Genomic DNA, 57,671 nt, shown 5'->3' with positions numbered 1-57,671 from the left:
GTTTAAGTTTGTTACTACTATAATCTTTAAGCTGGTATAGATTTCATAAATACATTTTTTACGGTTAATAATTTTAATACTCGTAATTTTAAATCGAAATAATTATTAAATCGACAAAATCGAACAATGCAATATTAAAAAATTAGCAATCCAGAGCGTATAAACCATGATTCAAAGAGTATAAATTATATTTCAATATCGCGTAATTGCCTATATATTTGGGAGTTTAAGCACTTTTTATACTGTTATCTTCATGATTACTAATAAAGTTTGCTAAGTCACTACTAATTAAAATAATTAAGGATACTAATCTCTATTTTAAGACAATAAAAAATCCGATTTGAATACTAAATCGGATTTAAATAAAGTTATCTGTTGTTTTTAGTCAATAGACTTATCTTGATTTTTTCTTGGTTTATTTTCTTCTATATATTGTGAAGGCGTTACATTAAAAACTTCCTTAAAAGTCTTTGTAAAATAGGCCGTTGAATTGAATCCACAATTATGAGCTACTTCTTTAATCGAAAATGAATCGCTAATCAGCAGTTCTGCCGCATATTTTAATTTTATGGTTCGAATAAAATTGCTTGGATTTTGTCCCGTCAAGGAACTAATTTTTCGATAAAACTGAGAACGTCCCATATTTAAGGCATTCAGCAAATCGTCTAAAGAAAAATCGACGTTAGTTACATTATCTACAACTGCTTTAGTGGCTTTATCCAAAAATTTTTCATCGAGTGAATTAATCGTTATATCAGCTGCCGGAATAATTCCACCTACAGCAGCAAAGCGTTCGCGAGAACGTTTACGTGCTTCCAGCAAATTATTAACTCGAGCCTTAAGTACATTAATGCTGAATGGTTTTGACAAATAGGCATCAGCGCCTCTTTCATAACCCATTGCCAGATCTTCATCTAAACTGCGGGCTGTAAGCAGTAAAATAGGTATATGACTAATTTCAAAGTCACTTTTAAGCTGTTGGCATAATTCGAAACCATCCATTTTTGGCATCATTACATCACTGATTATGATGTCTGGAAAATACTTTCTTATTTTTTCTAAACCAGCAACTCCATTGACTGCTTCTTTAACCCTAAATTGTTCGCTGAGTTCTGCTTTAAGATGACTTCGAAGCACTTTATTATCTTCAATCAAAAGTACTAATGGTCTTTTTTTATCTGAATCTGAAGCCACTGTATCCGAATTTATATTTTCATCGGCTATCGAAATTTCATAATCTGCAGATGAAAGCGCATTCATATTCTTACCTTGGGATGTTATGGTTCCTGCTTCTATAATCTTTTTACCATCTTCTTTTAAATCTGCCGGAAGTCTCACACTAAAAGTTGTGCCTTGTTTATATTTGCTTTCAACCAGAATCATTCCCTTGTGCAATTCAACAAGACTCTTCGTAAAATTTAATCCAATACCTGTTCCCGCTTTAGACGCATCAGCATGGAAAAAACGTTGAAAGACTTCTTTAAGCTGTTTCTTTTTAAAACCTATTCCAGTATCAGAAACATTAATCTGAATCATTTTCCGATTGATCGAAGGCCTCAAATAATTCCATTTGTACCCTATACTGTCTACAAAAATTTCAGATAATGTCAACGTTATAATTCCTCCATTATCTGTAAACTTAATTGCATTAGACAAGAGATTTGCTAGTATTTTTTCAATTTTATCGGCATCAAAATTTCCATAATATTGATCAAACTCTGATTCAAAGACAAAACGTATGTTTTTGGATTTGGCTAAATCTTCAAACAAGAAAAAAGTTTCCCTGCTAAATTTTACAATATCCAGATTAGCAATTTCTAAATGAGATTTACCCAAATCCATTTTTCTAAGATCCAATAATTGATCCACCAAATAAAGTAAACGCTTACTGCTTTTTTGAATTATAGCTGCAGATCTTTTTACTTCATCGGGCTCATTAAAGTGAGTCAATATTTTCTCAACGGGATTTAATATCAAGGTCAAAGGTGTTCTAAATTCATGAGAAACATTGATAAAGAATTTTAGTTTTAATTGATCCAATTCTTGTTCTTTCTCCTCATTTAATCTTCGGGTATAATACTTTAGTCCAAACCAGATCATGGCTGCTCCTGCAATCATATAGAAAATATATGCCCACCATGATTTCCAAAAAGGAGGAGAAACATTAATCTCAATACTTGTTTTACCAGCATTTTCCCATTGCCCATCAATAGCGGCCATTACTTCAAAAGTATAGGAACCAGGTGGCAGATTGGCATAATTTGCAATACGATTATTATCTGCATTGATATATTCTTTATCCAGACCAGACATTTTATAAGCATATTTGACACGCTCCGGATTCTGATAATTTAAGGCTACAAAGCTTATTGATATATGACCTTCATTATAGGCCAATTTTAATTTGTCTAAACTATTAAGATCATTTTCAAATAAAACTCTATTATTAATCGTATCACCGGCATTAATTTTTTGATTGAACAATTTTATACCAGAAAGAATAGGTTTTACTTTGTCTGAATTCAATACAATATCGTTGGGATTAAACAAATTAAACCCATTTATTCCCCCGGCTATTATACGTCCATCAAAAGTTTTGGCTATTGATTTACTTTGAAATTCTAGACCTTGCAAGCCATCATGAACATTAAAATTAATAATCTTACCAGACTTAGGACTTAATAGAGACAAACCACTCTTTGTACTAATCCATATATTTTTATTATTATCTTCCTGTAAGCCAACCACTAAATTATTTGGAAGACCACTTGAGGAAGAATAGGATTTTCTTAATTGTAAATTCTTATCTAATTGAAACAAGCCCATATCTGTACCAATCCAAATATTCCCTTTGTAATCTTCGATTACCTGGTTTACACGATTGCCCTGGACATTTTTAATTTTAATTTCTTCAAACTGGATTTTCTTGGGTATTCTCGCATCCAACTTATCAAGATTTACATAACAAAGACCTATAGATGTCCCTACCCAAAGTCTATTTTTGGAATCTACAAAAAGAGAAAAGACAAAATTGCTGATGATACTTTTTGGTGAATTCGGACTATTCTTAAACTGATAAAAACGTTCTGTTTGGGTATCAAATAAATTTAGTCCTGCCAAAGATGTTCCCAGCCAAAGTCTTTCTTGTTTGTCTTTGGCAGCACACCAAACTGTGTTTTGGCCTATTGAAAAAACATTATTCGGATCATTTAAAAACCGTTTTACCTGACCAGTCTTTGTATTAAATTTATTAAGACCTCTGTCCCAGGTACACACCCATAACTCATCATTATTACCCTCAATTACATATAGAATTTTATTGGAACTCAATGAATTTGAATTACCCGGAATATTTTTATAATGTTTATACGTTTCTTTTGTATCATCATACATATCAAGGCCTCCTCCATCTGTTCCAATCCAGATACGCTGACGACTATCCTGAAATACTGACTGCGCAATTTTTGTACTTAAACTATTTGAAGTTTGTGTTTTGTAGAAATGATGTCCAAACGATGATTTAAACAAAGCTAATTTGCTTACTCCTTTATTATAAGTAGCTATCCAATACGTTCCTTCTTTATCTTGCAGTACTTTTGACGGTTGATTGTTGGGTAATGAAAATGGATCATCTGGATTTTGAACGAGATGTTTTATCAATCCTTTTTCTTTATCCAATAAGTATAAGCCTTCTCCATCTGTAGCAACCCAAATCAAGCCTTTACTATCTTGATATAGATGAAAAATTGGTACTAAGAAAATATCCGGACTAACCTTTTTATATTTTTTAGTAGTCGGATTATAAACATACAAATGCCCTAAATCATTCCCAATCCAAAATTCTCCTTTATTATCAAGTATAATTTGTTTAGGCAAATGATCTAAAAACTGATTGGTCTCAAAATTTATATTTTGACGCTCAAATACATTGGTTTTGGAATTGTACTTATGCAAATTATTTCCTGCCGTTCCAATCCAAAGCTGTCCTTTTTTATCTAATATCAAATTAGAGACATTATTATTATCTAATGCATTACTGTTTTTAGAGCTGGCAGTATAACGAACTGATTTTAAACTTTGAAAGTTATTTGAAAAAGTTGATAGATCAATTTTAATCAAACCATTTTTGGTACCAACCCATAGTATTTTTTTTAGAGTGTCAAATTTTAGACAATTGATTTCCTCTCTCGGATTAGTTTTATCGATAATATTCTTTTCCAGATTAATTTTGTAAAATCGGTGCGCTTTTTTATCAAAGACATTTAAACCATTACTGGTTCCTATCCATAAGTATCCTAGATGATCCTCTGTAATGGCATTTATACGATTGTTACTAATGGAATATTTATCATTAACTATTGGTCTGAAAATTTCAAATTCATAGCCATTATACTTATTTAAACCGTCAATGGTACCAAACCACAAAAAACCTTCTTTATCTTGGAATATTTCGACACAAGTACTGCTGGACAGCCCTTTACTGGTATCAAAATTCTCAAACTTCAAATTTGAAAATTGTGCATTACTATTAAAACTGACTAATAATAACGCACCTAGTATTAAATCTCTTATTCTCACAATTTACTATACTATATATCCTGTAAACACAACATTATTTAGGATTACATTAATTCCGTTTTAATCATTTTTTTAACTAAGTCAAAAAACATAACTAATCTTTTTAACCATTCTTCTGCCGCCCTATTAGCTATTCAGAGCAAAAGACATAAAATTTATTTAAGAAAACAAGCATCCACACAAAAAAGCGAAATACCCTCCACGCCACAATTTTAAACAAAAGAGATAATAATACTTTTAAATTATCAACCAATTACTATAAAATAAAAGTCATTTTTGGATTATTTAGGCATAATCAAAAGATATACGGCAGAGTTAAACCCTACTAAATATCTCCTAAAAGCAAAAAAGCGAGTCTAAAACATTAACTAGTAACATTTTAGACTCTCTTTTTATTTTGTATTTCTTTTGGTTAGTGTTTTCTTAAGTACTTCATTACTATTAACTCTTTAATACTAAGTTATTTAAGTGATTTAATACTAATTTTTGCCTTTTCAAGATTATCACCTTTAACTTCAAGCTGTATACTACCACTTTGTTTAGTTGACTTTACCAACACCACCAATTTCCCACTAAAAAGCTTCATTTTATTATCATGAAATATTTCCAACGATGTCGCATCTCCATTACACGCTGCTCTATAAGTTCCAGCTCCAGTTACTTTAAATTCCAGTTCGTTGACTGCCGTTGGACATGGAATTCCATTTTTATCTACCACCGAAACCGTTACAAAAGAAATATCATCTCCGTCGGCTTTGATTGTTTTACGATCTGCTTCTAGCACAATTCTATAAGGATCTCCAGCAGTTTTAATTTCATTTTCTGCGGCTATTTTCCCATTTGAATCAAATGCCACGACTTTTACGGTTCCAGGTTCATATTTTACATCATTCCACATCAATCTGTAACGGTTCTGTGGCGTTGAATTGTTTTTCTTCTGAATACCCATGCTTTTTCCATTAACAAAAAGCTCGGCGCTGTCATAATTGGTGTAAACAAAAACTGGAGTAATTTCTCCTTCTCTTCCTTTCCAGTTCCAATGTGGGAGTATATGAAGCGTTTTCTCTTTTGTATTCCATCTGCTTCTGTAAAGATAAAAACGGTCTTTAGGAAGTCCTGCCAAATCTGAAATCCCGAAATAAGAACTTCTTGACGGCCATTTTTCATCATACGGCGTTGGTTCTCCTAAATAGTCAAAACCAGTCCAAACAAATTCTCCAATAACCCAAGGTTTGTCATCCTGAAGCACAAAATCTTCATCAGGAACATTCGACCAGCTGCAAGCTTCTAAATCGTAAGAAGAGCTTTGAAAATCATCATATTCTTTATTCTTTGTCTGTACAACAGGAAACTTGTAAATTCCTCTTGAACTCACTGTCGAAGCCGTTTCTGAACCTAATATAAGTCCTTGTGGAAATGTTTTATATGCTTCTTCATAAAGATGCACTCTATAATTTAATCCCGGAATATCGAGCAAAGCTCCAAAGCCAGATTCCATAGTGGCTTTTACCTGATCCATACCAACGGTCACAGGTCTTGTAGGATCTTCACGGTGAAAAATGTCCTGCAACCATCTGGCACGTTTTACCCCCTCAGCACCCCATTGATCCGGAACCTCATTTCCTGAACTCCACATTACAATACAAGGATGATTTCTTGTCGCTCTCACTAAATTTACAACGTCTTTTTCAGCATATTCTTGAAAAAAGCGATGATATCCGTTTTGTACTTTTGGCTTTGCCCACTCATCAAAACTTTCTGCCAGAAACATGAATCCCATTTCGTCTGCCAGTTCCAACTGTTCAAACGAAGGCATATTATGAGAACTTCTAATCGCGTTGCATCCCATATCTTTTAGAATCGTAAGCTGTCTTCTAAGCGCTGCTTTATTTACAGCAGCACCAAGAGGCCCTAAATCATGATGAAGACAAACTCCTTTAAATTTCGTCACTTTACCACTAAGGCTGAATCCTTTATTAGCTTCGTATTTAATAAAACGGATACCGAATTTTATATTTTGTTCATCTTTTAAAGTTCCATCTGCTGCATATAATTTGGTTGTCGCTGTGTATAAGTAAGGCGTCTCAGGACTCCACAAATGAGGTTTTGCGACCTCTATTGTTTGATGGATTGTTTGATTTTTGGTTTCTCCGCCTTTTTGTGTGGCTACAACATTATTAGCAGCATCTTTTATTTCAGTAATCATTGACATATCACTGCCATGAACTTCTGATTTAATATCAACAACAGCATTATCCCCTTTCATTTCCGGAGTCGTAATAAAAGTTCCCCACTGAACAAAATTTTCCTCTTCTTTTATTACAACACTAACATTTCTGTACAGTCCGGCCCCGGGATACCATCTTGACGAAAAAGGCAAATTAGTCAACTTAACAGCCAATAGATTTTCTGAACCTGCTTTAAGATCATTCGTAATATCAATATAAAAATAGCTGTAACCATAACCCCATTCTCCTATTTTTTTTCCGTTTAAGTAAACTTGCGGTTCGCTCATAGCACCTTCAAAAATAAGAAGTGCTTTTTTTCCTTTTTTAAACTCAGGAATAGAGAAAGTATTACGGTACCAGCCCGTTCCGATATGTGGTAATGATCCAGTACGACCCGTTTTTTCTGTTGGAATTTTTTCTCCGTTTTGTTCAATTGCCGAAACCTGTTTGTCCCATTCTTTGTCAAAAGGTCCATAAATAGCCCAATCATGAGGCACGCTGACTTTTTCCCATTTAGAAGTATTGAAATCTACAGAAAAAGCGTCTTCTTTTACCTCCTTGGAAAAGCGCCAGTTGTCTTTTAAAATAATTGTGGTGGATTGTGACATCATTTTTCCAGATGAAAAAATCAGTACAAATGAGAATAATATTGATTTTAAAACTAATTTCATTTTTATTACTGTTCTTTAACCATTAAAACTTAGGATTATCAGGAATTTTATTTACTGAAAGTAAATTTAACTGTTTATTTATTTTGTGAAAGTATCCAATACAAAATAGCGATTTCTTTAAGAAACCAAATATTATAGTAAAATTACATACTTACAAATATCAAATCATCCACATAACAAAAAGCTCCAGCTTTTCCATCAGCCAAAAAACCAATCTCCACCTTTCCTCCTTTTACAACAATATTTGAAATAGTAATGGTTTTCCACGCTGTATTTTGTTCTTTAATGACATATGAAAATCTCTTGTTACCGCTGATAACATACATTTCTAAATTCTTAAAATCGGCGCCGTTTTTTATTTTGGCAGAAAGTGTATAAACACCGTCTTTCAGTTTTACAAATGGCGAATAAGCGATAGTTTGAAAAACCTTTCTTTTAAAATCTATTTTATCACTGATTTCGAGACTTTTTTCTCCGATTACCGTTTTACGCTCCTCTTCGGTATTAAAATGATTTAAAACTGGTGAGATTGAATCCAACGAAATCTTATTGCCTTGAATCACTTCAGAAAACCAGCCCGTCAACTGAATCTGAACAGGTTTTACGGGACTCGGAATATGTCTGCGGTCGGCTTCAAAACTGGCGTTTTTAATGTAGTTATTGTCTTTTGCTACTTCCCATTTTCCTGTTTTTTCCTCCAAATTCCATGAATTCAGCGAATTAAAATATGGTGTACTGCCTTCAAACGAAATTGGGCACCATTGGTTATACCCCAATCCATTTCCCGCAAAATTGGCCCAGCGGTCTCCGCAATAAACAATAGTTTCTTGTTTGCTTCCTTTTACAGAAAAGAAAAATCCAGTTTGCGAGATGTGCGCAAAATCGTCTTCCGTGCCTTTCATTACCTGCATATCATTTACAGGAAGATAAGGCCCGCGAATATCGTCTGCTACCAAATAATAAGCAAAAGAGGCATCCCAGCCATAAATATTGGACGCAAACATATAATACTTATTCTTGTACTTAAACATACAGTTTCCTTCACGGCTTTCGCCTTTAAAAACTTCTGTACAATCCAAAAGATTTATTTTTTCTTCTTTTATACCAATTTCAGAAACATAAATTTTATTACGTCCTCTTCCGTAAGAATAAATTAAATAGGATTTTCCTGTATCTTCATCTGTAAAAACAGTCTGGTCGCCAGTGTTGCTCGTTCCAATCATTTTTTCCATATTGATTTTCTGATGCCACTCAAACTGACCTGTCGGCGAATCCGAAAGTGTAATCAATACTTCTGAGTCGTGCTGTACGAACATTACATATTTTTTCCATTCTTTGATGTAAGCAACTCCCAAACGTCCAACCCATGTTTTACCGTTTTTATTTACTTTTTCTTTGGTCAAAACATCGGCTTCAAAAGTCCAGTTAACCAAATCTGTAGAGCTGTAACAGGTTACCGATTTAAAAGTTGATGTTGGCAGTGTAACCGCAGGATTATTGCGGTAAACATCTGCTTCTTCATACTGCACCCCATACCAATAATATTTCTGAATACCGCTTATAGGGTCTGTAAATTTAAAAATACCGCCACCCTGACTGTAAATGGGTTTTCCGTCTTTGGTCTTCCAAAAAGAATCATTTTTAATATTCAATAACTGCGCTTCAACAACAGAACCGTTAAAACAGCATATAAAAACTAAAAGTATTTTGAACAGAAGGGCATTGATATTCATCTTTCTAAAATTTAAATCAGTTTTGAGCACTAAAGTTTTTCACATTTTCATGAATGGATTTTTCTCCCTGAACATTTTGAGCTGTTACATTTTTAAGAAAAACATTTTCGACCGGAAGTTCTTTCTGCGCCAAAATTCTAGAGATAAATTTGACGTTTGTAGCTTTTACATTTTCAAGATACACATTCTGAATCGGCGTAAGTCTTCTTTCTATCGTTGGAACTAAATTTCGCCATTGGTACAAAACATCGGTTTCAATTCCGAGGATTCCCTCGTCGATTTTTCCTGAAGTTATATTGGTCATGTGAACGTTCTTTACATAACCGCCTCTTCGTTCATTGGTTTTAATAAATAAAAGATGATTGAGTTTTGCTCCATCTACAACGGTGCAATTATCAATAAAAACATTTTCGATACCGCCCGAAAGTTCACTTCCAATAGCCACCAATTGATGTCCGTTTTTGACAATGCAATTTCGCATTACAATATTTTTTGAAGGCGTGTTCAATCTCCAGGCATCCTGATTACTTCCGGATTTAATAGCAATCGCATCGTCTCCTTGGTCAAAAACACAATTTTCTATCAAAACATTCTGACTCATTTCGGGATCTACACCATCGTTATTATGCCCGTGAGCATAAACATTCAAATTTCGAAGCACCACATCTTTAGACAAAAAAGGATGAATCGTCCAAAACGGACTGTTGGTAATTGTCACACCTTCCATCAGAATATTTTCACATCTGTTAAACTGAATAAACTGCGGACGAAAATTAGCCGTATCGTTTACCATTTGTCTTTCTTTCATGGGCTTATTGTATGAAGCTAGATAATACAACATTTTCAAGCTTTCCATATGTGCTTTAGGTCTTGCAAACCATTGTTTCCAAACGTCCATTTTGGCCTTTAGTTCACCTTCGCCTGTAATCGCTATATTTTTACATTGATACGCATAAATCAAAGGCGAATAATTATAACATTCATAACCTTCCCAAGTCGAACGTACCGCTGGCAGGTAATCTTTTGGGTTTTCTGAAAAAAGCAAAACCGCGCCTTTTTTCAAATGCAGGTTTACATTACTTTTAAAATGGATTTTCTTCGTTAACCATTCTCCTTCTGGAATAACCACAATTCCGCCACCCGATTTGCTGGCCTTAGCAATAGCTTTACTGATTGCCTCAGAAGTTTTATTCAAATCTCCTGCTACAGCACCAAAATCTGTAATCGAAAATTCTTTACAGTTGCTGAAATCAGGAATTTTTATCGCTGGCATTTCAAAGGGTGCTTTTACATCCACTTCTTTTAAGGTTACGCCTGAATCATTTTTCTTGAACGATACAAAAACAAACGAAATCACTAAAGCCGTACAAAATATTATTTTTTTCATGATTGGATTTATTTTAATCTTATGAACACCCTGTTGGGTGAAATTACTTTTTTCACTTCTATTAAATCAGCTTAGATATAAATGAGCTTTAATCTGTATGAATCTGCGTGAAAAATTTATAAGCAAAAGTATTTCACGCAGATTTTAAAGGATTTCAGCAGATTAAATTAGATTTTTAATTTTGAATGAAGCTATTTTATTCTATTTCACCCAAAGGGTTATGAGCATTCTTTCTGAATTAACTTTTAAACTATTTCTTTGCTGACACTAACACAATATTTGGCTTTGGAGCAGGTTCCATGTCTGCTCCCATATAAAAGCTGGTATGCGGAGGCTGATTGTAGCCAACATTCTGCCACGCAATGCTCAATCTGTACTGAGGATCGTGCATGAGCGTATATTGTCTGATTTGGGTCGGAATAGTGGTAGAATAAATTCGAAGCTCTTTATTGTCTTCCGACCTCAAAATTAATTCCTCACGCCAGTCGCCTAAAATATCTGCTGAAAGTGCCGGTGTCGATTTTGTACCATTATTAGAAACCGCACCATTGGCAGTAAACAAACGGCCTTTTTCATATTTATCGATATAATTCGAATTGAGAATTTCACGTGATGCATCTCCATCCCAATAAATTAAGAAATTAACCGAACTTGGTGCTTTCCCAACGACATTGCCTTTCATATCATACAAATTTGGAGAACCTGACCACCAGAATTGTGCGCCTTTTCGGGCGGGATCGATATTATCTGCAACACCTCTTCCAACATCTTCATTTAGAGAATCCGTAAATAAAACTTTTCCATCTGCAGCGGCAAAAATAGTAACCCCAGGCCCTTTTGTACCATTTTCAATTTCATGAATTCCAAAAACTTCTAGACCTGGACGATCAGGATCCAAATCTGAAACATGAATAGCATCCCCATGTCTGAAACCTGTTGTATACAACCCTTTTCCGTTGTCATCAACACACATCGAACCATAAATAATTTCATCTTTTCCGTCATTATCCACATCCGTAACCGTAAGATTATGATTTCCCATTCCCGAATAGGGATTTTCAGAATCTTTACTATCAAAAACCCATCTTGAAGTTAGTTTTTGATCTTTAAAATCCCAAGCAGCCAAAACTGTCCTTCCATAATATCCACGACACATTACAACGCTTGGATGAATGCCGTCGAGATAAGCAACACAAGCCAAAAAACGATCCATACGGTTTCCTTTAGTATCATTTCCACCGCTTCCGCCATGTCCTCCCCAACCTGCCAAATCACCTCTTTCGGGAATATAATCGACTGTTGTAATTAGTTTTCCTGTTTTTCCGTTAAAGACAGAAAGGTATTCAGGGCCTTTCAAAATTTTCCCGAAAGTTGGCGAATTCGGATCTCTGTCGACCCAGTCTTTGGATGCATCTCCTACCACATTATTCTGACTGTCTCTCGTACCGTCTGCTGTTTTACAAACAAACTCCGAAATTCCGTCGCCATCCAAATCATATACCATAAACTGAGTGTAATGTGCGCCTTCGCGAATGTTCTTTCCTAAATTGATTTCCCACAAAAATTTACCTTCCAAAGTATAGGCTTGAAAAATAGGCGCATCGGTAATTCCTGTATGAGAATTGTCATGACCTTTTCCAGTCATGTGCACCACAAGATCATACTTTCCGTCGCCATCCAAATCACCAACCGAAAGGTCATTTGCTGTATAACCTTCAATTGGTTTCAATGTAATCAACAAATAATCTTTATCTGGACTTGAAGCCGGAATCGTAAAACTTCCTTTTGCATCAGATTCTTTTCCTTTTAAAACCGTTTTTACAAACCAAGTATTTTCTTCTTGAGCATTCGCTTTGGTATCTAAAAAGTTTGTTGCGCCAAAAATTGGTTTGTCATTTAGTTTCACTGCTTTTTTAGTACCGCTTTTACGATATAAATTAAAAGCTAGATTGTCCAGATCAGTTCCTAAAACACGCCAGCTTATAAAAAAATGCCCTTTATCTTTAATGGCAATAAGACCACGGTCTAGGTCTTCCATCTGTCTTTGCGCAAAAACATTTAGACCTAAAAAAAGCATTATTATTACAAGGTATTTACTGTTTTTCATATTGTATTTATAGATATGAGTTTGTTGTTTTTAATCTCGCAAAGTCGCGAAGACACAAAAAAAATTAAAAGCTAAACTTAGCGACTCTGCGCCTTTGCGAGATTATCTATTTTTTCAACTTTAAAAAAAAATTAGCATCTCAGAACCTTAGCAACTTAGAATCTTTCAAAAAAACTTCTTAAATCCTTCGCTTTTTACTTTCCATGTTCCATCTTTCGGGAAACCCGGGTTTTCTTCATTCGTTCCGTCCCAGCCTGCGCACATCATAGCTACTGCTGTCAACAATCCGCCATTTCCTGGAAGATAAAGCGTTAAGCGTTCTGCTTGATAATTATGTCCATTTTTTAAATAGGTATTCGTTGTCACATTCATAAACAAAGCATCAATAGCTTTTTCCGGCATTTGCAGGCGAGCGGCAGACATAGCCGTCATCGGAAAATCCCAGCCCCAGGTTTTATCCCATGACCAAGTATTCCAAACCAAATCGAAAGTATTTTTCATGATTTTCTTATCCAACAAAGAAGTTTCTGGAAGCATTCCGAAAGTCCCTAAAACGGAAGGATGGTCGGTTTTAAATTCTGGATTGGTATACGAATCTGTTGCACTTTCTGTCGCCAGATAAACCTGATCTGAAATTGGCAATGGAGATAATTTAGCTAAAACTTTTTCCCATTTTTCTGGTACTTTTTGGTTTAATTTTTTCTTCCATGCAATAGCCGTTTTCAAAGCCCAGTTCCAATACGCTAGCTCATAAGTCGGGTTAAACGTTTCCATTGCCTTGAAACGTTCCTGCGCAGGAATAACACCTGGCCCTAAAACGTAACGGTCTTTTTTAGCATCATAATTAGCAAACGAAGCCATAAAATCTGCGGATGCAAAAACTCTTTCGCTGTATAAATCTAAAGTTGCTTTTTCGGGTTTATTACGATACAGCAATTCGGCATAGGTAATAAAATGCGGTTGCTGCCAAATCAGAAACGAACCTACAGATGACGGACTTTCATTTCCGTCTGGGTCAGTCATTTTCTGCCATCTTGCTCCTTCAAAACCTTGTCTTTTGGCAATATTTTTTGCTTTATCAAAAACTTTCTGATACCACGGAAGGCTTTTTTCTAATAAATCTGCTCTGTTCCAAAGTGCAAAATGAACACCGTGCCACCAATGCATTTCCAAATGCGGTTTTCCGTACCAGCTGTTATAAGTTAATCCTGTTTCTTGCGGAGGCACTTTTCCCGTACATTGTACTTTGGTCAAATACTGCGACAAAATTACTCTGCGTTCCAATTCGTTGGCACGAGGATCTGTGCTTCCCGAAAAATCAACTGCTGCACCGCTTTTCCAAAATTGTTCCCAGCCTTTGCTGCTGCTATTTTCGATAACCAAAAAAGAAGAATTTGAAACTGGTTTTTCCGCTAAAGCGAAAAGACAGCTTAATTCTAATATATCTGTATTTGAGGGTTCTAAAACAAAATAATGTTCCCCTGTTTTCTTAATCTGCGCATTTCCTTTCCAGCTTAAACCCACATTATACGAAATGCTGTCCATAATATGTTTTACAACAGCCTGCGTTTTCGATTTTTCAAATAAAGTACTTTTATAATTCTGTTTTCCTTCCCATTTTGTGCCCATATCAGCCCAATCTCCTGTCGGAAACGGAATTCGCAAACTGATTTTCAGTCGTTTTTCTTTCAATAAAGCAGACTTAACTTTTACACCTATTTCATCTTTATCTTGATGCGAAGCGGTGTAAACGGTTACTGGAGTTCCTTCCACTTCAAAATAACTTTCAATTTCGCCCGTCCATAAATTCAATTTCTGAGAAATCGCCTTAAGGTCGTTTGGTTGCACAAAACTTCCATCTTTTTTAGTGATTTCAAAGCCTAAATTTCCCAATTGCAATAAATGTGGATTCTGCCTGAACCAGTTTACCGCCTCAACTCTTCTCGCTGGTTCCTTAATTTGAACAGTATATGAAATGTCTCTTCCATACTGTTTGTAATCTCTTAAAGTCTCTGAAAATTTATAGCCGTTTACATTTTTATAACTGTCCCAACCCCATTCTGACTGTGTTCCTAACGGAATTCCGTTTTGATACGTTTTTGGAAAAGTCTGAAGTCCTGTTGCATCCACCGTAAAGGCAAAAGCGCCATTCCCGATTGTTAAAGAAGCCAGCGTATCGATTGCCGTAATTTGAACATTATGTCGTGTTACCAAGGCTTTTCGGTCTATTTTTTGAGCAAAAAGCGATGCCGAAAATAGGATGGCAATAATTGAAAATTGTTTTTTCATTGGGTTAGTTTTTTGGTTTCTAATTGAAATGAAATTTTAACCGCAAAGCACGCAAGTTTTTTTACTAAACATTACGTTTTAAAACGCAAAGTTCGCAAAGCTTTATCTACACAAAGCTTTGCGAACTTTGCGTTTTTTTTAGAATTCCAAAAGCAAAAAAAACTTGCGTGCTTTGCGGTTAAATCTCAAGCTGTTTCATATTATTATCTAATTAAAGTCAAACTCATCAAACCAATCACCACATCATTAGCAATGGTTTTCAAAGTCAAACTTTTTAATGTTTTATTTTTATCCAATGGCAAATCCAGAATCGTTCCCGCACCGCCTTCGACTCCATAATTGGTAAGTCCTTTTATAGCTTTAAAATCTTTAAAATCTCTCGAAATTTCTCCTGATTTCAGATAGACTCTCGGCGGTTTTGGAGCATCGGTGGTAAATGCTAATCCGTCAATAAAATAATCCTGCTCGATCGGCCACCAGTTTTCCGGATTTTTAAGTGCTAAAACTTCAGAAGTTCCGTCTGTGTAATTTACTGTGATTTCGCCATTTGTCATTCGGCTCTGCATTGGATTTGTAGTTCCCGCGACCATAAAATAAACATGCGAGGCTTTTCCAGATAACGGAATCGAAACACTTTCCGGATAATTATCCCACATAGAAGTGAAAACAATATTTTTTTGGTCTGCTTCAGAAGGCGTTTTAAATACAATTCCTTCGGGAGAAGTAATTTGTTCCTTGTTTTTAGCTTTTTCACGAAGGCCACTATCGTCAATTTTTACTTCCAAATTGGGATAACACCAATTGCCAATTCCCTGTTTCGGAAGCTGTAATGTCGTCGTTTTTGGTCTAGGCGAAAGATATTCATTGGTAAAAACATCGGTAACTTTAGCATTAAAATAGGACGAAAGAGCAATTGATTCCTGTTTATGGGAAGTCGAAAACGGAATATCCCAATTGATTATCTTCATATTTTGAATGGATGAATCGCCACTCTTAATCTCAAATTCGTTGGTTCCCGGTATTAAATCCTGAACTGGAATTTGAACTGTTTTCTTTTCTAATACATTAAAATTAATTGGCTGGCTTACTTTTTTATTCGTATTCAAAACCAGAGAACCTTGAATCTTTTTTACGGTATTGTTTTTAATAGAAACTTCTAAAGTATTTCCTTCCGCAAGTTTGGCTGTCACTTCTAATTTTGGTTTAAAATTAACTTCAACAGGATGCCACCAAGACAATTCACCTTGTTTCAGTTTTATAAAAAATATGCGGTTTCCTTCTCCGTTAACCTTTGCATGAAGTTCATTTTGTGTTTTCGAAATAGCACTTAAAACCGACTGCGGGTCGTAAACCGAAAGAATTTCAGCTTTAAGAGTCATCATATGTAAATCTTGTCCGCTAGTATAAAATGGTGTCTGTTTTTTTGTTTCCAAAGGAAAACCTTTCCAATTTACAACCACATTATAAACAGCGTTGTAAGGCAGTTCAATACCGATTTTTGGTTTTCCGATGCTTTCCGAAATTGCTTTGTAGGAAGCAATTTTTCCGTTTATCATAACACTTTCGATTCTATCATAAGGCGCTTCCAAAAGCAGTTTTAAATTCATTTTGGACGGAAAACGATTTTCGATTTTGTAACTGTCTTTTTTATTTTCCCTTCTAAAAGAAAATGAAATATCCGGAATTTCGATTGAAGCCTCATTCCACTGAGAAGGAAAACCTGGACTGATAGTCAAAGTTTCTGCTAAAGCATCGGGCTGAATTCCGTAAAGCCCTTCAACCAAAGTCCTTGAAGCCATTCCGATTGGGTCGGCAAAATCACGATACAGTTCGCCACGCATCGCATCCTGGTACAAAAGCTGTTCAAAAGCACCTGGCGACGCTCCTAAATACATACTTTCTATCAAAGCGCTTTCCCATAAATGATACGCTTTTTCCGCTTGTCCGCCCTGCCAGAAAGCCAAAGCGGTATGCAATTGTTCCGCCAATGCCACATTATTGACCGACCAAGTGTAAGGTTGCCAGTTTGTGGTGCTTATTGTGAATAAACCGCTTTTATCTAATCCTTCTGCTTCAATTGGTATACGCGGAATCTGTTTATCTACATAATTTAACATCTGAAAACTCTCAAACGGAGTAACCATTTCTGAATCAATAACATGATAAATACTCCATACTCCGGGAGTTTCGTGTACTAATCTATTTCCTAAAGCGTCTTTGTATTCTGCAAAAATTCCTTTTTTGGGAAGCCATAAATTCTGATTGGAAGCTTTTAAGATTTTGTCCGCTTCTTTTGTAAAAGGCAATGCATCTTCCTGTATTTTTTTGGCTGTAGATGCCAGCGTTTTATTAGCATAATAATTATAAGCCGAAGAATGAATTACACCGCCACCGCTGTACTGAAGCGCATCGCTTGCCCAAATTGAGGCATAAGCATCATATAGACCATCACGGTCTGAATCGAAATTTCGTTTTTCCCAGTCAATATGTCTTTGAAGCACAGGCCACATTTCCTTCATAAAATCGGTATCTCCAGTCCATTTAAAATGACGCAACATTTGGTCGATAAAAACCAAATTCATATCATAATGATGGGCAACAGTATTTTTGTTTGGATTTCTGCTGATGTAGCCACTGCTGAACATGGATGTTCCCATTTCTTCTTTCTGTCTTGCGAGATTTTTTTCAGCATCGAACACTACAGGGCCATTTTCTGGACTTGTAACTTGTGAGTTGCTGTAACTCTTAAAATGAGATTTAGCACGGTCATGCCAACCTAACGGGTCAGCTGTGTACGCTCCTCGCCATGCATTGAGATACATTCGCCATGCAACTGCGCCATGAAGATAAGCAGGGCTTTCCCAAATTCCGTCAGAAGCAATTGAAAGAGCAGCTCCTAACGTATTGATATAAGGGTCTGGTGTAACTACTTTTACTCTATTGGCTAAAACTGCTGTTTGCTGAACAGCTTCTTCATAAAGTGATGCAATATTTTCTTGTGAAATATCTTGTATTTTTTCAGAAGTCAGAAGCCAATACTTTTCGTTTTGAAGGCTGTTTACTTTTCCCGTAACAACCATAAGCGATTGCGATTCGGAATTATACAATTCTAAAGGCGAATTCTGCTTTTCGGCATTGGCTAAACGGACCGTAGAATCAGGAAAATATCCTCTTAAACTCTTGTTGTTTCCCGTTTTTTCTTTATTACTTTCTAAACCATATTCTAATACAAAAGACTGTTTTTCTAAAGTATATTTATTGTTCACGCAATATTCGGGTTTCAGATAAAAAACCGATTCAGGGTCGGCTCCTATATCTCCGTCACGACTGAACTTTTTCCCTGTCGCACCACCGTAAACCCAAACAAGACTGCAATCTTTTGGTACATTGCTACCTGATACTTTAATAATAAAACCTTCTTTTTCTTTTAAAGCTACAACATCAACAATCAGTTTGGCGCTTCCCAAAAGGGCATCTTGAATTTCGTAATGCATGGTTCCCAAAACATAATTGGTTTGAATTTTTGATGCTTCACTAATCCATCTGCTGCTCTTACCACTTATTAAACCCAATTTAAAATTACCTCCCATTCCTGGCATATACAGCGCAAATTCTGGCAAATCTCCCGCCTCTGCTCTAAAACCTGTATTGGAACCATAAAGTGCTCTATTAAATTTTCTGGTACCGTTTTTTAATACAAAACTATTTCCCTCAGGTGCGTAATGAATCTTGCGCACTGTTTTCTCCTGTCCGATTATTACTAAGGAATTGAAGAAAAAAATGGTAGTAAATACGGCAATACGGCAAGTTTTAGCTTTCATAGAATGTCGAAAAATATTATGTTTTTAAAATAAACATATAACGAAATTATTTATTGATTTTTTTATTAATTCAATATTATTTTCATGCAATTTCTTTGTTTTTTCACTACATCGTATCCTGTACATACCTGACTTATAAGATTATTTTTTATTGAAACTTTATTTTTTTGTTCGTTTTTTAACATCATAGTACAGGATACTATATAAAACCATAAGGATTAGATTTGAAAAACAAATAAATTAAAATCTCAAAAAATTGACTAAATTTTTTAAATATTCGTATTTATTCTTGCTTTCTATTTTAATGCCGTTTTCAGCATTTTCAAATAATTCAACGAAAAATGTATTGGATAACAAAACAGTTTCTGAAGACAGTCTAAAAAAGACAATGCTCTTTCAGTTTGGCAGCGATTTAAAAATCAAAAAAGGAATTGAAGTAGCCAAATCTTTACAATACAAATCTGATTTAGGATATGGATTTGATTTTAATACCGAATCCCACCTAAAACTCAATTCAAATTCTTTTTCTATTGAAAAACCTGTCTACTTTTCGGTGAAACTTCCTGAAGGAAATTATCAGGTTGAAGTAGTTTTAGGAAGTGCTCAAAAAGACCTTAAAACAACCATAAAAGCAGAATCCCGCCGATTAATGGTTAATGAGTTTATTGTTGCAAAAGGAAAATCGGCAGTACAGGTTTTTAATGTAAATGTTAGAAATCCTAAAATTGATGATAATCTGAATGTTACTCTTAAAGACCGCGAAAAAGACATCTTGGATTGGGATGATAAATTGACACTAGAATTCTTAGGCGAAACAGCCGTTCAAAGCATCAAAATCACCAAAAAAGACAATTTGACGGTTCTCTATCTAGCCGGAGATTCTACAGTTACTGACCAAGATGTAGAGCCTTGGGCATCGTGGGGACAATTTATTACGAACTATTTTAATGAAAATGTTGTTGTCATAAACTACGCTTATTCTGGTTCTTCATTAAGTTCTTTTAAAGCCAGTAACCGCTTAAAAAAAATACTCTCCCAAATCAAAAAAGGAGATTACCTCTTTGTAGAATTTGGTCATAATGACGAAAAAATCAAAGGCGACGGCAATGGCCCATGGGAATCGTATTCCAATTTACTGACCGAATTTACTCAAGCAGCTAAAGATAAAGGCGCAATTCCGATTTTAGTTACTCCAACACAACGCCGTTTTTTTAATGAAAACGGAACTCTAAAAGATACACATGGCGATTTCCCTCCAGCTATGCGTGCTGTAGCTCAAAAAAACAATACAGCCCTCATAGACATTACAAAAATGACAACCGAACTTTACGAAACTTGGGGCGACGAAGCATCCAAAAAAGCTTTTGTACAATATCCTGCCAATACCTTTCCGGGTCAGGAAAAAGCATTAGACGACAACACACACTTTAATAGTTTTGGAGCCAACGAAATTACGCTATGCGTTATTAAAGGAATTCGTCAGCTTGACCTTCCGCTCAAAAAGCAAATCAAAAAAGATATTCCGGATTACGACCCGAAAGAACCTAACTATATTTCGAGCTGGACACTGCCTATGAGCGCTCGCTTTGAAATTTCTAAACCAGATGGAAACTAACCAAAGAACCCACTTTTATGCAACTAAAAAAACTTAAAATTCAGTGGATCACAGCCCTGACCATTTTTATTTCGTTACACCTTACAGCACAGCAGACTGACAAAATCTATCTTTCGGGAAAAGATTTTGAACATCCTGTACAATGGGATTTTTACTGCACCGATGGCAATAACAGTAAAAAATGGTCAAAAATAAATGTTCCTTCTCAATGGGAATTAGAAGGTTTTGGAGAATATACCTACGGTCGGTGGTATAAAGAACTAAATCAAAAAGAACCAAGCAAAGAAGAAGGTTTATACAAATATGAATTTGAAGTTCCAGCGTCTTACAAGGAAAAGGAAGTGAAGATTGTTTTTGGCGGTGCCATGACGGACACCGAAGTAAAAGTAAATGGAAAACTGGCAGGCGCTATTCATCAAGGCGGTTTTTATGAGTTTAAATATGATATTTCATCGTTAGTAACTTATGGTGCTAAAAATATTCTGGAAGTTCATGTCTGGAAACACTCTGCCAATAAATCGGTTAACGCGGCCGAAAGAAGAGCGGATTGGTGGTTGTTTGGAGGTATTTATCGTCCGGTTTGGCTGGAAGTTTCTCCAAAAACAAATATTCAGCATATTGCGGTAAATCCAAAAATGGATGGCAGTATGACAATTGATTTGGATTTAAAAAATATTCCAAAAAACACCACTTTAGAAGCCTCTTTAAAAGGTTTGAACGGAGAAAGTCTGGAAATTTTTTCTTTTCCGCTTAAAGCGAAAACTACTAAAGAAAAGATTTCGGCACAATGGAAAAACATCAAACCTTGGAATCCGGAAAGTCCTAATTTGTACGAGTTGCAATTGGTTTTAAAACAAAACGGAAATAGTATTCATCAATACAATAAAAAAATAGGTTTCAGGACTCTGGAGTTTAAAAAACAGGACGGAATTTACGTAAACGGAACTAAAATTGTCATGAAGGGAATTAACCGTCATTCGTTTTGGCCGGAAGGAGGACGAAGTACCAGCAAACGCATCAGTGAACTGGACGGAAAACTAATCAAAGATATGAACATGAATGCTGTCCGCGGGCATTATCCTCCAGACGAACACTTTCTGGAAGTTTGTGACTCTCTTGGAATTTTTGTTTTAAATGAACTGGCAGGCTGGCAAAACTCATACGATACTGAAACAGGAACGAAATTGGTCAGCGAAATGGTAACACGCGACGTGAATCATCCTTCTGTAATTATCTGGGATAATGGTAATGAAGGCGGCTGGAATTATGAAGTCGATAAAGTTTTTGCCGATAAAGACCCTCAGAAACGAATTGTGATTCATCCGTGGGCCGATTTTAATGGCTGGGATACGCATCATTATCCAACTTATTTAACAGGAATGCATCGTTTTAATGCTGGCGAAAATGTGTTTTTCCCAACCGAATTCATGCACGGAACTTATGATAACGGACATGGCGCCGCACTCGAAGATTTCTGGAACCGCTACAAAGAAAGTCCGCTTTTTGCTGGAGGTTTTATGTGGGCAATGCTCGACGAAGCCGTAAAACGCTCTGACTGGACTGGAGATGTAAAATTTGATTCCAAAGGTTCTTTAGCAGCCGATGGAATTCTAGGCCCTCATCGCGAAAAAGAAGGAAGTTATTATACTGTAAAAGAGGTTTGGGCACCCATACAATTTCAGCCAAAACAAGTAACTCCAGATTTTGACGGTTCTTTTTTGATTACAAATGACTATTTGTTTAGTAATCTGAATTCGTGCAGCATGGAATTTAAAGTGCTAAAATCTGATGCTGATGTTTTATACAGCAATAAAAATGCACAAGCAATAAGTTCTGGTCAAATTCAAATTCCTGATATAAATCCGGGAGAAACACGTAGAATTCAGTTTACGGTTCCAAACAATTTTGCAGAAGGAGATGTACTTTCTATTACCGCTTATGACCAGTTCAATAAAGAAATTTATACTTGGACATGGCCAATTCATAAAGCGCTTTTTTATGCAAATAAGTTCTTAGCCGTTCAAATTACAAAAGCAAAAGCATCGGCAATTAAAACTGCAACCGAAGTTACTTTAAAAGGAAATAATGTTACCGTTGTTCTCAATGCTGCTAATGGAGAAATTACTTCTGTTAAAAACGGAATTTCAACTATTCCATTAACAAATGGCCCGCGTCCTATTGGAATGAAAGCGAAACTAAAAGACATTCAAGTTTCACAAGAGGGAGATAAAGCAGTTTGTTTGGTTTCCTATGTTGGTGGAATTTCAACTATAAAATGGACAATGGAAGCTGACGGAAGATTTAAAATGGAAATGATTGTACTGAAAAACGAAAAAGCACCAAGCGGTTTTGATGGTTTTGACGGAGCATTTTTTGAAGATAAAATCAATTCTTTCGGAATCACTTTCAGTTTTCCTGAAAAGGATGTCACGGGTATGAAATGGTTTGGAAGGGGGCCATACCGTGTTTGGAAAAATAGAATAAAAGGCACTACCTACGGAATTTGGGAGAAAGATTATAATACTACAATTACAGGAGAAAGTTTTGAAAATCTGGTATATCCTGAATTTAAAGGTTATCATGCTAATGTTATTGGAGCGAATTTAAAAGCAGGTACTTCTTCTTTTAAAGTTTTCAGTGAATCTGATAATCTATTTTTGAGGTTATTTACTCCAGACTTGCCTAAAAATGGTTTCCCTGGCAGTTATCCGCAACCGGCTTTTCCGGAAGGAGATATTTCGTTTATGTATGAAATTCCGGCCATGAGAGATTTTAAACCTCTTGAACAACAAGGGCCTCAAAGTCAGCCTACCAATATCCGCATCAAAAGTGGCGATGAAGGAATCAAAATGAACCTATGGTTTGATTTTAGAGATAAAATATAGTTTCAGTTTTAAGGGCTAAATCTTTTAACCGCAAAGAACGCAAAGATTTTATCTGCTTATACTGAAAAAAATAAGTTCGCAAAGCTTTGCGCTCATTGCGTAAAACCTTTGCGAAACTTTGCGGTTAAGCAAACAAGCAAAACATTTTTCAAAATTTATAATTCAAAACATGAAATTATTTAAAATACTTATTGCATTACTTTTGGCTGTATTATTTTTCAATTTTACATCAAAACAAGACAATAGACCTACTCTTTTTATGGTTGGAGATTCGACTGTGAAAAATGGTAAAGGAGATGGAACCGGCGGTCTATGGGGCTGGGGAGATTTCATTGGGCAATATCTTGATACGACAAAAATCAAGATTGAAAATCATGCTTTGGGAGGCACAAGCAGTCGTACCTTTCAGGATAAAGGATTGTGGACAGCGGTTTTAAATAAACTGAGAAAAGGAGATTATGTACTGATTCAGTTTGGACATAATGATAATGGCCCTGTAAATGATAGTCTCCGCGCAAGGGGCACCATTAAAGGAATTGGTTCTGAAACCCAAGAAATCGACAATATCCTAACCAAAAAACACGAAATTGTACATACTTACGGCTGGTATATTCAGAAGGTAGTTCGTGAAGCGAAATCAAAAGGTGCAATTCCGATTATTTGCTCTCCAATTCCGCGCAATGACTGGCAGAATGGAAAAGTACCTCGAAATGACACATCATACGGATTATGGGCTAAACAGATTGCGGAAAAGGAAAAGGTAACTTTTATTAACCTGAACGAAAAAATGGCTCTCGAAATGGAAAAATTTGGCGAGGCAAAAGTTACCGGCACTTATTTCTATAAAAGAGACCACACGCATACATCAGCAAAAGGAGCTGTGCTTTCCGCTTCTGTTATTATTGATGAATTGAAAAACAGTAAAAATTCTCTAAAAAAATACATTTTAGACCATCCAAAAATTGTACTTCCTGCCAAGAAAAAAGTCTTTTTGATTGGCGATTCCACTATGGCTAACAATAACAATAATCCTGATGCTGTGGGCTGGGGAGTTCCGTTTCCTCAATATTGCGATACGACCAGAATCGAAGTAATCAATAAAGCACGCGGTGGCAGAAGCACAAGAACTTTTGATTATGAAGGTTTATGGAATGAAGTAAAAAATCAGCTCGAACCCGGAAATTTCATTCTCATTCAGTTTGGACATAATGATGCTGGCGATATTGATAAAGAAAAATTCAGAGGTTCCTTGAAAGGAAACGGCGAAGAAACGCAGGAAGTTACCCGTCCAGACGGAACTAAAGAGATTGTTCATACTTTTGGTTGGTATATGGAGAAATTCATTCGTGAAGCCAAAGAAAAAGGCGCCATTCCAATTGTTCTTAGTCAGACACCTCGAAATGAATGGCCGAATGACAAAGTAGAACGAAGAACCGATACTTATGGCAATTGGTCGAAAATTGCCGCAGAAAAACAAGATGTTCTCTACATTGATTTGAATGAAATTGTGGCGCAAAAATATGAGTTATTCGGAAAAGAAAAAGTAAAGGCTTTTTTTCCAAAAGACCATACGCATACTGGTCTGGAAGGTGCACAAATGAACGCGCTTACCGTGGCTGAAAGCATTCAAAAACTAAAAAACTGTAATTTGAGGGATTATATTGAAATCCCGAAATAAAGCCAGTTAAGGACTTGAAGTTCTCAAGGATGGGAAACATAAAAAACAAGTAGTTTCAAACTACTTTTTAGACCAATCAATTTTGTTTCAACGGAATTTCATATGTTCCTCCTTCAACAGCTGGATAAACTGCTAATTGGTCGAGTACAATTCCGGTTTGATTGACTTCAATCTTAACGATATGTTTTCCTTTTGAAAGATTTGAGGCTGGAATTTTTACGATTGCACTGTTTCTAAGCACATTTTCTTTCCAAGTTTTGTCACGGTCTTTGGTGTTTATTTTAAAGTATTCCGTGCTTTTTCCGTCGACTTGAATTCCGATTTTATGGTCAAAATTATTCGAATGTGTTGGAAGCAAACGCACTTCAATCTCATATTCACCTGATTTTTCAATTTTAAATTCATAAGAAACAGACGGTTTTTCATTTTGAAAATAACGTTGAGTAAACGGAAACAACGTCAAGGCATCATCACTATATCCTAAACCTTCAATTGTTTTCCATTGATAATTTTTGGTGTCTTTTTTAGAAGTAAATTGATTGGCTTGAATGTAAATTCTATCTGCTGTTTTCCCTGACTTTTCCTTAGAATTTTCATTCTTTTTAACTGCTTCAAAAACGGGCAGTTTTCGTGGTTGCATTGACATCATATAATTCCATTTACCATTGCTTACTTTTTCATTATAAAAAAGAGTCAATTCTTGAATTTTCTCAAAAGACTGAGCTACTAAAGCATTATACTTTTCTTTTTGAGTTACATCTGAAGCCATAGCTGCTAAATTCCAATACAAAAATTTATAATTCATATAAGCAGCACCTTTAACAGGATAAACTATCAATTGAAACCATGCGTCTTTTCTTTCGTCTGGAACAAATTTTTCCAGTTCGTCAATCTTCTGGACTAAATTTTCATACGCCTTTATTCGGTTTAAGGATTCTTCTTCAGAAAAATCAGAAAATTTAACGGGAGTTGTCGGTTCTGTCTGGCTCCATCCCATATATTCAGGCTTTCTGAGCATTGCCAAACGGTAATATTCTTTCATAATCAATGCCGACTCTTCACTTACTACAGCAGAAAACTCTCTTGCCGTCCAGTTTTTCAGATATTCATCAAGTCCATCCGATTTAATGCTGTTGACATTCCATGCCAAATCTAGAAAAAACTCGGTATCGTATTCTGCAGGTTTAATATCACCAACATTGACTATCCACATCTTTCTTGCGCCATTTTGATAAGCTTTTGTCATTTCGTACCAAATCAAACCTGGCTGTGTGGTGCTCAACCAAAGATAATCATGAGGACGTCCCCAATAACTAATGTGGTAATATACGCCGCTTCCTCCTGTTCGCTTTTGTTCTTCAAGACTGCTCAAACGACGAATGTAACCGTAATTATCATCGGGCCAAACAAGCGTTATATCGTCTGGAACTTTGAGTCCGTTATCATATAATTCCAATACTTCTTTATATGGAACAAAAGCCTGAGGAATGGCTGAAAGCGGTTTTTTAAAAGTGTTTGAAAGCATCTCACGCTGGTTTAGAATAATCTGCTCCACCATTGCGATTGATTCCTTTAAATCTTTTGCTCCTTCCATTTTACTATCGTGAACACCACGCATTCCCAATGTCATAATAATTTCATTTTGAGCCGATTTTAATTCATCCAATCGCTCCTGCCAATATTTATCAACCTGAGATTTATTCGTAAAATAATTGTAATCGCCGTAGATTTTCTGCTTCCATTCGTCAACATTGTTTCTCAGCATCGGTTCGGCATGAGAAGAGCCAATCACAATTCGATATTGTTGTGCCATTTCCTTATTCCCCGAAAGGGTAAAAAAACCTCTTGTAGACGGATGCATGGCGGGCCAAATTGTATTTGCTTTTAGACGCAGCAACAACTGAAAAATTTTCTCGTAGGTTTTGGGACCGATATCTCCTGTTTCTGGTTCAAAAGTCTTGGCTGCCCAAGGCTGTAATCCCCAGTCTTCATCATTTAGAAAAATACCTCGATACTGCACAGATGGAGCTGCAATGATTCCTTTTGGTGGAAGATACAACGAAAGATTTTCTTTTTTTAACGGATGAACATCTGCCCACCATTTCCACGGAGAAATTCCGAGACGTTCGGCAATTTCAAAAACTGCGTAAACAGTTCCCCTGACATCTGAACCAACAATGAGAAGATTATCTTTTTCTTTTTTAATTGAAAATTTTTCCCAGTGATTCGCTAATTCTTTCTGATTGTTTTTGGATTGAAATAATTTTGAAGAAACCTGACCAACATAAATTCCCTTTTTTAAAACTTTATTTGTAGTACCAATTTCAGGACGTTTTCCTGTTATTTCCTTAATGTCATCTGCTAGTTCGTTTACAGCCCAAATGATTAGTGAATCTGTGTTTTTGTCAATGAAAATGTTTACCGCATGATTGGAATCTGCAATTAAAAACTCAGTTGCATTTTTATTTTGACAAAAGACATTTATAGATAAAATTAAGAAAATTAATAGCAGTGTTTTTTTCATTGTCATTGTTTTTTGCCACAAAAGCACTAAGGCACAAAGTCATTTTTTAAAATTCGGCAGTTAAAAACCTTTGTCTCTTTGTCTCTTTGTCTCTTTGCACCTAATTACTCAACCAACTCCTTATTCACATAAACATTCTTAAAAGTCACGCCATTTATCAAACTCTTGTCAATATTTGTTTTTACTGATTCGATATTCAGGTTTTCGAAAGTGAAATTAGACAAACGAACATTCCGGTCGTTTTCAACTCCATAAAAAGTATCGCATTTCAATTCGATGTTTTTCATCGTCACATTATCACCGTAAGAAAGCGGAATATCAGGGCGTCCTTTCAAATCAAAGAACTGTTTCCAGGCAAAAACTGCCAATCCAGTTTTTGCTTCTCCTTTAATATCTTCAACTCTGATATATTCATAGCGTTGCGGAGTATCAGGTCTCATTTTCAGCCACAATAATCTTGAAGCGCCGTCAATTTTACAATTGCGCATAATTACATTTCTATTGTGAATTGCCTCGCTTCCGTTAGTCAAAGCCGAATGACAGAATCCGAAATTACAGTCTTCTATAATAATATTTTTGTTTGCGCCATTGTTCGGGTCTTGGTCGGCATAAGGCCCTTTTCCGCCTTTAAGTGCAACAGCGTCGTCATTAACCGACATAAAACAGCCTTTTATTAAAACATTGGTACAGATATCAACATCAATAGCGTCGGTACTTGGCGCTTTATCTTTAACGTGAGGCGAAAAAATATACAAATCGAGCAGTTTAACATTATTGCATTTGTAAAAATGATTCGTCCAAAAACCAGAATTAATCAATTTTACATCCTGAAACTGCACATTATTTGAATTCCACACAAATACTAATCTCGGTCTCGAAACTTCCAGATTGGTGCATTTTGGATTTTCTTTACGACGCTCCCAAAAAGCATCCCAGTATTTTTTTCCGTTTCCGTTAATCGTTCCTTTTCCTGAAATTGAAAAATTATCAACTCCGTACGCATTGACCAAAGCTGGGAAATAATCTAAATTCTGTCCTTCCATTCTCGAAGCCATAATCGGAAAATCAGCGATATTATCAGAACCTTTCAAAACACCGCCTTCACTAACATACAGCTTAGTTTTAGGCTTAAAAAACAAGGCACCACTCAGGAAAACACCTTTTGGAATTACAATAACACCGCCACCTTTTGCAGCTGCTTTATCTATTACTTTCTGAATGGCTACTGTCTGTATTTTGGTACTGTCAGTTCCTACTCCGTGGTCGGTAATTTTATATTGTTTTCCTAATTTTTTAAGCTCTAATTTGGTATAATCTTTAAACCATGGTGTAATTTCGCTTCCATCGGGAAAATTGTCATTGCTGTATTTTTGTGAAGATGCATTTTGAACCATTCCTAAAATGCAAAAAACTAAAGTGAAAAACTTTTTCATTGTACCTTGTTTTTGTTTTATTATCTAATGGCAGTTTGAGTTACAGAAATATAATTTCTTGTACTGCCCTAATTTGATTTTCTTTTATATGACCAATTTGGTCTTTCTCCAGTTCCATAAACAGTTTAGATATAATGATATTGGCAAGGAAAATAATCCAGAATACTGTTTTTTTTCATTGTTTATATTTTTGTTTCGATTGAGTTTCAATTGGAATTTGGAATTCTTATAAAGCTATTTTCTCTTCAGCCATTCTTTAGGCACATTTACGATACAGATATTCAAAGTTCTGTTATCCTCAGAAAGCATTGCTGACTGAATTTGAATTTTAGTTCCATCCCTGTTAAAAGTCGGATGCACATGATCTGCTGCGGTTTGTTTGTGGCCTGTTGTCAGCATTATCATTTCGTTGGTTTTACGATCGATTAAATATAAACTTCTGGAGAAATCATCCCCAACGGCCCATCTTCCATCAGGAGAACCGTGTACGTGCCATAATCCGCTGCCACTTTTGGTTTGTCCAGCAATAATCATTTCGCGGGTTCTTAAATTTACAATCGCTAAACCTGTTGGTTTTTCTCGTGTTCCCGAATTTCCCCAATTGCTTTCTTGTCCTGGATTTTGTGGATTTCTGACTTCTGTGCTTTCGGTAACTTCAACCGGAGTTTCTTTTTGAATATCAATTTTTCGGTGTCCCATAATCGCCATTGCCACCTCATCTTTAGAAATTACCGCTTCGTGAGTTACCCATTCATAATCTGATTCTGGATACAACGATCTTAAACCCGTACCGTCTGCCATAACCGTCCAAGTACGCTGAGGCGATTTGCCACCAGTTTCCCAGCAGAAAACCAGTTCGCCCGGATTCCAGATATTGGATTGAATATGACCCACTTGAAACGGCACCGAAACTACATGTTTCAACTCTCCTGTTTTTAAATTCATACTGGCAATACCTCCAGGACCGGCACCCATATTTCGAGGACCGAAGCTTTTTTCAAGTTTAACATTCGGATCTAAATGTTTAGCTGCTTCTTCTCTTCCAATTCTAAAATACACACGATCTTCATCAGCATCCAAAGCCATATCGCCAGAAGCACCCATTTCTGAAGGTGTTATCCCGCAAATACGTTCGTAAGCTGCAACAGTTTTTATTTTTCCGGCCTGACTGTCCTTGAAAACTGCTTCCAGATTTACTTCCACAATCTGCATTGTATTTTCTTCGCCTTTGCGCATATAATACAATTTCATCGATTTTTGCGCCATACACAAAGTACCGCTGTAACCGCCTTCTGTAACCTGAACCATCACGCCTGATTTTTCATTTACCGCAACTGCATCACCATTGGCTCTTTTGGTTCTAAAAATAAGCCACTCGCCATCTGCTGTCCATTGTGGATGAGTTGGATATGTTTTGGAATCACCTGCCGCTTTCGTAGTTAAAAAGATCAAATCAACACCCGTGACAGGATCTTTGATTATCTTTTTCTCAGATGGGAAGCGTTTTCCAATTTGACTAAAAACTGCTGTGGTGAATAATAATAAAAATATATTTAAAGTTAATTTCATATGCTCTTGATGTTTTGCCACGAAGGCACTAAGACACAAAGGTTCTTTGTTATAATTGCATCATGACGAAGGAAGGATGACAAACCAAGGGTATAAGTACATTCGAAAACCCATAACCCATAACTCTTAACCCATAACTCTTAACTCATAACTCATAACTCATAACTCATAACTCATAACTCATAACTTCACTACTACCCTTTAATTTTCAACTGAATAGAACTGTCATTCATTTCAAATTGATTATTTTTTAAAAGCGTAATTATTTCGGCTCCAGCCAACAACACCGGCCCGTAACCATGAGCTGCAAATAAGTTTATAGGACGATAATAGTAAAAAGCAGGGTCAAATGCCATTCCGGTTCCAACGCAGGTTCCTTCTACCTGACCTTTTTCATTTACTTTAGAGGCTACCGCATTCCACGCTAATAAAACTGCTGGTGCGTAAGCTAGTTTATCCACATAACCACGATTGATTGCTCTTGCAATAGAATAAGTATAAATGGCAGTTGCCGAAGTTTCGAGATAAGAATCGTTTCGGTCCAGCAATTGATGCCAGAAACCTGTTCCGTCTTGATATTGCATAAGCCCAGCGATATGTTTTTGAAGCTGTGCTAAAACCTGAGGATATCCCGGATGATTTTTTGGAAGCACTTCCAATAATTCTACCATAGTCATCACTGCCCATCCATTTGCTCTTGCCCAATGAAATTCAGGATGCAACTGCATTGACTCTACCCATCCGTGCATGTAAATCCCTTTCTGGCTGTTGAACATTCTTTCTGAAAACTGATTGACTTGTTTTACAGCATCATCAAAATATTTTTTATCTCCTGTATAACTGCCCATTTGCGCTAGGGCAGGAACACTCATAAACATATCATCCAGCCAAAGTGTATTATTTTGCGGTCTGTTTCTAGCCAGCGTTCCATCTTTTAGACGATATTCTTTTTCGCTTATGTATTTAATGAAGTTATTTATTACTGGATCAACATTTGCATTTAGTCCTCCTTTTTTTGCTTTGATAAAAGCGGCGCAAAGGGCTCCAGCATCGTCTAATGCATGCGGCTTTAAAACGGTACGAATTGGTGAATCTTGTACATTATCGCTTTTAAAATTTTCGGCTAGATCCGCTATTAATTTAATTCTCTTATTGGCATAATCTGCGTATTCTTTTTTTCCTGTTGCTTCAGACGCTAAAAGCATTCCGGCATAAGTAACTCCCCATTCGTAACTTGTAAGTCTAAAAGAACCAGAAGAAAAAACAAGTTTGCCTTTTGCTTTTTTGAAATCTTTTACTTCTGAATTATCACTTGCATTGAGAACTTTTGAAGCGGTATTTTCTTCAAGAAAATTATATACCCGATTTAAAACGGCTTCAATATTATTTTTTTCCGGAACAACATAAGGCGTTACATAATCTGGTTGCATGGCATGCAAAGGTGTGGTTACATCATTTGTCTGCGCATTCGCGGAAGCAAAAACCCCAAATGCGATTAAGGCAAGTATTTTTACAGATGAATGGTTCATAGTTAGTATTTTTTGGTTAATAAGATTCAATTTAACGCCGCAATAACAATTTTGGTTTCCCAAAGTGGTCTATTATCATTGAAAGCGAAGAAGTTATAAAATTATTTTTTAATCTAAATGAAAAACTTCTTTTAACGGAATGGCAATCGGAGAATTATCTGGATTAGTATCCATTATATCTGCCATATAAGCCCACCATTTTTTTACTAATGGATGGTTCGGCAGGTACTTTTCATCAAAATCGGGATTGATTTTTTGAACTGCAAATAAAATCAGTGTTTCTTTATCCAAAAAAATACTGTAATCCTGTATGCCAGTTTCAGACAATAAAACCTGTAGTTCCGGCCAGATTTCGTCATGTCTTTTTTTATATTCTGCTTCAAAACCCGGTTTTAATTTCATTTTGAAAGCATTTCGAATGGTACTTTTATCTTCCATTTTCTACTGTTTTAAATTGATTTGAACTGATTTGTCACGATTACAGCTGATCTCTCCATTATTATATTCAAGCTCTGCCACCTGAATAGAACTTCTTTTGGTTTCATAGCTATCCACTCCTTTGTTTTCTGGAGTTCTTCCGGGGTGAGTGAAATAAAAAATATACGCTTTCCCGTCATTTACCACTATATCTGCATGTCCTCCAATTACTTTATCATCTTGGCCACTTCCGGGAAGCTGCAGTATATTTTTTTCTTGACGGTTCCAGTTTAGAAAATCTTCTGAAGAATATACATTCAATCCTCTCCAGGAATCAGAAATCAGCCAGTTTTTTCCTTTCCAAAAAAAGACTTTTGGCCCTTCGCCACGGTCTTTTATAATTTTTGTACCGCTGTCTTTCCAATTATACAAATCATTACTGTCTACATAATAAATCGATTTTCCATCATTTTCATTATTGTAAAACATTCTCCATGTTCCATTTGGAAGTCTGAATACCGAAGCGTCAATACATCGCTCAGAAGCCAATTTTAGTTCCGATTCAAACTTCCAGTCCATCAAATTACTGCTGGTCAGATGAATTATCGAACGCGGATGATACCAGTCATTAAATATTCCTGGTACAATCGTTAGATACATGTGGTATTTATTTTGATACTCAATTACATCTGGAGCCCAGTAGGTTATATCTTTAAGTTTATAATCGATGTTACAAGTATCTTTGTACGTCCACTTTGCGCCGTCTTTTGAAACTGCAATTCCGATTTTAGTGCCGTGAACCCATGTTATTCCTTTGGCCGTCGAATCATTTGCTCTTCGGTTGGTGTAAAACATAAACCACAGCTTTTCTTTTTTGTTCCAGATAATTGTTGGGTCGGCTGCTCCGTCAAAAATTGGATCGCGATACAATGGTTTTGGCGCTGTTTGTTTCAAATCTTTTTTTGCTTCTTGCGCACTCAATGTCATGCTGAAAAATACAACAACAAGGTTCAAGAAAAGATGTTTTGAATTTAATTTCATTCCATTTTGTTTAAAAATTTCTCTCGCAGATTTCGCAGATTTTGCAGATTATTTACTTTGAATATTATTTGTTTTACTCTCCCAATCATCAGTCCTAAAAGGAGATGCTGGAAGATTTTCTGCATTAAATAAATTTGGATTCGGAACAGCTTTCCATGCAAAACGTACAGCCTCAGGATTTTTTACTTTAGAAGAAGAAACTATAATTGTTTTGCCATCAATTTTTGCTTCTGCAGGATAAAAAACTTGATCGCTTCCTGCAATTTCAAACTCTTTTAAATCCCCTGTCTTTTTAAATCCGTTTTCTGCCTCATCAAAAAACAACTGAATTTTCTGTTTTTTGATTTTCATATGATTGTAAGCTGGTCCAGAATACACTAGATCCTTTTCATCATACGTTTTAGATCTTGCCAATAAAGCTAAACGATAACCAACTGTTTGTTTGTCTATAGGATGAATGTTGTTTTCATCTCCGACATCTGTAGTCACAACCATTCCGGTATTTCGAACCGATTTTGAAACCAATAATTGTGCTTCTCTTATATCAGGATTTTGGCCTTTGTGCGGCGCAATCTGAACAAAATAAAACGGAAAATCTCCTTGATTCCAGTCGCTTCTCCAATTTTTTATCATAGCAGGAAAAAGACTTCTGTACAAAAATGCTTTTGAAGCATTACTTTCTCCCTGATACCAAATTACCCCTTTTATAGTGTAATTGATTAATGGATGCAACATGGCATTGTACAACACATAAGAAGTTTTGTTTTCTTCTTTTTTCGGTTTTTTAAGCTCCGTTTTCGTTATATCATTATGATTTGAAATTCTTTCCGTTTTTAAATCTGCGTAATATTTTTCTAGTTTCTCTTGAAACTCTTTTTCATTCTTGGCATCATTTTCTAATATTCCCAAAAAGTCTGGATTTTCTTCCAATACTTTCTGCGAAGTCCAAGCTTCTGCTTTTGTTCCTCCCCAAGAAGACGAAATTAATCCTATTGGGACTTTCAAATTTTGGTACAAATCGCGTCCAAAAAAATAAGCCACGGCAGAAAATGTTTTGATGGTGTTTGGTGAACATTCTTTCCAGTTTCCACTGACGTCATCTAAAGGCTTTTGAGAAGCTTTGGTTGGAACGGTAAATAATCTGATGGCTGGAAAATTGGCATTTTGAATTTCTTGCTCGTAGTTTTTAACACCCGTTTTCCAAGTACCCTCTTCTTTTCCAACAGGAAAGTACATATTTGATTGTCCAGAACAAACCCAGACTTCTCCAATCAGTATATTTTTTAGAATGATTTTATTTGAAGCTTCAATTGTGATTTCATAACTTTTTTCACTTCCTTGAGGCGTTTCAACAGCCGTTTTCCATCTACCGTCAGCATTAGTTGTAACTTCTATTGCATTCTGCTGCCACCCTAGGGTAATATTTATTTTTTCGTTAGGAGAAGCCCATCCCCATAAATTAACTTTTGAATTTTGCTGTAAGACCATATTATCCCCTACCAAATCTGGCAGTTTCACCTGTGCCGACACAGTCAGCCCTAGTCCAAAAAAAATAAATAATACAAAAATTTTTATCGAATAAATCATTAGTTATATAATTTTAATCCTAAAATTTTAAAGATATAACACTAAATCGTTATCCGTATCCTGTAGTGCCCTGTTTATTAAATACATCCTAACATTCATGATTAATTCTAAAACACAATAGCATCATCAGTTCTGATATTTTCAATTTTAAAACAACAATTCCAATTACAGTTCGGCTTAAAAACCAGAATTTCCACGGATTCTTAGATACGAATAAAGAAGCCGCCTCAAAAAACGAGGCGGCTCCTTTCAAAAAACAAAATATAACAAGAAATCTTTATCTTAATAACCAGGATTCTGCCATGCTGCTTTTTGTACACTAGACAAATTTGAACCATCATCATTTAACAAACCATCAATAAACGTTTGAGGAATTGGACGTAGTTCATGTTTATTAGCTGTAATATTTGGTGCTGCCTCAGCATTAAATGCTTTAGCACGTTTAATCAGCATTCCAGTACGAGAAAGTGTTTCCCAACGTTGCCATTCTCCTAAAAGCTCACGAGTAGACTCATTAAGAATAAAGTTTATAGCACGTTCTTTATCTGTTGACGCTCCTACTTTAACCATAACCGCTTCATCTTCTGCTGGTAAGTTGTTAGGGAAAGAAGTTAATCTTAAATCTGAAGCCGCAGTTGTAACAGCTAGCGTTGGATTAGATAAATAATAGGTATTCATATCTAAATTAGAAGCTGTAAAGTTCGTAGCTGAAGTTCCTGTATTTAAAGGATTCACTTTGAACGCTTGAGAGCCATCATTATAATAAGATCTGTTTTCTCCAGCTTTCCATTGCGCTCTAACTCTCACTACGTTGATATCCTGCATTGCATTTCCATACTGACCAAGACGAGCATAACATTCTGCACGCACTAAATAAGTTTCGGCAAGACGTGCCATAATTACATCGCGATGTGAATCGCCTCTTTCAGCTGTACGAGAACCACAATCTGTTTTATTGATACCTGCAAAGAAGTTGCAAATTGGCTGATTTTTAAAGTTAGGTGCTACATAAACTCCATTTTGGTATAATACAGAAGAGTTCGGTACAAATTGTCCTTTTTTAACTGCCAAAGTTCCCGTAGTAGTAGTTTGTCTTGCTCCAGTATTCCACTCAGGAAGACGGCCATTGACGTCTGTCCAAGTTGGTGCCTGTACGCTACAGCCAAATTTAGCATTGTTATAGGTATTGTCATTTTTAGTATTCAAAATCATTACAATACCTGGATCACCCACTTTTACGCCTGATGGATTAGGAGCAACTACAGTATTAGCACCATAAACAGTTCTGAATGTTTTCCACATACGTGCATCATTTACGTGATCAAAAATTCCATAAGTATATTCCGTTGGACGGCAACGCTGAAAATCCATGCTTCCAATCCAAACACCACGTCGCACCCATCCTCCAGAAAAACTTGAAAATTGAGGAGCAAAATAACTATAAGTTCTGTTTCCAAAACGACCAACAGTGGATGCATCTCCATTGTGTCCAGCCGCCATCAAGATTTCACTTAACTGTTCATTTGGACAGTCAATTCCAGTCCAGTTGGCATATAAGTCACTATAATTAGGCGTCAATGGTCCGCGTGCTGTAATGGCATACGAACAAGCATCGATTGCTTCTTTAAGATCGGTATCTTTATAAGCAGCATTCCAAGCATCATTGCGCTCAGATGAACGGAACAATAATGCTTTTGCCAAGAAATGTGCGGCAGTAGCTTTTGTCCAAGTAATCCCTTTTCCATAAGTAAAAACTTCACCTTCAAAAAGAGTATAAGCATTACGGAAATCAGATATTACCTGTTCCCAACATTTTTCTTCTGTAGCACGCTCGTAGTTACGAACCACTCCTTCAATAGGTTTTGTCTGCAGTACAACACCTCCGTATTGCGCAACAAGTCTGTAATAGTTATAACCTCTTAAAAAATAAGCATGAGCTAAGCAACGATTTCTGATTTTTAAATCGGAGATTACCGTCTCTGCTTTAGCAATGATTGTATTACAAGATGCAATACCATAGTACATTTCATCCCAAAGCGCATTTGGATTTGTCGCATTTCCATTAGCCGCTCCCGTTGCAGTCGATGCTCCTACTGGTCCAAAACGATTGTCATAGGTATTCCACATTTCGTTGGTAAGGTCATTGGCATTGGTAAACTCATCTGTACCATACAATGTATTTCCATAAGACCATTCAAAACCAAAATGCCAGCGGATATTACCATAAAGCGACACTGTTAATGCCTGAAGACCTTCGGGTGTATCAAAATAAGCTGTTGAATAAGCATTTGTTTGTTCTTCGTCAAGAAAGTCTTCTGAACACGAAGCAAAAAACACCCCCGTCATTAATAAAAGACCGATTCCTATATTTTTTAAATTATTCATTTTTTCACATTTAATGTTATACTTCAATTCGCCACAATTCATTAAAAACCAACTTCAACGCCCATAACAAAACTGCGATTGAAATACGTTCTATTAGTGTCAAAATCATACCAATCTAGTGACTGGTAAATACTTCCCGGATTAACGGCCTGAACATAAAACTTCATGTTTGCCAGTCCAATTTTATTTGCAAAATCTTTAGATAAATTATACCCCAAAGAGATGTTACGAATTTTTACAAATGCTGCTTTTTGAAACCCAAGAAGTCCAGAGAAAGCATCTGCAGAACCTGAAGTTGCCTGCCCTAAAATTGGTTTTTGGAATTCAGCATTTGGATTATCAGGAGTCCAGTAATCTGTTTCACGTTGATTAGCATGAGCTGTTAGAGCTTCACCTCCTAAAGAAGCCGTATATCCCATACGTCCATAAAGATTTATTCCTAAATCAAATCCTTTATAAGTAAAGTTGTTATTCCATCCCATTGTCCAGTTAGGATTACTGTTTCCTACAACTACACGGTCAGTACCATCCATTTTATAATCACCATTCTGATCTTTAGGCCTTACGTTTCCTGGTGTAAATTTGTAACCATTAGCATTCCATTTCGCCATTTCAGCAAGATCTTCTGGAGTATTCTGCCAGATTCCTTGATTATCATATCCGTAACGAACCGCAATAGACTGACCAATGAACCATGAGTTACTTACCATGTCTTGTGCGCCATTTGCCAAACTAACGATTTGATCTTTCTGCCACGCTCCATTCAAATTCGTTTCCCAAGTAAATCCACTTCCCGTTTGTATCGGAATAAGATTAAGCGTTACCTCAACTCCACGATTTTTTGTCTCACCAATATTGGAAACAATGTATGGATAACCAGATACTGGCGGAATATCAACTTGTAATAATAAATCTTTAGTATCCGATTTATAAACATCAACAGTACCACTGATTCTGTTTTTTAAGAAACTAAAATCAAGACCAAGATTGTATTGTGTCGTTTTTTCCCAACCTAGGTTTTTATTAGGCATTCCCGTTTGAGTAGAGGTATAATATGGTTCATTTGTAGTAAAACCGATTACATTGCTCATACCGTTAAAGGGAAGAAATATTTGACTGATATTTCCTAATGTTCCGTAAGGATCAACAGAAGAGTTCCCAGAAGTACCTACACCTAAACGAAGTTTTAAATTATCAACCCATGCCACATCTTTCAAGAATTTTTCATTGTTGATACGCCACGCTAATGCCGCTGAAGGGAAAAAGTCCCATTTATGTCCTTCAGATAACTGCGTAACTCCATCCCAACGTCCTGAAACTGTCAATAGGTAGCGATTATCGTAACCATAATTCGTACGAATCATATAAGAACTAATAGCACGTTCCGTAAGCCCCGAACTCATACGAGCATTATTAGCAGCATTTGTAGCATCTACCGATCCCATTGCATTCCATAAAAATGAAGGTTTAGGAATATTATTCGCGCTCATTGAAGAGTTTTCAATATTCCAAGATGATGCTGTTTGTAATAAAGTTAGTCCCACTTTATGTTTCACAGCAAATGTGCGATCGTAATTAATAATATTATCCACAGTCCATGATAAATCACGACGGTTTTGAAGACGGGCAAAATTGACACCAGCACTACCATTTGAATTTACTTTTAAAGATGATGTTCCATCAATATAAGCTCCTTCTCTCCAATGACGGTAATCTGGTCCGAAATTTAACTTATAAGTTAGTCCTTCCAATGATTTTGTCATTTTACCAAAGTCTAAACTAGCAGAAAAATTAGCCAAAATACGCATTGTCTGAGATTGTTGCGTGCTTTTATTCCACTCATCCATAACAGTATAAACTCCTGATTCTCCACCTGGATTAATAATCAAATTACCGTTTGCATCATAAGGAACAGCGATATTATAAATTTGTTTGGCTGCACCATAAATAGCATCTGGAGCAGTACCGCTTCTTGCACTTAAAGTAGACATACCATAATCCTGCTCACTCCACGAAACGTTAAAAGAAGCATTCATCTTAAACCAATCCACCGGATTAATATTTGAAGTCAGTTTTGCCGTATAACGTTTGTACCATTGTCCTCTTTGAGTACCTTGATTATCTAGATAACCAACAGAACCGTATGTATTTACTTTTTCAGAACCTCCACTGGCACTAATAACATGCTCTGTACTAACTCCTCCCTGAGTTACATAATCTGTCCAGTCTGTATTGGTTACTTTAGAAGCATCCCAAGAACCGCTTGCCCATCCTTTTAACACATTATCTCTAGACGTCTGACCATCTAATGCACTATCAAAAATTAGTTTATCATTATCATAAGTAGGCGTTGCTGGATTGGCATATTTAGTTGGATCAAGATTGTACGCAGCCCAACGTCTGAAAGTAATAAAGTCAGACGCACTCATAGATGGCGACCTATCCACAATTTCAGAAGTGGTTACCGTACCAGCATAATTCAAACTGAATCTGCCCGCTTTTCCTTGTTTAGTAGTTACAATGATAACACCATTTGCACCACGAGACCCATAAATAGCAGTTGCCGAAGCATCTTTAAGAATATCCATCGATTCGATATCTCTTGGGTTTAAAGTTTCAATGGCAGAGGCAGACATTAATGGCACACCATCAACAACATACAATGGATCGTTGCTCGCTGTTAAAGATCGCGTACCACGAATACGAACGGTACCAAGACTACCTGGACGCTCATTTGTTGTGATATCAACCCCGGCAATTTTACCCTGTAAAGCTTCAGTTGCATTTGAAACAGGTCGATTCATTAATTGTTCCGCATTTATAGTGGAAACAGATCCTGTTACATCAGATTTCTTCTGAGTTCCATATCCAACAACAACAATCTCATTAAGTTGCGATATTTCATCCGTAAGCACTACATTAATTTCTGAATTGGTCCCTACAGTCTTTTCAACTGTTTTTGAACCTGTAGAAGAAAAAACTAAAACCTGTCCAGCAGTAGCACTTATCGAATACTTTCCGTCGAAGTCAGTACTAGTTCCCTGCTTTGTTCCTTTGATAATAACGTTGGCCCCCGGAATAGGCAGCCCAGATACGTCGGTAATTGTACCTTTGACCGTTTTGTTCTGTGCGTACCCCAATGTATGCATAAATACACACATACAGAAGACCGCAAATAGACTCCATTTGTTTTTCATAAAAAGTTAAATTTGGTTAGTTAATCAGTTATTCCAAATTTATTTAGAAGCATTTTGCACCGTATCCTGTTGTATCCTGACTTATATTCCTAATTTACAGTGTGTAAAATACACTTATTAAGTTTTTTTTAACCAATAAAATCTTTGCAAGCCCCGATTTCAAAAGGAAAAGACCAAAAAATCATTTAGAAAAAACAAACCAATATAACAACTAATATTATCGTAAATTTTTATATTTTTTTTTACATACTAAGAAAATAATACCCAAAATAAGTGCGATTTCAATATTGAAAAACCTTTTTACATAACATTTAGAATTATTTTTTTAGAGATACTATCCAGTTTTTATCATATCAAAACAAAAAAATCGTCTCAAATGAGACGATTTCTTCTTCAAAAAATAAAAAAATAATGCTTGGGGCAAAATTTATTAATCGTAACCAAGATTCTGATCATACAATCCAGGAACTGCCAGCATTTCTGATAACGGAATTGGATATAACAATGAATTATTATCAATAGTCCTGATTTTATTCTCAGTATCTTCCGCAGCTTTCCAAGCGTTCATAATTGTTACAGCTTTGCCTGATCTTATCAAGTCAAACCATCTAGTTCCCTCTGCAAAAAACTCTTTTCTTCTTTCTACGAACAATTCATCTAAAGTAATATTAGAAGCATTTGCAGCAACTCCTGCTCTGGTTCTTACTTTATTTACTATATCATCAACTTCTGCCTGCGAACCTCCGCCGCCATGAAGCGTACATTCGGCCATTAACATTAATACATCTGTATAACGTGTAATCATAAAATCGACTCCCCAATCCTCACGACCATTTCCGTATCTTGTCGCATCAATATATTTTTTAAAAACCGGAAGTGTATAACTGCCTTTATATGTTCCAGAAGCCACGGTATAACTTGTTGCAATTCCAAAGATTTTTCTTTTATCCGTTGCAGCAAACAGGTTCATAAAACCGTTTGAAATAGGTCTGGATTCTAAAGCTCCTTGTGCTGACAAGTTTAAAGAAGCAAAATAAGGTTCATAACCTAATTCTACCATAAAATTACCTCCTACTGGTGTTGAAATATTTTGTGTATACGGAATTACAAGTACATTTTCTTTGTTAGCATTTCCTTCAGTTTTAAAAATCGGATCGTAATCTGCACCAAAAGCATACAAACCACTTAACTTAATATCATTTAATTCTTTGTACGCCTTGTCCCATTCATTTAGACCTAATGTTGCGCCATCAATTCCGTAAGTAGGACTTGAACGTGTCATGTAAACTAGCCCTAATAATGCCTTTGCGCCATATTTAGTAACACGACCAAAATTCGCAGTATCATAGGATGGAGGAAGATCAGCAATAGCCATTTCTAAATCGGAAATAATTAATTTATAAACATCTACAACAGCTGTTCTTGGTATTTTTGCCGCTTCCTGTGCTGTTATTGTTTTGTCTATTAACGGTACGCGACCAAACCATCTTACTAAATCAAAATAACAAAATGCTCTCAAAAAACGAGCTTCTGCAGCCATTGAAGTTTTATCAGTAGGATTGGTAAAAATCGCATCTCCTTTTTCTGCTATTTTCTCTAATAACTGATTGGCTTTATAAATCGCATTGTAATTAGTCAAATAAGCTTCCTTCACATAAGTATTAGAACTAATAGATGTATAAAAACTATTGATTCCTTCCCAATCTCTTGATGCCTGTGTTGTAGCCATCAAATTATCCGATCTGGTTTCACTCAAATTCATTAATCGGTTTGCGTAACCATAAACAGATGTTCCATGAAAAGCTATCGAATACGTTGCATTTCTAGCTTGTACAAAATCACCTAGAGTTTTATAAAAATTTTCGATTGTTCCCTGTGACAAAGGCAACTGTGTCAATTCATCTGTACAAGATGACTGCGCAAATAATAAAACACCTGCTGCTATGATGATATATTTTTTCATTTTCTTTTAATTAAAATTAATATTAAGCCCAATTACTAAAGATTTTGCCAAAGGCGCTCCACCATAATCAACAGGAACAGAGAAATCACTATTTGAACTTGCTGAAGTATTTACTGCTTCTGGATTAAAGCCTACTTTGTATTTATTCCAGTAAAACCAGTTTTCTCCTGTTACATATAATCTAGCGTTATCGATTCTTGAAATCCCTTTAAGCGCTTGTCTTAAATTATAACCAATTGAAATACTCCTAACACTTATATAATCTGATTTATACAACCAGTCTGAATTGGCCTGATAACCAAAAGATGTTCTCCAGTTTCCTCTAACAGCTGGATCAACGTTTAATGAATTTTCTACAGATCCCATTCCGGTACGGTCAATAGCGCGTCCTGTTAACCCGTAAACCGTTCCCCCATTTTGTCCTTGAACCAAAACGTTTAAATCAAGATCTTTATATTTAAAAGTATTGGTAATTCCCCACGTATATTTTGGAGTTGGGTTTCCTAAATCAACACGATCTTCTGAATTGATTTTTTTATCTCCGTTTTGATCCACATATCTCGGATCTCCCAGTACTAATTTATTTCCTCCAATTGTAGTTCCGCCTGCATCAATATCCGCCTGAGTCACTACTCCATTCTGCTTCAATCCAAAGATTGTATACATTGGTTTTCCAACTTCTAATTTTATAAATGGAACACCTCCGTCATATGCATTGCTGATTTCAATCTTAGACTGACCAGTACCTAATGCCAAAACTTTGTTTTCATTATGACTTATATTGGCAGAAGTTCTCCATTCAAAACTTGGTGTCTTAACATTTAAAGAGTTCAACTCAAATTCCCATCCCTGATTCTGAACCTCTCCAATGTTATTTAAATACGTTTGAAAACCAGAATCTCCTGGCACGGGAACTCTTAAAAGCAATTCGCTATTGTTTTTTCTGTATAATTCAAATGTTCCAGTAAACCTGTTTTTAATAAATCCGAAATCCAAACCAAAATCAATACTTTTTGATTCTTCCCAATGCAATGAAGGGTTTGGTATAGAAGCTGCTCCTTGACCAATTGCAACTGTGCCCCCAATAGTATAATTGTAAGTCCCCAGAGTTGCATACTGCGCATAACTTCCAATATTGTTGCTTCCATTTATACCAGTACTTGCTCTTAGTTTTAATTCGGTCAACCAATCAACATTCTCAAGAAAAGCTTCTTGTTTAACTCTCCATCCTAATGAAAGAGAAGAAAAAGTTCCCCATCTCCTATCGGTTCCAAATTTTGAAGATCCATCACGTCTGATACTTGCTGCAAAAATGTATTTTTCTTTAAAATTATACTGAAGACGTGAAAAATAAGACAGTAATGTATTTTTCTCTGCACTAGTAGAACCAATAGATCCTGCAGGAAGCGTTTCTATACTTGAACTGTTATAAAGCGCTCCCGATGACATGGTAGATTTTGTGATTTGATATGAATTGAAAGACTCTCCTAAAAGCACATTAAAACTGTGTTTTCCAAAAGTTCTATCATAGGTAAGCGTATTTTCATTTACAATATTTTGCCTTCTATAGGTATTATATGCTCCTCTGATACTTGCAATGACATCATTTGGCGTGTAACTTTCATTTACATTATCTGAGTTATCAAAATTAATAGTACTCTTTAAAGTAAAACTTTTTGCAAACTGATAACTAGCATATCCTGAAATTAGATTTCTGTACATGGAATTTCTTCCTTTTCTCGCTAAAGCGTTCAGCATATTTGTTGTACTAGACCCCCATGCATAACGAGTTGTATATTTTTCTCCTGCAGCGTTTGAGGCACTTTCAAAAACTGGAGTTGCAGTAAGAGCTTTAAACAAAGTATTATCTTTTCCTTCAACTCCAGGATCATTTTTAATGGAATATGAAGGCGCCAAATTGATTCCCATTTTAAAATTTTCAGACAATTTAACATCTACATTTGCTCTTGCAGAAAAAAGAGAGTAATCTGTTCCGATGATGTATCCAGTATTTTTTTGATAATTAGCAGACACATAATAATTTACAGCATCTGTAGCTCCAGAAGCCGTTAATTGATAATTACTGAATTCTCCCGTGCGAAAAACTTTATCCTGCCAGTCAATATAATCCAATCCTGGATGTCCTGGCATATCCCATCTATCATCATACAAATATGTAAAATATCTTGAATTGGATGTTGTAAGCGGAGTCGAAGGGTTTACCGCATTGTAAGCCGCTATTCTTTCTGCTGTAGTCTGACTTGCAGATGCCCCTGCAATTCCTGAACCAACCCATTGCGAATCGATCATCGTTTTTGCACGTTTAATCCATCCTTCTGCAGAGAGCATATCCACTCTATTAGCTTCTTTATTAACTCCTCCGTATGTGTTGAAAGTAAATTTTGGTTTTCCTCTTTTACCTTTCTTCGTGGTAATGATCACCACTCCATTTGATGCTCTAGAGCCATAAATTGCTGCTGCAGAAGCATCTTTTAAAACTTCAATCGAAGCTACATCATTTGGATTCATGTTGTCAAGCGGACTTCCGTTAGAAAAACCTCCATTGCTGTTTGATCCCTCGGTGTAAATTGGGAATCCATCAATAACATACAAAGGTTCGTTTCCTGCTGTAATAGAACCAGCTCCTCTGATTTCTATACTAAAAGGTTGTCCTGGGAGACCTGTAGTCTGTTTTACACGAACCCCAGCTACCTGACCAATTAATCCTTGATCAATTCGTGAGATTGGACGTTCTGTAAAAGTTTCTGTTTTAATTCCTGAAATTGCTCCAGAGGTTAGTTTCTTCTTTTGAGTCCCGTAACCAATTACTACCACTTCATTTAAGTTCGCGCTTTCGGCATCAAGCGAGACATTATAACTCGTGGCGGCCCCAATTTTTAGTTCTTGTTTAACAAATCCCACAAACGAAAAGACCAATGTTTCTCCAGATGTGGCCGAAATAGAATATTTTCCGTCTAAATCTGTACTGGTCGACCTGCTGGTCCCTTTTACAATTACATTAACACCTGGTATTGATAATTTAGCTGGATCTGTAACGGTTCCTGTCACCGTTTTTTCTTGTGCATAGCCAGATGAGTAGGCAAGCATAAATAAGATCATAATCAGTAAGAGATTAAGATTGTTTTTCATAGAGGTTTAATTTGGTTAATTAATAGTTAGCTAGTAATCCAAATGTATCTAGAAGCAATCTCCGTGGTATCCTGTAGTATCCTGTTAGAAATCAATATATTATATTTTTAGCACATTTTTATTTTACTTTTTTTAACAAGATAAATAGTGCCAACTTACTGATTTCCAAGTAGACGAATATTTCTAAAACCCAAATTTTCACATTCAAAATTTATTTTCAAAAAAAATAAAATATTACTTATTTAACACTTCAAAAAAAGAATATTATTCAAAAACAAACATTAATAATTGTAAATAATACATTTATTAAATTCACAAAAAACAGGACGCTACAGGATAGCATTCTGACTCACAAAAAATATTTTTACTTTATAATTATATCTAGTTAAGACAGAAAGAAATTCTTTAAACAACTAAATATAAATACCTTACCAACTATAACTGACCAACCACTTAAAAAATGAGAATACAAAAATCATATATCCTATTTTTCCTCTTTATAACTATAATTTCATTTAGTCAGAAAAATGAAAAATCTCCTTGGCCCGTATCTTCCAACATAAACCAACCGTGGACCAGATGGTGGTGGATGGGAAGCGCAGTGGACAAACCTGATTTAAAGAGAAGCTTAATCGATTTTCATAAGGCAGGAATTGGAGGCGTTGAAATTACTCCGATTTATGGGGTTAAAGGTGAAGAAAAAAACTTCATCGACTACCTTTCTCCAAAATGGTTGGAAATGCTCGATTATACCATTCAAGTAGCAGATAGTCTTCATATGCAGGTCGATATGGTATTGGGTACAGGATGGCCATATGGTGGCTCTCATGTTACACCTGAATATGCCGCTACCAAACTTATAGTCGAAAAATATCCTCTTAAAAAAAATGAGACAATTGACAGGATTATTAAACTGGAAAACAGCAAAGAAAAAAATCCTGCTTCGCTTTTGTATGCTGTAGCTTATGGAAGTGATGGTTCTTATATTAATCTAACAGATCAGCTTACTGGAAGTAAATCAAAATCAAAAGACAAAGGTTTTGACGGAAGTTCAGTTTCATTACCAAATCCTGAACCTAATAAGCTAAAATGGACTGCAAAAAAAACAGATTATACGTTATATGCGGTTTTTACGGGAAAAACTGGTCAGCAGGTAAAAAGAGCAGCTCCGGGCGGAGCTGGTTTTACATTAGACCATTATTCTGAAGAAGCATTAAACGCTTATACAGTTCCGTTTAACAATGCTTTCAACGGACGTGAAGGAAAAATTAGAGCTATATTTAACGACAGTTATGAAGTTTATGGGACGGATTTTACTCCTGCATTTTTTGATGAATTCTTAAAACTTAGAGGTTACGATCTTAAAAAACAACTGCCTTTATTGCTCAATGAAACTGACAATGAAATAAGCAACAGAATTCGAAGCGATTACCGCCAGACTATTGGTGATTTATTACTGAATAAATTTGACAAACCTTGGACGAAATGGGCCAATTCTAAAAACTTTAAAACCAAACTGCAGGCACATGGTTCTCCTGGAAATCTAATCGACTTGTACGCTTCCGCTGATATTCCAGAATGCGAAACTTTTGGTTCCATGCCTTTTGATATTCCGGGTTTTAGACGTGAAAAAGAAGATATTCGTCCCGGAGATGCCGATCCTGTAATGTTGAAATTTTCTTCATCGGCTGGGCATATTTCAGGTAAAAACCTTGTTTCTTCTGAGACCTTTACTTGGCTTCGCGAACATTTTAAAGCGGCATTGTCACAATGCAAACCAGAAGCAGAAGATTTAATGCTAAACGGAATTAATCATATTTTTCTGCATGGTTCTACTTATTCGCCAGAAAGAGCTGCTTGGCCGGGATGGCAGTTTTATGCTTCTGTAAACTTCAATGCCAATAACAGCATTTGGGAAGACGCTCCTGCCCTATTTTCTTATATCGCCAACTGTCAGTCATTACTACAGCAAGGAAAATCAGATAATGAAATCCTATTGTATTTTCCCATTTTTGATACTTGGAACGAATACAAAAAAGGTACTTTATTTTTTGAATTCAAAATACATTCTCTTTCCGAATGGCTGCACGGAACCTCATTTTATGATATGACCAACAAGCTGATGAAAAAAGGGTACGGCGTTGATTTCATTTCAGATAATTTCATAGCTGAAGCTAAAGTTGTTGACGGAAAAATAGTGCTTCCGGGAGGAACTTTTAAATCTTTAATTATTCCTTCCTGTAAAAAAATGCCTTTGGCAACGCTTCAAAAATTAATTGAATTGAAAAAGGCTGGAGCCTCAATTATTTTTGAAAATCTGCCAGAATCTGTTCCCGGTTTTAATGATTATAAAAAGCAGGAAGAAAAACTGCAGTCACTTTTAGCTGAAAACAAAGAGGTAAAACCAGTCTCTGACATCTTTACTGCATTAGAAAATGTACAGATTTACCCAGAAACACTTGTAAATACAGGTTTAAAATATATTAGAAGAACAATAGACGGAGAAAAAATATATTATTTGGTCAATCACACCACCAAAACAATTGATGATTTTATTCCGTTGCAAATCGGCAACAAAGAGGTCATTATTCTTGACCCTTTAAACAGGGAATTTGGCAATGCCATTGTCAAAAAAACAGCTGATAAAACATTCGTCAAAATCAGAATAGAACCGGGTAAGTCTTATTTTCTAAAAACAGAAAATATGGTTTCACAAAAAAAATGGACTTATTTTGAACCAACTGCCGAAGCTGTTCCTCTAAATGGAAAATGGAAAATTACTTTTGACAAAGGAGGCCCTAAACTGCCAAGTCCAGTTGCAATTTCAAATTTGGAATCATGGACAAACTTAAGTCCTAAAGCCGAAGCTTTTTCAGGTTCTGCAACCTATACTTTGGAATTTGATAATCCGAATACGAAAACAGAATCTTGGAATCTAAATTTGGGAGATGTCCGCGAAAGCGCAAAAGTATGGCTTAATGATCAATATGTTGGCACAGCATGGTCTGTTCCGTATGAACTGAATATTGGGAAATTAAAATCGAGCAAAAACATTTTGAAGATTCAGGTAACGAATCTTTCTGCCAACAGAATTCGCGACAAAGAATTAAAAGGAGAAGAATGGAAGATTTTTTATGAAATAAATATGGTCGATAAGGATTATAAAAAATTCGACGCTACAAAATGGAGCCCGATGCCTTCTGGATTATTAGGCCCTGTGACCATTACGCCTTTAACATCTAAACTAACTATTAAATAACGATATCTAAAATGAAGAAATTACTTTTAATATTCGCTATAGGCGCTTTTTATAATGGCACCGCACAGCAATTTGATAAAAAATTAGTACTCAAACAAATGATTTTGGCCAATGATTATTTTATGCAGAAATGGCCTGAAACAGGAAAAACAATTATTACCAATAAAGAGCGCCCTAGCAATATCTGGACAAGGGGAGTTTATTATGAAGGATTAATGGCGCTGCATGAAATTTTCCCAAAAGAGGCTTATTATGATTATGCTATGTCTTGGTCTGAGTTTCACAAATGGGGATTCAACGGTGGCAACACTACCCGAAATGCTGATAATTACTGTGCAGCCCAAACGTATATTGATTTGTACAATTTAGAACCAGACCCTAAAAAACTAAAAAATACAAAAGCCAATCTAAACATGCTTTTAAACACGCCTCAGCTTGATGATTGGTCTTGGATTGACGCTATACAGATGGGAATGCCGGTTTTTGCAAAAATGGGGGTTTTAGAAAAAGATAATCGTTATTTCGAAAAAATGTACCAGATGTATATGTATTCAAGAAACAAACACGGCGACCATGGACTTTTTAATCCAAAAGACGGTTTATGGTGGCGTGATGCCGATTTTGATCCGCCGTACAAAGAACCAAACGGAGAAGACTGTTATTGGAGTCGTGGCAATGGCTGGGTGATTGCAGCGTTAGCAAAAGTATTGACCATTATTCCTGAAAATGCGCCTCATAGAGAGCAATATGTAAAAGATTTGAAAGCAATGGCAGCGGCGCTTGTTCCAATTCAAAGACCTGACGGTTTTTGGAATGTAAGTCTGCACGACCCAACTAATTTTGGAGGAAAAGAAGCTTCTGGAACTGCATTATTTGTTTATGGAATGGCTTATGGCGTAAACAACGGTATTCTGAAAAAAGAAACATATCTTCCTGTAATTGAAAAAGCTTGGAATGCCCTTACAAAAGAAAGTCTTCACGAAAACGGATTTTTAGGTTTTTTACAGTCAACAGGAAAAGAGCCTAAAGACGGACAGCCGTTATCTTATGACAAAATTCCTGATTTTGAAGATTACGGATTGGGATGTTTTTTACTGGCTGGTTCAGAAATTTATAGAATGAAATGATAAAAAAACTCTCTTACAAATAATGTATCGGCACGATCACAGATTGAAGCAATAGAATTTTATGAAAAAATCGACTAACACCACAAAACTAAAAGCAACCACATTTTTAGCTTCTTTATTGATAAGTTTTGCTGCTTTAGCACAAAAGAAGGAAATACCATTATGGGATAAAATTCCCGATGAAATTCAGTCAAAAGAATACGTAGAAAAAATAGATTACAATAAAGACGGAATTGCAGAAGGAGTCAGAAAAGTAACTGTACCTACTTTAACTCCTTATTTTGCCGACCCTGAAAAATCAAATGGAAGTGCCGTGATCATCTGCCCGGGCGGAGCTTATGGAATGTTGGCCATCAACAAAGAAGGTTTTAAAGTTGCGGAATGGCTAAACAGTATCGGCATTCACGCTTTTGTATTAAAATACCGTTTACCGAGTGATTTAATAATGAAAAATAAAACTATCGGTCCCTTGCAGGACGCACAGGAAGCACTGCGTATGGTCAGACGCAATGCTTCGAAATGGAAAATTAATCCGAACAAAATTGGCATTATGGGATTTTCTGCCGGAGGACATTTAGCTTCAACTTTAAGTACTCATTATGACGATAAAATATATACTCCTTCAGATACAACCAGTGCAAAACCTAATTTTTCAATTTTAATCTATCCCGTTATTTCAACTCAGGAAGGTATTACACATCAAGGGTCGAAAGACAATCTGTTGGGAAAAAATCCTGACCGTGCCCTAGTTGACTCCTATTCTAATGAAAAACAGGTAAATGCTACAACTCCAAAAGCATTTTTAGTTCATGCAACAGATGATAAAGCCGTTCCAGTAGAAAACAGCATTAATTATTATTTGGCTTTAAAAAAGGAAAAAGTTGCTGCCGAAATGCATTTGTATGAAAACGGTGGACACGGTTTTGGTTTAGGTGTAAAAGGAACTAACACTTTCTGGCCAAAAACTTGCGAAAAATGGCTTACTGCAAATAATTATACCCTTCAGCCTGATGCTTATGTTTTTACTTATTTTAAAGGAAATGGCGAAGATGGACTGCATCTGGCATACAGCGAAGATGGTTATAAATGGAATACGCTTAAAAATGACACTTCCTTCTTAACTCCTGAAGTTGGAAAAGATAAACTAATGCGTGATCCTTGCGTAATCAAAGGCGGAGACGGATTATATCACATGGTCTGGACGGTGAGCTGGACAGATAAAGGTATTGGATATGCTTCGTCCAAAGATTTAATTCATTGGTCTAAACAGGAATTTATTCCAGTCATGATGCATGAAGAAAAAACCAGAAATACTTGGGCTCCAGAAATTACTTATGATGAAAAAAGCAAAAACTATATGATTTACTGGGCTTCTACTATTGATGGAAAGTTCCCTGAAACAAAATCGGAAGAAGAGAAAGGTTACAATCATCGAATTTATTATACCACAACCAAAGATTTTAAAAAGTTCAGCAAAACCAAACTGCTTTATGATCCTGGTTTTAATGTAATCGATGCTTCGATTGTAAAACAAGATAAACAATATGTAATGTATCTAAAAGATGAAACCCGAAATCCAGTTCAAAAAAATCTTAAAGTGGCTTACAGTAAAAATCTGACGGGTCCTTACAGCAAAGCCAGCGAGCCCATAACAGAAAAGTATTGGGCAGAAGGACCAACTGCTGTAAAAATCGACAACAGCTGGGTTGTCTATTTTGATAAATATACGGAAAAGAAATATGGTGCGGTTAAAGAAACTGCTAAAGGCTGGGAAGATATTTCGGAACAAATTAGTTTTCCAATTGGAACGCGTCATGGTACTGTTATAAAGGTTTCTGCAACAGAATTAAATACTTTGAAAAAGGAATCAGGCAATAACTAACAAATCAGCACGGTACTTATAATTAAAACAATACCCATCATGATATCAGCGACACAACATTCAGAAATAAAAATAGACTCCAATTCTAGTATTCCTAAATATATTCAGGTAGCCAACGGTCTCGCTGAGGAAATTTTGTCTGGAAAAATAGAAAAAGGACATAGACTTCCATCTATTAATGAACTGAGCAAGGCAAAATCTATTTCACGTGATACAGCTGAAAAAGCTTACAAGGAATTAAGAGACCGAAATCTGGTTTTTTCTGTAATGGGTGTTGGTAATTTTGTTACGACGGAGGATGAAAAATCCAAAAACATCCTATTTTTAATTAATAAACCCTGCACTTATAAAATGGAAGTTTATGATTCCTTTGTGACTACAATGGGAAACGATGTTCATGTTGATATGCATCTTTACTATAATGATGAACAGCTTTTTATTGAGGTCATGAAAAAAAACATTCATAATTACAACTATTTTGTCATTATGCCTCATTTTCGAAATGCAGCGGAAGGTCACGTGAACTATACGCCGAATGTGATCAGTTTTATTGAAAATATTCCGAAAGAAAAATTGGTGATTTTAGACAATTCCTGCGAAGAGATTACTGGCGATTTTACAGCAGTATATCAGGATTTTAAATCGGATATATTTAATGCTCTAAAGGAAGGAATTAAAAAATTAAAGAAATACAAAAAAATAATTTTCGTTCATCCCGAAAAAGCAGCTTTTCCTGCTCCTGGATCTTTGGTTGATGGTTTTTTAGCATTCTGTAATGCGTATAACTTTGAATACGAAATTACCGAAAAAATCTATGACGGATTAGAGTTTAAAACTAAAGAAGCTTATATCACAATTGAAGATCATGATTTGGTTAACCTGATCCAGCAGATTAAAGAGAAAAAACTTAAAATAGGAAAAGATGTAGGTGTTATTTCATACAATGAAACACCGTTGAAAGCACTTCTGGACATTACCGTAATGAGTACCGATTTTAAAGCAATGGGACAAAAAGCAGGAGATTTAATCCTTAGTAAAAAACAGGAAATTTCAAAAAATCCTTTTCGTTATATCGAACGTACTTCGCTTTAAGATGGAGTTATAATTATTAAAAACTACTAACTTCATAAATAATTATAACTCCACGTTAAGGCAGTAATTTTACTTTTTCTTTTTCTTCCTTCCAAGCCATATCAAAAGTCCCGTAATTGGAAGTGTAACTGCAAAAAGACAAACCAAAAACGCCAATATCTTTGTTGGATATCCATAAATACTACCTGTATGGATTGGGTAAATCAAACGTCTTACTTTATCGCCATCGCTAAACGATTCGTAAGGTTTGGTTTCTAAAATTTTGCCTGTATATTTATCAAAGTAAGCAAGGCTGGCAATATTTGGTATGTCTTTTTCAAGATTCATTTTGATCACCATTATACTATTTATGGTGTCAGATGGGATTCTGATTTGTGTATCTCCTTTATATTTGTAAATACTGTCTGTTTTCGAAAATATACTTTGATAGAAAAATGTTTTATCTCCTTCAGGATCAATTTTAGTAGGGTTTTCAACTTTAGTAGAAGCTTTTTTAGTAGTTCCGTCAGCCAATAAATAAATGCCGCTTTCAAACCAATCATACGACCAAGTTAAACCCGTAACCGAAATAATCAGCAGCACTAAAAAAGTATAAAAACCAAACGTAGAATGAAAATCCCAGTTTACTCTTTTAAACGATCCGCTCCATTTTACTGTTAATCTTTGTTTAAGGTTTTTAATTTTATTGGGCCACCATAAAACAAATCCAGACAAAAGCATAAACACAAAGATGAGACAGCTAATTCCTGTAACGGCTTGTCCAAAATCTCCCAAAACCAAATGACGGTGCAAATCAAGTATAACCGAAAAGAAACGCTTTTTAACAGGTACCGATCCTAAAACTTTTCCGCTATAGGTATCAACAGAAAAAATCATTTTTTTCTTGTCGGAATCAGTTCCTGTAATTATTAAACTTCTTTCTGGATCAGCAAAAGAGTGAATACGGTCAATTTTCTTAAGGTGAAATTCTTTCTGCACTTCAGAAATAATAGCATCCACTGGAAGCTTCTCCTTCCCTACACTGGCTACTTTATAAAATTCAGGATTAAAAAACTCATCCAGTTCATCTTCAAAAACTAATATACTTCCTGTGAGGGCAACTATAAAAACAATTAGCCCGGATGCAAGTCCGAGCCAAAGGTGCAAAAAGCCAATATTTTTTTTAAGTGTTTTATTCATTTACTATGTCTTTCCTAAATGGTTTTCAAATATGATCAAAGCATGCAAAAAATGATTTGTTTTTAAAATTTATAACGCAGATTTAAACTAGTTGTCATACCGCTACCCATAACGTAATCTGCATTTACAGCACGATATTGACTTAAAGTAGAATAATAACTATTGTTTAATAAATTCTCAACTCCTAAGTTTAATGACCAGTTTTTATTAAAGGCATAACTTCCTGCAAAATTAATCAGGTTCACTGTTGAAATTGGTCCTTCACTATTATTATATCTTCCATTCGTATTAGGTTCAAAGCGATTACGGCAACCTGTATTAACCCAAGATAATTGCAAAAACCAGTCAGACGTAGGTTTGTAATTAATGAATCCAGTTGCTTTAGGAGGAGCAATACGTGATCCATTTAAATAAACGGTACTTCCATCATCAAATTCAGCTTTTCCATCAACATACGAATAACTACCACCTACATTCAATTTATCTGAAAATCTATAATCTAATGTTATTTCATATCCTTTAATTTTTTCAGGCTCACGCTGTGCCACCAAACGGCCGTCAACTTCAATTAAATTAGCTCCTAATTTTGACGTACTGATATAATAAGCTGCTGTTAGATTAAAATTGTAAAACTTACTAGAAAAACCAGCTTCATAATTATTGGTAATAATTGGGTCTGTCGCTAAACTCGCAATAGTACTTTCTTCTGCGCTTCTCAAAATTCTTCCCAATTCATTTATGGCAAACGCCTGAGAAAAACTTACAAATGGATTAAAGATTTCATATTTGTTAAAACGAAGACCAGCATTGAACATCGTTGCATTATATGGGATTTTACCTCCTTCTACAAAAATACTTCCTTGATTTCCTGGCCCTGAAGCAATTGTATTATAATCATCAACACGCACTGTAGCATTTTCATAACGTAATCCTCCTTTAAAAATCAAGTTTTCTAAAACATCTACTTTCAATTGTGCATACGGAGCAATATTTAACATATCCATTTTAGGAATGTAAACACGTCCATCAACAAGATCCTGAAAAGTAACATCATTTAAGACATCAATACCATACGTGATTTCAGAAGCCATTGAAGCTATAGTAAATGGCGTATTCAAATTAATTCGCGTTCCATTTTTATTGGAATTAATCATTGTTTGTCCAGGTCCATACCAAGCCGTTGCTGAAGCTACATAACGATTCATAGATTGAAAAGAATTCAAATAAGCCGACACATCCAATTGTGTTGAATTAAACAAATTGTTTTTCGAAAAAGTAAACATAAAATTATGATTGAATGGAGTTCCTGCATTTTTACCAGGTTCTGTACCTCTTACACCAATGGTAGGAGTCTGACCATATACACCTGTTTGACTAATATATTTAGCATTCTGAGTACTGCTGTAAAAATTGTATACCACATTAAAACTCGTGTGCTCGTCCATATCATATCCTAATTTCACAAACGCATTTGATTGAGAAGAATTAGAAAGACCATCTGTCTGCCCTAAAGGTCTTCCATCAGCATCTCTTTGAAGTCCGGTATAATCAAAAGCTCCACCAATAACGTAGCTAAATTTGTTTTTTCTTCCGTTAAAAAACTGCGAAACACGGTAACCAAAAGTTTCCTTACCATGTAACGGATTAAAAGTAGTACCAACGGTAGTTATTCCCTGAAAACTATCAACCAGCGGACTTTTTTTGGTAATATAATTGATAATTCCACCTCCTGAACCGTTTCCATAAATAGAAGTAGCTCCCTTAATCACCTCAATACGCTCAATTGCATTGGCATCAACAACACGAATATCACGAGCTCCATTCATTAAAGGTGTTGACTGTGGAATTCCATCAATCAAAACTAAAACTTGTCGTCCTCTTAAAGTCTGCCCAGAGTTAGTGGCCTTATTTGTCGATGTACCAAGTCCAGGAATAACATTCCCTAAAATAGAAGATAAATTGGTATTGATACTGCTTTGCACCTGTATCTCTTTTTGACTCATAATCGTTATCGAAGAAGGAACTGTAGCTATATTTTCTTGTTTTCTACCAGCTGTAATTACTACTTCTTGCAATTTATTTTCACTGATTAAAACAATTGAAACTATATTTTTTTCCTGCAGATTCGAAAAAACATGCACAAATGGTTCATATTCCGAAGCTGTAATTGAAACAGTATTGTTTTGTATTTCACTGCTTAAAATCGAAACTTCACCTGATTTATTTGTTGTTCCGATAATTTTATTTCCAGAAGAAACTGAAGCATTTGAAATAGGATTTTTCGATTCATTTTCAACCTTTAAGCGAAGTGATTGTGCATTTAAGCTGACAGTTAGAAAAACTAAAATAATTAGAAAAATAGGGCGTTTAAAATTCATTTTTAAGGTATTCAACAGTAATAAAATTATACTTATTTAGACTAATTATTCGCAAATGTAGCGCTAATTTGACTTTATACACAAAAAAAAATCAATTTCTTTCATGAGTATTAAGCTAACAAAAATAAGAAGCTGAATATCTGATTATAATAAAACAAAATAATAAATTGAGTTTTTTGTCTTTAACGATAATGAGCATAAAAACATCAAAAACTTAAACCATGAAAAACATAGAGATAGTTATTCAAAAATTTAAAAATCAATTATTCTTATAATACATCGTAACGATTTTTCTCCTATTAATTTCCAAGCAACTATACTGATCTTAAACACCAAATCAATGTAGTTTTTCGAGGATTTTCTTTCTGCTTCATTTTCAGGATTGAGTACAATAGATTTTTATACAAAACACTTCTAAAACAATCATAACGTTTCCCTGCGGGCCGTCCCGAGGCTTCGGGGATTTGCTGTATCTTTTGCTTAAAAAAAAAAAGCAAAAGGAGGATCCCATCCCTAACACTTGAGTTTTTGAAGTTTTGAGCCTGATCCCTTGTTTTCCTTATAAAAAAACAAAAAAATGACATAAAACAAAAAACCCTGCTTCTAACGAAGCAGGGTTTTCAAAAGAAAGGCGACGACATACTCTCCCACAAAACTGCAGTACCATCTGCGCAGGCGGGCTTAACTTCTCTGTTCGGGATGGGAAGAGGTGAGCCCCGCCGCAATAACCACCTTAAGGTTTTCAGTTAATGGTTTGTAGTTTATAGTTTGTAGTTTTTCAACTCATAACTTATAACAAACAACTTTTAACTTTCCGCGTGCGGACAATATCTTAACATACTGAGATAAAGAAACAAATAAGTATTATTTTATTTTAGAAAGTTTCCTCCCTCTCTGGTCTGGGACCAGGGAGGGAAAAGTTCGTACATAAGCTTACGGATTATTAGTACTACTCGACTGTGACATT

Annotated in this window: 27 protein-coding genes and 1 rRNA gene; 7 read left to right on the top strand and 21 right to left on the bottom strand. The window is 35.7% G+C overall.

Translation table 11 applies throughout. The annotated features are described in order from the left end of the window. Window positions 1-381: 381 nt before the first annotated feature. From BM289_RS22985 to BM289_RS22955, 7 genes are all read right to left on the bottom strand, one after another. On the bottom strand, window positions 382-4,506 hold the full coding sequence (locus BM289_RS22985) for a hybrid sensor histidine kinase/response regulator transcription factor (RefSeq protein WP_244165440.1): 4,125 nt from the start codon (window positions 4,504-4,506) through the stop codon (window positions 382-384). 532 nt (window positions 4,507-5,038) lie between these two features. Continuing rightward, entirely contained in the window at window positions 5,039-7,477 is a 2,439-nt protein-coding gene (locus BM289_RS22980; protein ID WP_091498202.1) for a DUF4982 domain-containing protein, read from the bottom strand. Between the two features lie 143 nt (window positions 7,478-7,620). Continuing rightward, window positions 7,621-9,210: a family 43 glycosylhydrolase gene (locus BM289_RS22975; RefSeq protein WP_091498201.1), complete on the bottom strand. Its 1,590-nt coding sequence runs from the start codon at window positions 9,208-9,210 to the stop codon at window positions 7,621-7,623. 16 nt (window positions 9,211-9,226) lie between these two features. Next, window positions 9,227-10,597 (bottom strand): glycoside hydrolase family 28 protein, encoded by a 1,371-nt coding sequence (locus BM289_RS22970; protein WP_091498198.1) that lies wholly within the window; start codon window positions 10,595-10,597, stop codon window positions 9,227-9,229. A gap of 250 nt (window positions 10,598-10,847) precedes the next feature. Next, window positions 10,848-12,704 carry a rhamnogalacturonan lyase gene (locus BM289_RS22965; RefSeq protein ID WP_091498195.1) on the bottom strand — a complete coding sequence of 619 codons (1,857 nt, stop codon included), beginning with the start codon at window positions 12,702-12,704 and terminating at the stop codon, window positions 10,848-10,850. 165 nt (window positions 12,705-12,869) lie between these two features. After that, complete coding sequence (locus BM289_RS22960) at window positions 12,870-14,993, bottom strand: hypothetical protein (RefSeq protein ID WP_091498194.1); 2,124 nt, start codon at window positions 14,991-14,993, stop codon at window positions 12,870-12,872. A 203-nt stretch (window positions 14,994-15,196) separates the two neighbouring features. Next, on the bottom strand, window positions 15,197-18,814 hold the full coding sequence (locus BM289_RS22955; protein ID WP_091498191.1) for a DUF4450 domain-containing protein: 3,618 nt from the start codon (window positions 18,812-18,814) through the stop codon (window positions 15,197-15,199). Between the two features lie 256 nt (window positions 18,815-19,070). Here BM289_RS22955 and BM289_RS22950 point away from each other — a divergent pair, with 256 nt between their 5' ends. The 3 genes from BM289_RS22950 (at window position 19,071) to BM289_RS22940 (ending at window position 24,992) form a co-directional block, all read left to right on the top strand. Beyond that, entirely contained in the window at window positions 19,071-20,429 is a 1,359-nt protein-coding gene (locus BM289_RS22950; protein ID WP_244165439.1) for a rhamnogalacturonan acetylesterase, read from the top strand. A 17-nt stretch (window positions 20,430-20,446) separates the two neighbouring features. Beyond that, window positions 20,447-23,314, top strand: coding sequence for a glycoside hydrolase family 2 TIM barrel-domain containing protein (locus BM289_RS22945; RefSeq protein ID WP_091498186.1), 2,868 nt, complete (start codon window positions 20,447-20,449; stop codon window positions 23,312-23,314). 169 nt (window positions 23,315-23,483) lie between these two features. Beyond that, window positions 23,484-24,992 (top strand): rhamnogalacturonan acetylesterase, encoded by a 1,509-nt coding sequence (locus BM289_RS22940; RefSeq protein WP_091498182.1) that lies wholly within the window; start codon window positions 23,484-23,486, stop codon window positions 24,990-24,992. Between the two features lie 76 nt (window positions 24,993-25,068). Here the strand turns inward: BM289_RS22940 and BM289_RS22935 are convergent, their stop codons facing one another. The 11 genes from BM289_RS22935 to BM289_RS22885 all read right to left on the bottom strand — a co-directional run bounded on the left by BM289_RS22935 (window position 25,069) and on the right by BM289_RS22885 (window position 45,787). Then, on the bottom strand, window positions 25,069-27,516 hold the full coding sequence (locus BM289_RS22935; RefSeq protein ID WP_091498335.1) for a glycosyl hydrolase 115 family protein: 2,448 nt from the start codon (window positions 27,514-27,516) through the stop codon (window positions 25,069-25,071). A gap of 104 nt (window positions 27,517-27,620) precedes the next feature. Further along, window positions 27,621-28,949, bottom strand: coding sequence for a rhamnogalacturonidase (locus tag BM289_RS22930; protein WP_091498180.1), 1,329 nt, complete (start codon window positions 28,947-28,949; stop codon window positions 27,621-27,623). Between the two features lie 234 nt (window positions 28,950-29,183). Continuing rightward, on the bottom strand, window positions 29,184-30,518 hold the full coding sequence (locus tag BM289_RS22925) for a TolB-like translocation protein (RefSeq protein WP_091498178.1): 1,335 nt from the start codon (window positions 30,516-30,518) through the stop codon (window positions 29,184-29,186). A gap of 194 nt (window positions 30,519-30,712) precedes the next feature. Next, the gene (locus BM289_RS22920) at window positions 30,713-32,047 is read right to left on the bottom strand and encodes a glycoside hydrolase family 88/105 protein (protein WP_091498175.1); all 1,335 of its coding nucleotides are present in this window, start codon (window positions 32,045-32,047) and stop codon (window positions 30,713-30,715) included. 108 nt (window positions 32,048-32,155) lie between these two features. Beyond that, on the bottom strand, window positions 32,156-32,485 hold the full coding sequence (gene rhaM, locus BM289_RS22915) for an L-rhamnose mutarotase (RefSeq protein ID WP_091498173.1): 330 nt from the start codon (window positions 32,483-32,485) through the stop codon (window positions 32,156-32,158). A 3-nt stretch (window positions 32,486-32,488) separates the two neighbouring features. Then, on the bottom strand, window positions 32,489-33,505 hold the full coding sequence (locus BM289_RS22910; protein WP_091498170.1) for a family 43 glycosylhydrolase: 1,017 nt from the start codon (window positions 33,503-33,505) through the stop codon (window positions 32,489-32,491). Window positions 33,506-33,553: 48 nt separating this feature from the next. After that, window positions 33,554-35,092 (bottom strand): sialate O-acetylesterase, encoded by a 1,539-nt coding sequence (locus BM289_RS22905; protein WP_091498167.1) that lies wholly within the window; start codon window positions 35,090-35,092, stop codon window positions 33,554-33,556. 282 nt (window positions 35,093-35,374) lie between these two features. Then, window positions 35,375-37,477 (bottom strand): RagB/SusD family nutrient uptake outer membrane protein, encoded by a 2,103-nt coding sequence (locus BM289_RS22900; RefSeq protein WP_091498333.1) that lies wholly within the window; start codon window positions 37,475-37,477, stop codon window positions 35,375-35,377. 41 nt (window positions 37,478-37,518) lie between these two features. After that, window positions 37,519-40,674 (bottom strand): SusC/RagA family TonB-linked outer membrane protein, encoded by a 3,156-nt coding sequence (locus tag BM289_RS22895; RefSeq protein ID WP_091498165.1) that lies wholly within the window; start codon window positions 40,672-40,674, stop codon window positions 37,519-37,521. Between the two features lie 430 nt (window positions 40,675-41,104). Then, entirely contained in the window at window positions 41,105-42,637 is a 1,533-nt protein-coding gene (locus tag BM289_RS22890; protein WP_091498162.1) for a RagB/SusD family nutrient uptake outer membrane protein, read from the bottom strand. A 6-nt stretch (window positions 42,638-42,643) separates the two neighbouring features. Continuing rightward, a complete protein-coding gene (locus BM289_RS22885) occupies window positions 42,644-45,787 on the bottom strand; it encodes a SusC/RagA family TonB-linked outer membrane protein (RefSeq protein WP_091498160.1) in 3,144 nt (1,047 codons plus the stop codon). A gap of 460 nt (window positions 45,788-46,247) precedes the next feature. On the opposite strand from BM289_RS22885, the gene BM289_RS22880 reads away from it, so the two are divergent. The 4 genes from BM289_RS22880 (at window position 46,248) to BM289_RS22865 (ending at window position 53,147) form a co-directional block, all read left to right on the top strand. Then, window positions 46,248-49,046 (top strand): glycosyl hydrolase, encoded by a 2,799-nt coding sequence (locus tag BM289_RS22880; RefSeq protein WP_091498157.1) that lies wholly within the window; start codon window positions 46,248-46,250, stop codon window positions 49,044-49,046. 11 nt (window positions 49,047-49,057) lie between these two features. After that, window positions 49,058-50,173: a glycoside hydrolase family 88/105 protein gene (locus BM289_RS22875; RefSeq protein ID WP_091498155.1), complete on the top strand. Its 1,116-nt coding sequence runs from the start codon at window positions 49,058-49,060 to the stop codon at window positions 50,171-50,173. Between the two features lie 61 nt (window positions 50,174-50,234). Then, complete coding sequence (locus BM289_RS22870; protein ID WP_091498152.1) at window positions 50,235-52,055, top strand: prolyl oligopeptidase family serine peptidase; 1,821 nt, start codon at window positions 50,235-50,237, stop codon at window positions 52,053-52,055. Between the two features lie 39 nt (window positions 52,056-52,094). Continuing rightward, window positions 52,095-53,147: a GntR family transcriptional regulator gene (locus BM289_RS22865; RefSeq protein WP_091498149.1), complete on the top strand. Its 1,053-nt coding sequence runs from the start codon at window positions 52,095-52,097 to the stop codon at window positions 53,145-53,147. Between the two features lie 69 nt (window positions 53,148-53,216). Here BM289_RS22865 and BM289_RS22860 read toward each other — a convergent pair whose 3' ends face one another. From BM289_RS22860 to rrf, 3 genes are all read right to left on the bottom strand, one after another. After that, window positions 53,217-54,326: a PepSY-associated TM helix domain-containing protein gene (locus BM289_RS22860; RefSeq protein WP_091498147.1), complete on the bottom strand. Its 1,110-nt coding sequence runs from the start codon at window positions 54,324-54,326 to the stop codon at window positions 53,217-53,219. 62 nt (window positions 54,327-54,388) lie between these two features. Next, window positions 54,389-56,704, bottom strand: a complete 2,316-nt coding sequence (locus tag BM289_RS22855) for a TonB-dependent receptor (RefSeq protein WP_091498145.1) — start codon at window positions 56,702-56,704, stop codon at window positions 54,389-54,391. A gap of 626 nt (window positions 56,705-57,330) precedes the next feature. Continuing rightward, window positions 57,331-57,440: ribosomal RNA gene (gene rrf / locus BM289_RS22845) — 5S ribosomal RNA — on the bottom strand. Window positions 57,441-57,671: the final 231 nt, after the last annotated feature.

Source organism: Flavobacterium phragmitis, assembly GCF_900112575.1.
Classification (GTDB): Bacteria; Bacteroidota; Bacteroidia; order Flavobacteriales; family Flavobacteriaceae; genus Flavobacterium; species Flavobacterium phragmitis.
This window is presented reverse-complemented; position numbering and strand designations above follow the sequence as displayed.

Coding starts and splice junctions, on each gene's coding strand:
- BM289_RS22900 (WP_091498333.1), bottom strand. CDS start 37,477: ATGAATAATTTAAAAAATATAGGAATCGGTCTTTTATTAATGACGGGG.
- BM289_RS22865 (WP_091498149.1), top strand. CDS start 52,095: ATGATATCAGCGACACAACATTCAGAAATAAAAATAGACTCCAATTCT.
- BM289_RS22885 (WP_091498160.1), bottom strand. CDS start 45,787: ATGAAAAACAATCTTAATCTCTTACTGATTATGATCTTATTTATGCTT.
- BM289_RS22925 (WP_091498178.1), bottom strand. CDS start 30,518: ATGAAATTAACTTTAAATATATTTTTATTATTATTCACCACAGCAGTT.
- BM289_RS22875 (WP_091498155.1), top strand. CDS start 49,058: ATGAAGAAATTACTTTTAATATTCGCTATAGGCGCTTTTTATAATGGC.
- BM289_RS22905 (WP_091498167.1), bottom strand. CDS start 35,092: ATGATTTATTCGATAAAAATTTTTGTATTATTTATTTTTTTTGGACTA.
- BM289_RS22920 (WP_091498175.1), bottom strand. CDS start 32,047: ATGAACCATTCATCTGTAAAAATACTTGCCTTAATCGCATTTGGGGTT.
- BM289_RS22960 (WP_091498194.1), bottom strand. CDS start 14,993: ATGAAAAAACAATTTTCAATTATTGCCATCCTATTTTCGGCATCGCTT.
- BM289_RS22895 (WP_091498165.1), bottom strand. CDS start 40,674: ATGAAAAACAAATGGAGTCTATTTGCGGTCTTCTGTATGTGTGTATTT.
- BM289_RS22970 (WP_091498198.1), bottom strand. CDS start 10,597: ATGAAAAAAATAATATTTTGTACGGCTTTAGTGATTTCGTTTGTTTTT.
- BM289_RS22910 (WP_091498170.1), bottom strand. CDS start 33,505: ATGAAATTAAATTCAAAACATCTTTTCTTGAACCTTGTTGTTGTATTT.
- BM289_RS22965 (WP_091498195.1), bottom strand. CDS start 12,704: ATGAAAAACAGTAAATACCTTGTAATAATAATGCTTTTTTTAGGTCTA.
- BM289_RS22945 (WP_091498186.1), top strand. CDS start 20,447: ATGCAACTAAAAAAACTTAAAATTCAGTGGATCACAGCCCTGACCATT.
- BM289_RS22935 (WP_091498335.1), bottom strand. CDS start 27,516: ATGAAAAAAACACTGCTATTAATTTTCTTAATTTTATCTATAAATGTC.
- BM289_RS22890 (WP_091498162.1), bottom strand. CDS start 42,637: ATGAAAAAATATATCATCATAGCAGCAGGTGTTTTATTATTTGCGCAG.
- BM289_RS22980 (WP_091498202.1), bottom strand. CDS start 7,477: ATGAAATTAGTTTTAAAATCAATATTATTCTCATTTGTACTGATTTTT.
- rhaM (WP_091498173.1), bottom strand. CDS start 32,485: ATGGAAGATAAAAGTACCATTCGAAATGCTTTCAAAATGAAATTAAAA.
- BM289_RS22860 (WP_091498147.1), bottom strand. CDS start 54,326: ATGAATAAAACACTTAAAAAAAATATTGGCTTTTTGCACCTTTGGCTC.
- BM289_RS22955 (WP_091498191.1), bottom strand. CDS start 18,814: ATGAAAGCTAAAACTTGCCGTATTGCCGTATTTACTACCATTTTTTTC.
- BM289_RS22975 (WP_091498201.1), bottom strand. CDS start 9,210: ATGAATATCAATGCCCTTCTGTTCAAAATACTTTTAGTTTTTATATGC.
- BM289_RS22940 (WP_091498182.1), top strand. CDS start 23,484: ATGAAATTATTTAAAATACTTATTGCATTACTTTTGGCTGTATTATTT.
- BM289_RS22855 (WP_091498145.1), bottom strand. CDS start 56,704: ATGAATTTTAAACGCCCTATTTTTCTAATTATTTTAGTTTTTCTAACT.
- BM289_RS22930 (WP_091498180.1), bottom strand. CDS start 28,949: ATGAAAAAGTTTTTCACTTTAGTTTTTTGCATTTTAGGAATGGTTCAA.
- BM289_RS22870 (WP_091498152.1), top strand. CDS start 50,235: ATGAAAAAATCGACTAACACCACAAAACTAAAAGCAACCACATTTTTA.
- BM289_RS22880 (WP_091498157.1), top strand. CDS start 46,248: ATGAGAATACAAAAATCATATATCCTATTTTTCCTCTTTATAACTATA.